Raw genomic sequence first — 56436 nt, forward strand, 5'->3', positions numbered from 1 at the left:
AGCGCAAAAAAATACCAAAACCGGTCATAATATCGCACCCATAACGCGGGGTGGAGCAGCCCGGTAGCTCGTCAGGCTCATAACCTGAAGGCCGCAGGTTCAAATCCTGCCCCCGCAACCAGTGTTGTTGAATAAGCCTCGTTACCAACGTAACGGGGCTTTTTTGCGTTTTGATCCTCCTTAGTCAAAAGCATAATCGCTCCCAATTCTTCGATATGCTCACTCTCTAATTCTCCCGTTTCGTCGGGTTGCAAGACGGATTGTGCTGAAGACGGCGCGGCAAAGCTGCTGCCGGTGCCGCGTCATCTGGGCGGCATTGAGCCCTCCGATCAGGCGACCTGCTTGCGGTAGATTACGCGCGGGTCCGGACAGGGGTCGCGTGGTGTTCGCCGGAGCGATATAACCAGATAGCCGTTGCCTCGCGTGCCTTTCAGGTTCAAATAGGCGCCACGTCTGTCATGCGTGGAACGGGCATCGGCTTCCCCGCATGATCGATTATTTCATTGATGGAGATGCGTGATGCATTATTCTGCAGCGGCCGACCGTTATCAGTCGGATATGATCTATCGCCGCACTGGTCGAAGCGGTATCGATCTGCCAGCCATTTCGCTTGGTCTCTGGCACAATTTCGGCGGTCGCGATGTCTATGAAAACGGCCGCGCGATCCTGCGCCGGGCGTTCGATCTGGGCGTGACCCACTTCGACCTCGCAAACAATTATGGACCGCCTCCCGGCTCAGCGGAAGAAAACTTCGGCCGCATGATGGCCAGTGATTTTCGGCCCTATCGCGATGAAATGATCATCTCTTCAAAAGCCGGTTGGGACATGTGGCCGGGGCCATACGGAGGCATCGGCGGCAGTCGCAAATACCTGATCGCCAGCCTCGACCAGTCGCTGAAGCGGATGGGGCTCGACTATGTCGACATCTTCTATTCGCATCGTGTGGACGCCACGACGCCGCTGGAAGAGACGATGGGAGCGCTCGCGCATCTGCACCGTCAGGGCAAGGCCCTTTATGTGGGTATTTCCAGCTATTCGCCGGAACTGACGCAGAAGGCTGCCGCGATCCTTCAGGAAGAGCGGGTTCCGCTTTTCATTCATCAGCCCAATTACAACATGTTCAATCGCTGGATCGAAAATGGCCTGCTTGATACGCTTGGCGAGATCGGAACCGGTTGCATTGTCTTTTCGCCTCTGGCTCAAGGATTGCTGACCTCCCGCTATTTGAACGGAATTCCCGAAGGCGCGCGGGCGAATCAGGGCGGCTCCCTGAAGGCCAGTGCACAGAACGAAGAGCTGTTGGGCCGCATCCGGGCGCTGAACGCCATTGCGGAACGTCGCGGTCAGACATTGGCTCAAATGGCTATCGCCTGGACACTGCGCGACGCGCGTGTCACCTCTTCGCTGATCGGGGCAAGTTCGGTAACACAGCTTGAAAATTCGCTGGGTGCTTTGAAGGGGTTGGAATTCAGCGCTGAGGAGTTGGCAGAGATTGACCAGTATGCGCATGACGGTGGAACCGACTGGTGGAAGAGTTCGACTTCGCTTTGATGTGTTAACGAAGAGCATGAGGCCGTACGCTCAGCGTGCGGCCTTTCGCGTGAATGGAGGAATGCAATTCACGCGGGGCGACGTAATTGCTATAGGCCAACGGGGGCAAGGCAGTTGCCGTAGGAGCCTTTGGGGGAAAAGAATCAGGCCATGTCGCTGCGGTCGATAAAGGGCAGTTTGAAATATCCGCTGATCCGTGCCGGGCTGGAGGCTATCGCCTTTTCCGGTGCTGAGGCGCTTTTCCCTTCTGCCGGTGGACGTGGTGTCGTCTTCACGATGCATCATGTCAAACCGGAAGAGGCGACAGATCGGCTGGACCCGAACGCTATTCTCTCGATTACGCCGCAGACGCTCGAAATGGCCATAGAAGCATCGTTGGAAGCGGGCCTTGTGCCCGTTCATCTGCATGATTTGCCGAAGCTGCTTTCCGAGCCCGATAATAGACAGAGGTATGTCGCCTTCACTCTGGATGACGGCTATCGCAACAATGCGGAATTCGCAGCTCCCGTGTTTGGACGGCACAATGTTCCTTACACGATCTTCATCACGACCGGCTTTGTGGAACGTACTCGATCCATGTGGTGGAGAACCAGTGCGGCTCTGGTAACGGAAGCCGACGGTTTCCGGTTCGACTTCGGCGGCGGTACCATTGATGTCCGCGTGCAAAACCAAGGCCAGAAATCAGCTGCCTTCGCAAGGCTCGTCCAGTTCATGCAACATTTCGACGAAGACGAGGCTGTAGCCCGCATCGATGCAGCAGCGAAGATGGCCGGGATCGATCCGATTTCTCTCGTCGACGAATCGGTGATGAGCGCATCCGAACTGCATGACCTGGCCCGCGATCCGCTTGTGCATCTTGGGGCGCACACAGTCACTCACGTCAACCTGCGGCGCGTCGATGACGACAGGCTGGCAAGGGAGGTTGCCGATTCGACCGCCTCGGTTGAAAACTATACCGGCTACAGGCCGAGATCCTTTGCCTATCCGTATGGCTGGAAGACGGCGGTCGGTGAGCGTGAAATCGAAGTCGTTTCAAAAGCAGGCTTCGATGTGGGCGTAACCACGCAGCCTGGCGTGCTGCAGCAGCCCGGTGTGATGCCGGTCGCGGCCATTCCGCGTATTTCCCTCAACGGATATTTTCAGAAGAAGCGCTATATCAAGGCGCTTCTTACGGGGCTGCCGTTCAAACTGATCTAGCTGAAGTCAAATGACAGGATGTCCTCAAACACGAAAGGCCGCCTGTCGGCAGCCTTCGTAAAACCTGATTTGAGAAACTGGAGCGGGCGAAGGGATTCGAACCCTCGACCCCAACCTTGGCAAGGTTGTGCTCTACCCCTGAGCTACACCCGCTCGCGCCAGTCATTCCGGAACCGTTCGTTTCCGTCAGGCAGGCGCTATATGGACCAACGCTTCGCAGATTGCAACAGGGAAATTTGCTTCTTTGTGCAAGATATTTGCCTGTTCTTTCGCAAAGCTGTGGATGAAATCGGAGCCCACCGCGCCTGCAGCCCCATGCTGCTTGCATCGCAACGGTGTGAGGACGGATGAAACTGGCCGGGAAACGCTATCATGCGCCAGTTTCCGCCTGCACTGGCAGTTTCATCACATGCGCATATTTGCGCGGATTGAAGCTCAGATAGAGCGGGCAGATGCTTGCGACCAGAATGAGGTGCATTATCCAGCCGGAAGCAAACGAGCCGGTCAATCCGTGCAGGAAAGCGGTGGCGACCGGACCGAGAGCGGCGATCAGAAAGCCGCCCCCCTGCATCATGGCGGTAAGCGCGCCTGCTTCCTCCGGCCTGGGCAGATGGTCGAGCGATGTAATCATCGCAAGGGCGAAGCTGCCGCCGAGACCCGCGCCGCAGATCGCCGACCAGAAGAACGGGGAAGGTTGCGGTGCAAAGGCAAGGCCAGCAAAGCCAACTGCCTGCATGGCCAATGTCAGCAACAGGAAAGGCCGGCGGTCGGTGCTGCGGCTGGCAAGCAGAGGCAGTCCGAAGGCCGCGAGCGCCTGCGCGACTGCCATCGCCGCGACGAGATTTCCGGTGGTGGACGCCGCAAGCCCCAGCGACTGGTAATAGGGGGCAAGCCACGCAACCATGGATGAATAACCCGCATTGACGAGGCCGAATGCAGCCATCAGCACCCAGGTGCGCGGGCGGCGCAGCAAATGGCCGGTTATTCCGGATTTTTTGCCCGACGACGAAGTTTCGCGGAGAATGGGGACTGCTGCCAGCAGGGCCAGCACGGCGGGGAAGGCAAGCGCGGCGAGGGCGAACCGCCAGTTATGCTAGCTTCCCGCAAGCCATGGTGTCAGCCGCGCACCGAGCGCGCCGCCGCCCATGATCATGGCAGAGTAGAGCCCCGTCACGGGGGCAATGGTGGATGGGAAGCTGGCCTTGATGAGACCGGGCATCAATGCCTGAATCATAGCAACGCCGGCGCCGCACAGCACGGCGGTCAGAACCAGCGAAATGCCATCCGGCACGAAGCCGCGCAGGAGAGAGCCTGCTGCAAGAATGGCCAGCGCTGCAAACATGCTGCGGCGGGTGCCGAATAGCGACTGGATGCGCGGGGTTGCAAAAGCGCCAAGACCCATCAGCATCATCGGCAGAAAGGTGAGCAGGGAGAGGGTGCCGAAACCCATGCCCGTATCGGTCGCAATATCTGAAAGTACCGGCCCCGGTGCAGTCAGGAACGGACGCAGGTTGAGGCCGATCAGGACGACGAGCGCAATGAGGGCAAAGCTTGCGGTGCGCCCGCTGCCGGTCGCCGGGTGGTTGGTAGTCTGCATGTTTCAGGCGCCAGTCTTATTCTTGCTTTCCCATAGCTGATAGAGTTCCGGTTCGTTTTCCGGCGGGGAATGTTCGAAACTGATGCCGGTCTGTGCATGCAGAGGCTTGGCAAGTTCCGCGGCGATTTTCGCGGTCGAAAGGCCAAAAGGTTCGGCCTGCTCATTGGAATAGGCGAAGCGGATTTTTTCCACACCTGCCATGCGCATGGCGGCAAAGCACATGGGGCAGGGCTGGCCGCTGGCATAGACTTCGCAACCATCGAGGCGCGGCGATCGCAGCGCCTTTCCTGCCGCGCGCAGCGCCAGCAATTCTGCATGTGCGGTGGGATCGCAATCGGCCTGCATACGGTTGACCCCGGTGGCGATGACTTCGCCGCCCTTGACGACCACAGCGCCGAACGGGCGTCCGCCTTGCTCAATATTGTCGAAGGCGAGCTTTATGGCCTGATCGAGAAATGTGCCGTCGCTGCTCATTTCGCGCCAGCCTTTTCCAGCAGGGCCACCATGGGGGCATAGCCACGGCTGCGGGCGTGTTGGAGAGGCGTCACGCCGTCATTGTCGGCGAGATTGACATCGGCACCGGCCTCGATGAGAAGCTTCACGATCTCGACATGGCGCTGACCGCCATCGCCGAGCATGATGGCTTCAAGGAGCGCCGTCCAGCCGAGATTGTTGACGTGATCGACCTTCACGCCCGCCTCGATCAGCGTGCGCACCGTTTCGACATGCCCGCGTTCGGAAGCGGGAATGAGCGCCGTTCCGCCATAGCGGTTGGTGCTTTTGAGGTCTGCTCCATGCGCGAGCGTCAACTTGAGAATTTCGAGGTGTCCGCGCGCGCCCGCATAAAGATAGGGGCTGTCCTTGATGGCATCCCTGGCGTTGACGTCCGCCCCCGCATCAATGAGCGCACGGGCGACATCGATGTGGTTTGCGTGGGTTGCTGCAAGAAGCGCCGTCTCGCCATTTCTGCCGCGTGCTTCGAGATCCGCTCCTTCCTGGATGGCCGAATTGACCGAGGCCAGGTCGCCGGCTGCCGCGGCTTGAATAAGCGAGGTTTCGGCACAGGCTGCGGCATGGTGGCCGGGCAATGTCGGTTCGGTCATGACTACGATCCCTGCAATCAATGCCAAGGCACTCAAGCTGAATATCGTTTGACGCATCGGCTGGTTCTCCTGCTTGTTGCGTTCATACAGGCCGGGTGACATATTTGGAAATTAAATGTTTAACTGCTATTCAGTGGATTCATGAATATTTCTTTCAATCTCGATCTTTTGCGGGCCTTCGTGGCTGTCGTAGACAGCCGCAGTTTCACGGTAGCTGCCGCGCAGTTGCATTCGACCCAATCGACGATAAGCCAGAAGATCATGAGGCTGGAGGAAGCCGCCGGTCAGGCGCTTCTGGAACGCGCCCGGCATGATGTGCGTCCGACGGATGCAGGGGAAAAGCTGCTGGGCTATGCGCGCCGCATCCTGCAGCTCCATGACGAGGCAGCCGCCGCGATGACCGGGACGGCGCTCGCCGCCGTGTTCCGCCTCGGCCTGCCGGAAGATTTCGCCTCGCGGTTGGTGACACCTGCGCTGGCGCGTTTCATGCGCGCGCACCCAAACACGAAACTCGAGGTGACAAGCGGTCTCAGCCGCGACTTGCAGAAAGGTTTCGAGACCGGGGAATTCGATCTGGTCATGGTGAAACAGAAGCGCGGCGAAACGGTCGGGACGATGCGCTGGCCGGAGCCGCTTTCATGGCTGGAAAGCTCCGACTTCCCAGTGTCGCATGTCGATCCACTGCCGCTCGTCGTGTTCCCCCCGAACGGGCTTTATCGCAGCGACATGATGGAGGCTCTCGACCGGGCAGGCAGGCGCTGGCATGTGGTTTTCACCAGCTCCAGCCTGGCGAGTATCCAGAGCGCAGTTGCCGAAGGACTGGGTGTCAGCCTGTTGCCGAAGCGTGTGGCGTTGCCCGGTCATCGGGTAGTGCCTGCCGCCGCTGGACTGCCCTCCGTCGAGCCGATGGAAATCGTCATACGGCACATGGACAATGGACCCGAACAAATCCGCCAGCTTGCCGCCATGTTGGCGGAAGTCGTTGGCGAATGAGAATCTCGAAGGGGTTGTCCGCGTTATTTCCCTAAGGGAGCCCATTGACAGTTTGCGTCTTTTCGGGAGCCATCCACGAAATTTCCGGTCTTTTCTACGCGATTTAATTTCTGAAAAGCCTATCCGTTTTCAGATTGACTGATTTTGTATCCAGGATATTGTGTCCAGAAAAGTTGGGAGGCTTTTCTATTGGCGGCTTTTGAATGGCGCAGTCAGACCCGTTTGCTGGACGAAGTGGCAGATGCACTTCGCGAGCGGATTTATGCGGGTGATTATGCGCCGGGCGCTATACTCAGGCAGGAACATATCGCGGCTGAATTCGGCATCAGCCGCACGCCCTTGCGCGAGGCCCTGCGCGTTCTGGAGCGTGACGGGCTGGTCATTCACCTGCCGGGGCGGGGTGTTCGTGTCGCTTCCGCCGATCTCACCCGGCTGATCGATGCCTATGCGGTGCGCGAAGTGCTGGATGGGGTCGCGGCGCGTTTTGCCGCCGAACGGGCAACGGATGCGGATATCGCCAGGCTGCGCGCGCATGTTGCGGGGCAGGGCGCGGTTGTCGATCCATGGGATCCGAAAGCCTATACCCAATCCAACGTCGATTTTCATATGGCGGTGATGAATACGGCGGGCAATGCTTCGCTGATCGCTTTCGTGCCGCTTCTGCGCATGACATCGCAGGTTTTTGCGCCGTCCTTTTCACTGTCGGTGGATCGGGCGCGCGATGCAATCCGCGAGCATGGAGCCATCGTCGAAGCCATCGCTTCGCGCGATGGCGAGGAGGCCGAGCGGCTGGCGCGGGCGCATATCCGCGCAACCACGGCAAGGTTGGAGGCGGGAATGCCGCTTCGGGAGAACGAAAATGAAGCATGAGAACGAGACGGGAGGAGCCGGCTTGCTCCGTTATGGCAATTTCATCGCGGGCGAATGGCAGGATGCCGTTGGCGGCGAGCATATCACGCTCAAAAACCCTTCCGACGGCAGCGATCTTGCGTTGATTGCGCGCGGCACCAAGGCTGATATCGATCTGGCCGTTGCAGCGGCGCGCAGCGCACTTTCGGGCGACTGGGGCAAGTTGACGGCGACTGAACGTGGCCGTGTGCTGCACCGCATTTCTGAAGAGGTGTTGAAGAACATCGAGCTCCTGACCGATCTGGAATCGAAGGATGTCGGAAAGCCGGTGACACAGGCGCGAGCCGACGTGGTGGCGCTGGCGCGTTATCTCGAATTTTATGGCGCGTCCGCCGACAAGGTGCACGGCGACACGCTGCCTTATCAGAACGGTTTTACGGTTCTGTCGATCTATGAGCCGCACGGCGTTACCGGCCACATCATTCCGTGGAACTACCCGATGCAGATTCTGGGCCGCAGTCTTGGCGCAGCGCTTGCCATGGGCAATGCAGCCGTGGTCAAGCCTGCTGAAGAAGCCTGCCTGACCATCTTGGAATTTGCGAAAATTGCCGAAAGGGCCGGCCTGCCGAAAGGGGCGCTCAATGTCGTGACCGGGCTTGGCGCGGAAGCCGGTGCGGCGCTCTCCGAACATCCGGACGTCAATCACATCTCATTCACCGGCTCCGTTCGTACCGGGGAAGCGGTTCAGGCTGCGGCTGCAAAGAATACGGTGCCGGTGACGCTGGAACTTGGCGGAAAATCGCCGCAGATCGTCTTCGCCGATGCCGATCTCGACCGCGCCTTGCCGTTTCTGGTCAATGCGGGCATCCAGAATGCCGGTCAGACCTGCTCGGCCTCGTCGCGCATTCTGGTCGAGTGCAGCATTTATGAAGAAGTTGTCGCGCGCATGAGCGAACGTTACCGCGCATTGAAGGTCGGGCCAGCCAGCGCCAACCTGTCTGTCGGCCCGGTCGTGTCGCAGCGCCAGAAGGCGATTGTCGATGACTATCTGGCTCTTGCGAAAGAAAGCGGCCTGGCCATTGCCGCGCAAGGCGTGCTGGCGGAAGATGCGCCGGAAGGCGGCGCCTATGTCCTGCCGACGCTGATCCGCGACGTGCCTGCCGATCATCGTCTGGCGCAGGAGGAAATCTTTGGTCCGGTGCAGGTCATCCTGCCTTTCGACACCGAAGAAGAAGCCATCGCGATTGCCAATGGCACGCATTATGGCCTCGTCTGCGGTATCTGGACCAATGATGGCGGACGTCAGTTCCGCCTGGCGCGTGCCATCCATTCCGGTCAGGTGTTCATCAACAATTATGGGGCCGGTGGCGGCATCGAATTGCCCTTCGGCGGTGTGAAGAAATCCGGCCATGGCCGTGAAAAGGGCTTCGAGGCGCTCTATGGGTTCGCCTCGCTGAAGACGATTTCCGTGTATCACGGTTAAGGAGATTACAGTGTCGCTTGAAGGTAAGGTCGCGCTCATCACGGGAGCAGGTTCGGGGTTTGGCGAAGGCATGGCGAAGCGCTTTGCTGACGGCGGCGCAAAGGTCGTCATCGTGGACCGCGACAAGGCAGGCGCTGAGCGCGTGGCAGGCGAAATCGGCGAGGCGGCGCTGGCCGTTGCTGCCGATATCTCCAGGGAAGCCGATGTCGACGCGGCGGTGGAGGCTGCCCTGTCGAAGTTCGGCAAGGTCGATATTCTGATCAACAATGCCGGCATCGGCCACAAGCCGCAAAATGCCGAATTGGTCGAGCCGGAAGAATTCGACCGCATTCTCGGCGTCAACGTACGCGGCGTCTACCTGATGACCCGCAAGCTCATCCCGCATTTCAAGAGCAATGGCGAGGGCGTAATCCTCAATGTCGCCTCGACCGGTGCGGGGCGTCCGCGTCCGAACCTTGCCTGGTATAATGCCACCAAGGGCTGGGTGGTTTCGGTCACCAAGGCGCTCGCCATCGAGCTTGCTCCGGCGAAAATCCGCGTGGTGGCATTGAACCCGGTTGCCGGTGAAACGCCGCTTCTCACCACTTTCATGGGTGAAGACACCGAGGAAATCCGCAAAAAATTCCGCGATTCCATTCCGATGGGCCGCCTGTTGAAACCCGACGATCTGGCTGAAGCTGCGGCTTTCCTTTGCTCGCCCGCTGCCTCTATGATTACCGGGATTGCGCTCGACGTGGATGGCGGGCGTTCGATTTAGGAAAAAAGGCAAGGGGAGCCAAAGAGGAACAATGGGTAAGCTGCTGAAAGCCGGGCTGATAACAGCCGCGATGCTGGCATCGATCAACGGTGCATTTGCAAAAGACACGCTGGTGGTCGGCGAAGTGCTGGAACCGCCGGGCCTCGATCCGACCGCCAACGCCGCCGCCGGCATCCGGCAGGTTACCTATGCGAACCTTTATGAAGGTCTGGTGCGCATTGTCGAGGACGGTACTGTAAAGCCGCTTCTGGCTGAAAGCTGGACCGTCTCCGACGACAAGAAGACCTATACGTTCAAGTTGCGGCAGGGCGTGAAGTTTCATGACGGCACGCCGTTCGACTGCCCGGTGGTGAAATTCTCCTATGACCGCGCCGTGGCTCCGGATTCCACCAATGCGCAAAAGGGACTGTTCGAGCCCATTGCGAGCACGGAATGTCCCGATCCCGCGACAGCCGTTGTCACGCTGAAGCGGCCGACCTCGAATTTCCTGTTCAATATGGGTTGGGGTGACGCGGTCATGGTCGCGCCCAATTCGGCTACCGACAACAAGACCAAGCCGGTTGGCACGGGCCCGTTCAAATTCAAACGCTGGGTGCAGGGCGACCGCGTCGAGCTGGAACGCAACCCGGACTATTGGGGCGAACCGGCAAAGCTTTCCGCCGTTACGTTCCGTTTTGTGAGCGACCCGTCGGCTGCTGCCGCGGCCATCCTTGCCGGTGACATTGACGTCTTCCCGATGTTCCAGGCACCGGAACTCATCAGCCGCTTCAAGAGCGACGACAAGTTGCAGGTCGAAGTGGGCGATACTGCGGGCAAGGTCCTGCTGTCGCTCAACAATGCCAAGGCTCCTTTCGACAATGTGAAGGTGCGTCAGGCGCTGGCCCACGCCATCGACCGCAAGGCGCTGATCGAAGGCGTTTATTCCGGTTTCGGCACGCCAATCGGCTCGCATTATGCGCCGGTCGACCCGGGTTATGTCGACCTGTCGGAAACCTATCCCTATGATCCGGCAAAGGCGAAGCAGTTGCTGGAGGAGGCTGGCGTTCCGGCGGGCACGACGATCACCATCACGCTTCCACCACCGGCCTATGCGCGGCGCGGCGGCGAGATCATCGCGGCCATGCTGGCGGAGGTCGGCATTCAGGCCAATCTGGTGCCGATCGAGTTTGCGCAATGGCTGGATCAGGTGTTCAAGCGGTCGGATTTCGACGCGACGATCATCGCGCATACCGAGGCGCGCGATCTCGATATCTATGCCCGCGACAAATACTACTTCAACTACAACAACCCCGAATACAAGGCGCTCTACAAGGCTTATGCCGAGGCTGGAAGCGATGAGGAGCAGCTCGAACTCGTGAAGAAGCTGCAGGAAAAACTTGCTGCCGACGAGCCGAACATCTTCCTCTATGCGCTGCCGAAAATCGGCGTGTGGAACAAGAATGTAAAGGGCCTGTGGAAGAACATGCCGGTTCCGGCTGACGATCTGACGCAAGCCTATTGGGCGGAATAAACGAAGCGGTTTTGCGTTGGATAATGCGTAGAAACAAGTAGCCGGAGCGGGTCCAATACCCCGTTTTGATTGGACACGCTCTGGCTTGCCCCGTCGCACGTTCGGCGGGGACTAAATGGATGGCCGCGCACCCCATAAAGATAAGGGGAGGGCGTGCGGCGGATTGGAATGTGGAAAGCGGATTTCCGTCTTTTCAAGGAGGTCGTTTTGCTGGCTTACATTTCCGGGCGACTGGTTTCGCTCCTGCTTACGACGCTTGCGGCTTCCGTCATCGTCTTCCTGCTGATGCAGGTGCTGCCGGGCGATCCGGCGGCGGTGATCCTGGGCATCAATGCGCAGCCTGAAACACTGGCAGCGCTTCACAAGCAGCTTGGCCTCGACCAGCCGCTCTGGTGGCGCTACCTCACATGGATTGGCGGCTTTCTGAAAGGCGATTTCGGCACGAGCTATACCTATTCCGTGCCGATCAGCGAATTGCTCGGGCCGCGCATCATGGTCACGCTGCCGCTGGCGCTTCTGTCGATGGTCCTGTCGGTCGCGGTGGCCATTCCGGTCGGTGTCTATGCCGCTTCCAAGCGCGGCAAGACCGGAGACGTGCTTTCCATGGGCGTGGCGCAGGTCGGTGTCGCAATTCCGAATTTCTGGCTTGGTCTGCTTTTGATCCTGCTTTTTGCCTTGCAGCTTGGCTGGTTTCCGGCTTCGGGTTTCGCGGGCTGGGAAGGCGGGTTCTGGAACGGTATCCGTTCGCTGTTCCTTCCCGCATTGGCGCTTGCGCTGCCGCTTGCCGCCATTCTGGCCCGCGTAACCCGATCCGCCGTCATCGAGACACTGGGGGAGGATTTCGTGCGCACTGCCCGCGCCAAGGGCCTGACGCGCAAGGCCGCGCTCTGGCGTCATGCGGTGCCCAATGCGCTGATCCCGGTCGTCACCATCATCGGGCTGCAATTTTCCTTTCTGCTGGCGGGAACCATCATCATCGAAAATGTCTTCAATCTCCCCGGCCTTGGAAGGCTGGTATTTCAGGCCATCGCGCAGCGCGATCTCGTCACCGTGCAGTCGCTGGTGACGCTGCTTGCCGCTTCGGTGATTGCCGTCAATTTCATCGTCGATCTTGTCTATGGCTTCATCGATCCGCGCCTTTCGACGGGAGGCAGCCGATGAGCGAGGCGCAGGCTTTCCCGAAACCGGGCATATTCAAGACCATACTGACCAGCCGCAGTTTGGCCCTCGGTTCGCTCATCACGATCATTCTGGTCGCGATGGCCGTCATCTCCTATGTCTGGACGCCTTATTCGCCGACGGCGATGAACTTCCGCGACAAGTTGCAGGGGCCGAGCCTCAATCACCTCTTCGGCACGGACAATTTTGGGCGCGATGTGTTTTCCATGATCATGGTCGGCGCGCGCAATTCCATCGCCGTATCGATCATCGCGGTGCTGGTTGGGGCCGGTATCGGTATTCCACTCGGGTCGCTTGCAGCGGCACGCGGTGGGCTGATCGATGGTTTCGTCATGCGCATGACCGATCTCGCCTTCGCGTTTCCAGCGCTTCTTACCGCCGTCATCATCACGGCCATTTTCGGGCCCGGCGCGGTCAATGCGATGATCGCCATCGGCATTTTCAACATTCCTGTGTTCGCGCGCGTCACACGCGGCGCATCATTGGGGCTTTGGAAGCGCGAATATGTGCAGGCGGCGCGTTGTGCGGGGCGTGGCGATATATCGATCACGCTTTTGCACGTGCTGCCCAACATCAACCATGTGCTGATCGTGCAGGCGACGATCCAGTTCGCGCTCGCCATCGTCGCGGAAGCGGGCCTGTCCTATGTCGGGCTTGGCACCCAGCCGCCGATGCCGAGCTGGGGCAAGATGCTCAACGATGCGCAGACCTTCATCTATGATGCGCCATGGCTCGCCATCTTCCCCGGTCTCGCCATCACGCTCGCCGTGCTTGGCCTCAACATGCTGGGCGACGGATTGCGTGATGTGCTCGATCCGCGCGTCAGGAGGCAGAGATGACAACGCCTTTGCTTGAGATGGACAATATGTCCGTCGAACTGCCCATCGGGCTCAAACTCGCGGATATCGTGTCCGACATTACGCTGACGCTCAATCGCGGTGAACGCCTTGGCGTGGTGGGTGAGTCCGGCAGCGGCAAGTCGATCACCGCCCTTGCCGCCATGGGCCTGCTGCCCGACCGGATGCGCGTGCGTGGCACGTTGCGTTTTGACGGCGAGGACCTTGCCGCCATGCCGGAAGCGGAACTCTGCAAGATGCGCGGACGGCGCATGGCGATGATCTTTCAGGAACCGATGACGGCGCTCAATCCGGTCAAGACCATAGGCGCGCAGATTGCCGAAGGACGCCGCCTGCATATGGGTGAGAGCCGCGCCGATGCGGAGCGTGAAGCGCGTCGGCTGCTTGATCGCGTCGGGCTGCCTGCGCCGCGCTTCAATCTCGAACTTTACCCGCACCAGCTTTCCGGCGGGCAACGCCAGCGCGTGATGATCGCCATGGCGATTGCCTGCGAGCCGGACCTGCTGATTGCCGACGAACCGACAACGGCACTCGACGTCACCGTTCAGGCGCAGATACTCGACCTGATGGACGAACTGATCGACGAGACCGGCACGGCCCTGATGCTTATCACCCATGACCTTGGCGTGGTTTCGGAAATGACCGACCGCATCGCCGTCATGTATGCGGGCCGCATCGTCGAGACGGGACGCACGGAAGCGGTGTTCAATCGCATGGCGCATCCTTATGCCCGGGGGCTGTTCCAGGCTTCGCCACATGGTGCGGCGCTGGTGCGCAGCCACGGCACGGGACGCCAGCGCCTTGCCGCTATCCCCGGCGTCGTGCCGGACCCGCTGGCGCGTCCGCCCTATTGTACCTTTGCTGACCGCTGCGCCTTCGTGCAGGAGGATTGCCGCAAGGCGATACCGCCGCTCGATTTCATCGGTGAGAACGACGGGATCGCGCATCGCGCCGCCTGTATTCATCCGCGAGACGGCGAGGTGCTCGCATGAGCAAGATGATCTTGCAGGTGCGCGATGTGGTGCGCGAATACCAGCTGCCGCGTCCGTCATTTTTTTCAAAGCCGGGCGCGTTGCGTGTCCTGCATGGGGTTAATGTTGAGATCGAAGCCGGGCAAAGCCTTGGCATCGTGGGTGAAAGCGGCTCCGGCAAGTCCACGCTGGCCCGCGCCGTCATGGGGCTGGAGCGTCCGCAGGCGGGGCAGATTCTCGTCAACGGACAGGATATCTATGCGCTTGATCGCGCTGGCTTGCGTGAAGCGCGCAAGGGCTTTCAGGCGATCTTTCAGGACCCGTATGGCTCGCTCGACCCGCGCCATACGGTCAAGCGCATTATTTCCGAGCCGATTGTGTCGCTGGAAAGCGCCAGTGCCAAAGAGCGCGACGATCGCGTGGCGGAAGTGCTGGAAGCGGTTGGCTTGCCGAAGGCATCGGCGGAAAAATATCCGCACGAGTTTTCGGGCGGGCAACGCCAGCGTATCGCCATCGCGCGCGCCCTGATTACCAAGCCCGCTTTGATCGTCGCGGACGAGCCGGTGTCGGCGCTCGACGTTTCCATTCAGGCGCAGGTGCTGAACCTGATGATGGATCTGCAGGAAAAGTTCGGCCTTTCCTATCTGTTCATCAGCCACGATCTGGGTGTCGTGCGCGCCATCACCGACCGCGTCGCCGTGATCTATCGCGGCAATATTGTCGAGCAGGGACCGACGAACGAAGTCTTCGACAATCCCCGGCATGACTATACGCGGGCGCTGGTCGACGCCGTGCCGAAGCCGTTTTCCGGTCGCCGCAAGCGAGTGCGACGCCCAAGCTCCACACTGAAATTGCCTGAGTGATTTGAGGAAATCCCAATGTCGAATCCAGCCGATTTGTCAGCCGTCGAACTCGTGTCCGCCTATAAGGCGAAATCGCTTTCGCCGGTCGAGGTCACGGAAGCGGTCATCGCCCGCATCGAAGCCTATGAGCCGAAGCTGAATGCGCTTTGGGCTTACGATCCGGATGCTGCGCTTGCGGCGGCTAGAGCCTCGGAAGCGCGCTGGGCAAAGGGCGAGCCTGCCGGACCCATCGATGGCGTTCTGCTGACGATCAAGGAAAATATCGCGACGGAAGGCACGGCTGTTCCGCTCGGCTGCGCGGCGCTGCCGCTGAAGCCTGCCAGCGCCGACGCCCCGCCTGCAGCGCGCACGCGCGAGGCTGGCGGCGTGCTGCTGGCCAAGACGACCATGCCTGATCTTGGCATGTTGTCTTCCGGCCTGTCGAGCTTCCACAAGCTTGCGCGCAATCCATGGGACCTCGGCACCAATCCGGGCGGATCAAGTGCCGGTGCGGGCAGCGCGGGTGCGGCCGGTTACGGTCCGTTGCATATCGGCACGGATATTGGTGGCTCGATCCGCCTGCCTGCAGGGTGGTGCGGTCTTGTCGGACTGAAGCCTTCCTTCGGGCGCATTCCCATCGATCCGCCATTTCTCGGTCGCGTGGCCGGGCCGATGACGCGCACTGTCGCTGACAGCGCGCTTTACATGTCGGTGCTTTCAAGACCTGATCGTCGCGATGGCATGAGCCTGCCCTATCAGGATATCGACTGGATGAGCCTCGACATTGATGTGAAGGGCTTGAAGATCGGCCTGTGGCTCGATGCCGGTTTCGGCGAGCCGGTGGGGGATGAAACCCGCGCCGCCGTTGAAGCCGCAGCGAAATTGCTTGCCGATGCGGGCGCGATCATCGAGCCTGTTGCGCCATTTCTGAACCGCACCATGATCGACGGTCTGGATCGTTTCTGGCGTGCGCGGTCGTGGTCGGATATCAAGAAGATGACGCCGGAAAACCGTGCGAAGATTCTGCCTTATATCTATCAGTGGACGGAAACCGCCGAGGGCTTAACGGGCGAAGAAGTCTATCTCGGCTTTGCCCAGATGGATGCGATGCGCAACGCCGCGCTTGCCGCTTCCAAGAGCTTCGACTTCATTATTTCGCCAACCGCGCCCATGCCGACCTATCCGGCGGAATGGGCGTCTCCGGTCAACGACCCGCAGCGTCCATTCGAACATATCGCCTTCACCGTGGCGATGAACATGTCGGAGCAGCCCGCGATTTCGATCAATTGCGGTTATACGGCCAAGGGTCTACCCATCGGCTTGCAGATTTTCGGCCAGCGTTTCGATGATCTGGGCGTGTTGCGCCTTGCAAAAGCCTATGAAGAGATGCGGCCAGAGCAGAGGCCGTGGCCAGTTATTGCGTGACTGCCAAACCCTGCTCCTCATCCTGAGGAGGCGCGAAGCGCCATCTCGAAGGGCGAGGGGCCATCTCCTATCCTTCGAGACGGTGACCTTCGACAAGCTCAGGTCACCTCCTCAGGATGAGGGAGATGGGCAGGCGCTCGGGATGTTGGGGGCGGTTACTTCTTCGGGCGAAGCGGCGCGTGTTCCTTGTAACGGTCCATGGCGGTGAGCTTCTGGACCAGCGGGTCGGCGTCGCGCCAGCCGTAAATCTCGGTGCGCAGATATTCGAGTTCGGCGTCGAGTTCTTCTTCACCGATTTCCGTCCACCATGATTTCGGACGCCCGTCAGTGCCGTCCGACCAGCGATAGCCACGCGCTTTCAGATGGTCCTTCATCTCGAACGGGCTGTTCTCGGCATAGATGCGCATCCGCGCGCGCTGGCTGGCCTTCAAGAGTTCGGCAAAGGGCGTGGTATCGCCGGACTGTTCCTTCAGCACTGCAAGCAGGGCCTGGCAATCATCTTCGGCCCGGTGTCCGTTATGGAAATAGCCGCTCTGCCCGATCAGGTAGCCAAGCTTGGTGCCTTCAAAGCCGCGTGCTGTCCAGTCGATTTCCTTGACCGAGCAGGCCCACGGCTTGTTGGCGAAAGCGATGGAAAAACGTTCAAGAAACGGGCGATCAAAACCGGCATTATGCGCAATGATGATATCGGCCTCGGCGATGAGCGCGTCCAGCTTTTCGCGGGGGATCGTCTGGCCCCTCACCATCTCGTCGGTAATGCCGGTGATGCGGGTGATGTCGGCCGGGATCGGCCGGGAGGGTTGCTGCAATGCGCCGAACGTGGCGCAGATATCGCCTATCGACCCGTCATCGGCATAACGGAAGGCAACGGCGCCGATCTCGATGATTTCTTCCTGCGCCGGATTGAGGCCGGTCGTTTCCGTGTCCACGACAACGCCCAGACGGGGGAAGGCGATCCTGTCGGCGTCGGGAACGGTCGGTGGCGGGTCGAGCCTCTGGAGGATGCGGTAACGTCCGCTCTCCTTCAGCCGCTTCACCATCTCCGCTTCGTCGATACCGGTGGTCTTGCCGTGTTTGGCGCGGGCGGGACGCAGTTCTGCCCGTTCCTGTCCTTCCGCCGGGGAAGGAGCAAAAAGGTCGAACTGATGGCGCATGGAACTTCTCCGCATGGGGGAACGGGTTTGGCAAAGAATGCCATTTTGCGGTGCTGCAACCAAGGCCGCAATCGTATAAGTAACAGGTAATCATCCTGTCGACCATGGCAAGGCGGGGCGCAAGGGCGTGGGAGAGGGCTTGAGGAGGGGATTTCGTGGCGGATTATGATTATTGCGTCATCGGCGGCGGCATTGTCGGGCTTGCGACAGCAAAAGCCATGCAGGAGGCGGAGCCGGGCGCAAGGATCATTCTGCTGGAGAAGGAAAGCGATTTCGCGCGCCACCAGACGGGACATAATAGCGGCGTCATCCATGCCGGCATCTATTACCAGCCCGGTTCATTGAAGGCGCAATTGTGCCGGGCCGGTGCCGAAGCCACGAAGGCCTTTTGCAGGCAATATTCCATTCCATTCGAAACATGCGGCAAGCTTCTGGTGGCAACCTCTCAAAAGGAGGTCGAGCGCATGGAGGCTCTGGCAAGGCGTGCGGTCCAGAACGACATCGCGTTCCAGCACGTGGATCAGCAGGCGCTGCGCAAGGCAGAGCCTGCGGTCGCGGGGCTGGGGGCGCTTCTGGTTCCTGCGACCGGCATCGTCGACTATGCGAAAATATCGCGGGCGATGGCGGCGGAAATCGTCGAGCGCGGCGGTATTGTGCGGCTCAATTCGCCGGTGACTGCCATCCGGGAGGATGACACGGGCGTTGCGGTGACGGTGAATGGCGAGACCGTGCGCGCTTCCAGACTGGTCGCTTGTGCGGGATTGCAGTCGGATCGCATCGCGCGTCTGGCCGGACTGGATATCAGCCACCGCATCGTACCGTTTCGTGGCGAATACTACACCCTGCCGCAATCGAAGGCGAATATCGTCAAGCATTTGATCTATCCGATCCCCGATCCCGACCTGCCTTTCCTCGGCATCCACCTGACGCGAACGATCGATGGCGGCGTCACGGTCGGCCCGAACGCGGTCCTCGGGTTTGCCCGCGAAGGATATGACAAGGGCAGTTTCCGTGCGGGCGACGTCGCGGACATGGCTGCATTTCCCGGCTTCTGGAAGATGGCGATGAAGAACTGGCGTTCTGCACTGTCCGAGTTCAGCAATTCCGCGTCCCGCGCGCGCTATCTCAAGGAATGCCGGAAATATTGCCCCACACTGGAGCTTTCCGATCTCGGTGCCCCGGGGGCGGGAATACGCGCGCAAGCCGTGCTCGATGACGGTACGCTGGTGCATGATTTTCTCTTCAGGGAAACGGAGAGAATGCTTCACGTCTGCAACGCGCCGTCACCGGCGGCAACATCTTCCATACCTATCGGGCGGATGATCACCGAAAAGCTTCTGGGGATAAATCTCAAGGTAAAAACTATGTGAAAGCAGAACTTTCCTGAATGATGTTGTTTTCAGATGATTTTTAGCATTCACTTATACTCGATATTGCTCCTTTAGGCTTTGGTGTTTGTCAATATTGACAGCTATTAACTTGACTTTGCCCCCGGTTTGTAATTGCACATTACGTTCAACCTGAAATAGCGTTTTCTGCAATCTTGTTTTGACTGATCAGGGCCAGTTCGTGAAGTTTGTGCCGCCGCTTATAGTCTTGCTGTTTGCTGCGACGATGTCGGGCGTCTGGACGCTCGACACGAAGCGCAGGCATCTCTTGTTTTTCGGCCTCAGCTTTGGCTGTTTCGCCATGGGGCTTCTGGTTCCGATATCGCTGATCTCGGACAGTCTTGCCCTGACTTCGCCGATAGCTACGGCTCTCCATTTTATGGGCGGGTGGCTGCTTTGCGAAGGTGTGATGATGCGGATGGGCATGCGTTATTCGCGGGTGGCGCCCCGCCTGATAGGCCTCGGTCTCCTGGCGGCCATGGTCTTTTTCATCGCAAACGATACGGGTTACGCGCGCATTGCGCCTGCGGTGCACCTGTCGCTGGGCAGCCTGATGGCGGTGCTTTGCATTCAGGCGCGCGATCTCGCCTATCGAAGCTCGATCGATCGCGTGCTGTTCGGTGCATTGCTGCTGTTGACGGTGCATTTCTATGTGCAGGCTGGAATGGCGCTGGGCCTCCCCGATGAGATTGTGCAACCGTCTGAACTGATACATACGCGCTACTGGCAGGGCGTCATGATATTCGGTTCCTTTGCGGGCGTGTTCGCCGGCCTTGTCCTTCTGGCAGTAACGACTTCCGATGTGGTGGAGGAATTGCAGGCGGAACGCGACACCGATCCGCTGACCGGCGTTCTCAACCGTCGCGGACTGGAACGCCGGGCGCGCATGCGTCTGGCCGAGGTCCAGCGCGGCGACCATGGGGTCATCATTGCCGATATCGACCACTTCAAATCGATCAATGATGCACTGGGCCATGCAACCGGCGATCAGGTTCTGGTCGAGTTCGCCCGCATCCTGCAAACCATAGCAGCCGAAACGACGATCGTCGGACGCATTGGCGGCGAAGAATTTGTTCTTCTGGTCCGTGGCGATGCCGAAACATGCGAGAGACTTGGCAATCTGCTTTGCGGGCGCGTGGCCCGGCATCAGTTCCTCATGCTGTCAGGCCGCCAGCTGACATGCAGCTTTGGTATCGCAATGGTGCGCGGCGGCGAAACCTTGTGGGAAACGGCGGCACGGGCCGATCTTGCCCTGATGCGGGTCAAGCATCGTGGACGAAATCGCGTTGCCGTGGAGGGGCTGGAGTTCCCCAGCGCCAAGCAAGGCGCATTGCTTCTGACAGGCTGAACTGGCGCATGGCGATCCGGTTTTCTTCATCCCGTAAAGGATTTGGTTACCATAATTGGCGATGCTGGAGATGACCTTCCAGTCACCGCCTTGCCATGTTGCGTTCGTCTTTTTGCCGGACTGACATGCAAGGCGGTGCAGTGAAAGTTGTTCTCCACTCGGATTTGTATCATGGCGTATGTAACAGAAGTGTATGGCTCCGCGGTTCCGCGCGGCAAGGGCATCCGGCTTCCATTCGGTCTCAAGGGGTTTACGCGCGTTGCGGTGTTTGCCGCCACGGGCCTCGTAGCCGGAAGCTGGATGATGACCGCGCTCGGTACGCTGGAAACGGTGGTGCCAGCCTTTGCACCTGTTACCCCGGTCATGCGCCGTGTCTCCCTGAACGCACCGCAGGCGCTTGCCGTCGTTGACCACAGGCTCGCACCGTCGCGGCGCATCAGGCAAGGCTTCATCGATGCCTACACCGCTGACACCGCTTATTCCAATCTCGACTGGCGCCGGAGCAAAAGCGCGGATGGTGCGCCTATCATCGCCGATATCGGCCCGGATTCCGTCATCGAGGACAAGCCCGTCGATACGGCGTCGCTCATTGAACTGCGCGCTGATCGCGTTCGGCGCGAAGAGCCTGTTTTGGAGCGTGTTCAGCCACAGCAACCTGCTGCGGAGGCCGGTGCGACTGTGCTTGCCTATGCGCCGGTGCCTCCCGCATCGGACGCGACAGCGGCTTTCAGCAAGATAGAACCGCTCTCGAAAGCCGAAGAAGTGGATGCGGCGGAGAAGCAGGCACATCTGCCCGCCGGCAATGCCGTTCCTGTTCCGCAGCTCGCACCGGACCAGAACTCGGCTGTCGCCGCAGAAGACGGTGCCACTCAGGACGCATTCCTGCCCGATGACGTGCCGCTGCCTGGTGCCAAGCCTTCGCTGCGCCGTTCCCGCATGCGTGAAAAGACCGAACTCGCCTATGCGCCGGAAAGCGGCGCAACCGAGGAGCCGCGCCCCGGCCTGTTCAGTCCGCTTCTCAATCAGGCTTCGCGCAGCAAGGTTGCCATCTATGATATTTCCGCAGCCACCGTTTACCTGCCGGGCGGCGAGCGTCTGGAAGCGCATTCCGGCCTCGGTCCGATGCGTGACAATCCGCGCTACGTGAACCAGAAGAACCGCGGGCCCACACCGCCGCATACCTATGATCTGCGCATGCGCGAGGCGTTGTTCCACGGCGTCGAGGCGATCCGCCTCACGCCTGTCGATGGCAATAACCGCTACAATCGCGATGGGCTTCTGGCGCATACTTTCATGCTCGGACGCCGCGGTGATTCCAATGGCTGTGTGGTGTTCAAGGACTATCCGCGCTTCCTGCGCGCCTTCAAGCGCGGCGAGTTCAACAAGCTGGTCGTCGTGACCCGGATGCAATCCTCCAAACCCGCCCGGATAGCATCGCTTTTCTGATAGATGGCCCTTTTCAGGACGATCTTTCGAATATTGGGGGCACACAAAGAAATGTGATCCCCGGTTTGTTGCGGGCGGGGCGAATTTGATAGATATCTTTCATCGAAACCGATGGGAGATTTTCATGAAACTTTATTACAAGGCTGGTGCCTGTTCGCTCGCACCTCACATCATCCTGAGCGAAGCAGGCCTGCCTTATGAGCTGGAAGCCGTGGACATCAAGGCCAAGAAGACGGCTGACGGCGAAGACTATTTCGCGATCAATCCGCGCGGCGCGGTTCCGGCGCTGGAAGTAAAGCCCGGCACTGTCATCACGCAGAACGCGGCAATTCTCCAATATATCGGCGACCATTCCGATGTTGCGGCATTCAAGCCTGCTTATGGCACCATCGAACGCGCACGCCTGCAGGAAGCGCTGGGCTTCTGCTCGGATCTGCATGCGGCTTTCAGCGGCCTGTTCGCTCCCACCCTCACGGAAGAAGCGAAGGCGGGCGTCATTGCCAATATCAATCGTCGTCTGGGGCAGTTAGAAGCCATGCTGTCGGACAAGAATGCCTACTGGCTTGGCGATGATTTCACGCAGCCGGATGCCTATGCGTCTGTCATCATTGGCTGGGGCGTCGGACTGAAACTCGATTTAAGTGCCTATCCCAAGGCGCTGAAGCTGCGCGAACGCGTGTTGGCGCGCCCGAACGTGCAAAAGGCGTTCAAGGAAGAAGGCCTGAACTAAAAACAAAGCCGGAGGCCAAACCTCCGGCTTTTTAATTGCCGGTTTCGGATGCAGCGGTGTTTCGCTGCCTCGATCAGGACAGCAGGATTGATTTTGCAGCGCGTGCTCCCTCCGCGCGCGAGAAAAATGCACCATCCAAGCCTGAGATAAACCTCGAATATAATGTAATTCTATAATATAAAACAAAGAACACCTGATTGACAATTGTAATGACTGCTCATAGCTTGGCATTGGTTGGAGCAGATTTACTTTATTAATGGCTGACTCCTTCTTCGTTTAAGGTTCTATTAGAGGTTGTTCGAGGGGTCGTGATGAAGATAAAGTCTGCTGTCGGCGTATTGTCCGTTGCCTTTACTTTAAGTTTTCCTTTATTAGCACTCGCTCAAACATCTGCTGATGGCTCTGCCAAATCTGCGACTGCCTCAACGGATGATGGATTGGTCACCGTCTACACGGCGCGAAAAATTGTGACGATGGATCCGGGCTGGCCCGAGGCAACGGCGGTCGCGGTGAAGGACGGAAAGATCCTCTCGGTAGGGACCCTGGACGACCTGAAGCCCTGGCTCGACAAGTATCCGCACAAGATCGACAAGCAGTTCCAGAATCGCGTCATCTATCCGGGGTTTGTCGAGGCCCATTCCCATCCTATCGTCGGCGCAACCTCATTGACGCGCCCGCCGTTGAGCTACTATCCGATGCTCAACCCTTATGGGCCAGCGTTTCCCGGTGTGAAGACGCGGCAGGAAGCGCTTGCCAAGCTGGCGGAATATGTAGAGGCGTCGAAGGACCCGAACGCCGATGTGCTGGCTTTTGGCTTCGACGTCGTGGCGATGGGCGGCCATCTCGACAAAAGCGAGCTCGACAAGATTTCTACCGTGAAGCCGATTTTTGTCTGGGATGCTTCCGAGCATTTCGTCTTCACCAACAGTGCCGCGATCAAGAAGCGGGGCCTCACCACCGAGGACGCCAAGAAGGTGTTGGGCATCGGGGTCGGCTCGGACGGGGAACTCAATGGAAAGTTCCTGGGTGAGCGCGCTGCTCAATATGTGCTCGCTCCAACCATCAACGCATTGCTGGCGCCGGACATCGCGCTGAAGAACGTCAAATATCTGTCGGACCTGTCCCAGCAGGCGGGTGTGACCACGATGTCCGACCTGGCGTTCGGACTGATCAATATTCCACTTGAGCACCAGGTGCTGAAGTCTTCCTTCGATAGTTCGAAGGCCAATCAGCGCCTCGTCGTTGTGGTCGACGGGCATACTTTCGCGAGCACCTATGGTGACAATGCGATCGCCGAAGCAAACAAGCTGCGCGACTCGAGCAATGACAGGCTGATGTTCGAAGGGGTGAAATTCTTCTCCGATGATGGCCTTCTGAGCTTCAGCATGCAGATACAGAATCCGGGCTATATCCACTCCGACCGCTACAGCGGCCTCTTCATGTTTGACAAGTTGTCCGACTTCGTGGCCGACATGAAGCCGTGGTGGGAGCAGAACTTCCACATCCATGTGCATACCAATGGCAATGCCGGAAACGAGGCGACCATCAATGCGCTGGATGCGCTGCAAAAGGATAAGCCGCGCTTCGATCACCGCTTCACCTTTGAACATTATGGTATTTCCACCCCCGAGCAGGCGCGGCGGGTGAGTGCCCTTGGCGGTGTGGTGAGCATCAACCCTTACTATGTCTACGAACGCGCGGACCTGAACGGACCTGAGTTCGGCACCGATCGGGCCAATACCGCTGCCCGGCTGAAGACGCTGACGGACGCAGGTGTCGTCGTGTCGCTTCACACCGACACGCCCGTTGCGCCGCCGCGTCCGCTGGAAGAAGTGTGGATCGCTGTGAACCGGATTGGTGCGATCTCCAAGAAGGTTCTGGCTCCAGCTGAGCGCATATCGGTGGACAAGGCGTTGCGCATGGTAACGATCGATGCCGCCTATACTCTTGGGATCGATGAGAAAGTCGGCAGCATCGAAGCTGGCAAGTTCGCGGACTTCGTGGTGCTGGGCGATGACCCTGCGACGGTTGCCCCGAAAGCCATCCGTGATGTGCCAGTTTTGGCAACGATACTTGGAGGTCGGGTGATCAGCACCAGCGATACCCGTAAGCCCGCCGAGTAAGTTACATAAAGCAAGGCCCAATCGGCGCGACGAGCGCGATTGGGCCCCCGATTTTGTGCAAGAGGGCTTTTTGAAGTGGCGCCGTTCCGGTCAGAGGTGAGTGACTTCAAATAGCTCATGATTCTGCTCTATCGTCTTCCGACGAAAATCAGGTAGAGATTCCGAACGAGCTCTCGCGATAACAGATGAGAGCCGCCGCGCCATGCACGAACCACGGTCCGCCATAAGCGCAATTGCTTGTTACCTCTGGTCCCGGCCAATCCGTGGGCTGTATTATCGATTTTCGCTTGGCTTGCGTGTTGTCGAACGAATGATGCTCGACCCGGCACGGTCATACCATATGAAGCGATTTGTCGTTCAGTAAAGAAATTCAGCCGGACTGCATGCGCCGCTTTGGCATTGCGCACTTGTCGTAGAACCCGCCTCACCTTTTTGGGGCTCCGGAGCATACCCCAAAACCATTGGTTTCGAACGGCGTTTTACCATCATGCCACGCACAACCGCGCCGGCAGCCGGGAGAGGCTTGCCCGGTCCCGTAACTCGGTTAGATAGTCCGGAGAACCAAGATCACATTGCTCTTGCAGGCAATTTGTCCTTCTGATAAACGGGCTCCCGGTCCGCAGTTCACCTAGGCATCGCCGCCCTCTGGGCACGCTAAACCTGCTTCTTTAGTTCCTTGACGCATCGACCACCTTGTTCGTGCCGCGTCGGAATGGCGATCACCGATCTCAATTTGACAGGCACGCCTCAAGGATCAGGGACCATGCCCAGGGAATTAATACCATTACATGTCAATGACATTTCGGCTTTAGCGCGCAATATTCGTAGTGCCTATGCCGATCGCGAAAAACAGCCTTCTCACCTTGAAGTTTTGAATATTCTTGCAAAAGGCGCAGGATACAAAAACTTCCAGCACCTGCGAAGCGGGGCGAAAGAGCCTGTAAAGGAAGAAAAACACCCTATTATCGACCGAGCGAGCGTGGAGCGTGTGGCCCGCTGCTTTGATAAGGATGGTGTTCTTACGCGCTTTCCAAGCAAACGTTCGGATCAGATATCGGTTCTATGGGTGCTTTGGTCTCGCTTGCCGGCCCGGACGAAACTGACGGAAGCCGAGGTGAACGCGCTTATGAAAGCGTGGCACAGTTTCGGAGATCACGCTTTGCTGCGTCGCGAGATCTGCGATGCCGGTTTGGTATCGAGGACACGGGACGGCCGCGTTTACATCCGCATGGAGCTGCCGATGCCGCCTCTGGCGCAAGCTATTGCCCGCCAGATCGCTGATAAATAACCCAACAGCCAATATGTTGACGAAAGCAGCTATTGCTGCTGAGGATTGTCATGACCAAATTTGAGACCGGCTTTTTGCTCGGAAGAATTCCCTATATTCGCATGGGTGATCAATCTGATCCCCTGATCGTGATCAATGGCGGGCAAGGTTTTGTCCGCAAACACAGCTTCGACAGGATGATGCATGACGCAAAACGTGTCGCACGTATGCTGCCGCCAACACAGGGCTTTATCCTGATCGGCTACGATCAGCAGCTCGACACGGAAGCAACAATTGAGACAATCGTGTCAGACTATGAGCGCGCCATCAGAGAAATGAAGGTCCCGGCGTTTTCGCTCATGGGGATATCCTATGGCGGACTGCTGGCGACAAGGCTTGCGGCAGCGCGTGAAGGGTGGGTTAACAAGCTGATTCTGCTGGCGAGCGCTCACAAGTTCAGCGAGAATGGCGAAATCAGGATAAACCGACAAATCCAGTTCGCCCAACAGGAGCAGTATTACGAGCTGATCAATGACTTTGCGGCAATATTCCGCAATCCCCTGCTGAATTTGTTACTGAAGATAAAGCTATGGGTGGACCGCAACAAACTTCCAGAGAAAATGAACTCCGGTGACGTTATTGTGCGGTATCTTCAATTGATAATGCAGGCTGAGCCAGTCGATCTGACCGCGATCACAGCAAGGACACTGATTATCGGAGGGGAACTGGATCAGTTTTTTGGCGACGGCATGATGGAAGCCGCCCGAAATGGTATCGTCGACGCTAAACTGGAAGTTCTCGAAGGCCAAACTCACATGGCCCCGGTCGAATGCAGCCGATCGTTTCGACGTTTCCTGACGGAATTTCTCGATCAGTCTTGATCAGGGAACGCTATGAAGCCTGCGTCTGCGGGCTTCATATCCAAGTCAGATTTTTTTACCTTTAGGGAAAACGCCACTGCAGAGACGATATCATCATCAAAATTGTACGTACGCTGCATCAAGATAGGCGCGGCCCGTCGCCGGGTGGATGAGAATGGCGGAGAGAGAGGGATTCGAACCCTCGATACGGTTTCCCGTATACACGCGTTCCAGGCGTGCGCCTTCAACCACTCGGCCACCTCTCCGTCTGCCTTGCTGTCGGGAAACCGTGTCTCACGGTGAAAACTGACTGCAAACGTGACACCGCTTTTCGAAACAGGCGCTGGTTAATCGCCAACTAGCGGGTGCGGCGCGAATATAGCCAGAAAATGCATATGTTCAACAGCTATTTGCAAGTTTTTGCGTCTAAATCGCCGAACCTGTGCAAAGAGCGATGTCGGCTCGATAAATATTTGAAATCATTGAATTTTATTGTGGTCGAGGAATTGTGTTCGAGCTTGGCTTTGAGTGTGGCAGGTTCTGTGTGCTATGCTTTAGCAACGTCAAAAAGACAAATCTTCGGCAGGCCGGGCTCAAAACCGGGGCCGTGAGCAGGGTAGGAATCCGGGGCGAAGAATCGTGATCCGATTTGTATTGCGTAGTTTTGCGGTTGTTTTTCTCGCTTTCGCGGTGATCTTCGCGGTCCTTGATGGTGCGCGCTCCGTTGGCGCATCGCAGTTTATCGCCAAGCCGCTTTTATCCATGTGGTCACGCAACGCGCCTGAAACATTGGCCGATGCAGAAACCTTCGTGGCGCACTATATAGGGGCAGGAGCCTGGAATGCCGTCTGCGTTCCTTTGCTTGAGCAGCCGGGCTGGCTTCTTTTCGGCATTCTCGCCCTTTTATTCTATGCAATCGGTCATCGTCGAGAGCGCCCTTTGGGACGTTTCACCGCCCGATAATCAGGAGATGGAGACCATGAGTTTCTTGGACAGCTATCGCAAGAAGATGCAGATGCCCTCGATGGACGAGGCTTTGCCCGGGCGCGCGGCGCCGATCCCGACTGCCGCCACCCATTTCGTGAACGGGCGCCCGCTGAAAGGACCGTGGCCGGAAGATTACAAGCAGGTTCTGTTCGGGATGGGCTGCTTTTGGGGTGCCGAACGCCTGTTTTGGCAGGTGCCGGGCGTATATGTGACGGCGGTCGGTTATGCGGGCGGCGTTACGCCCAACCCGACCTATGAGGAAACCTGCACAGGCCTCACCGGCCATGCGGAGGTCGTGCTGGTCGTCTACGATCCGAAGGTTGTGAGCCTTGACGAGCTTTTGACCGTCTTCTGGGAAGAGCACGATCCGACGCAGGGCATGCGACAGGGCAACGATATCGGCACGACCTACCGTTCGGTCATCTACACTTTCGACAAGGCGGATCGTGACGTGGCGGAAAAGAGCCGTGAAAACTACACGCAGGCGCTCGCCGCTCGCGGACTCGGCCCGGTCACTACCGAAATCGAGGATGCGCCGGAGTTTTATTATGCCGAGGACTATCACCAGCAATATCTGGCGAAGAACCCGAACGGTTATTGCGGCTTGCGCGGCACTGGCGTGAGTTGCCCGATCCCGCTGGCACAATAAGCGGGCCGGTAATAAAAGATCGCGTGGTTCTTACCGCGCGATTTTCTTTTGCATGATCAGCATTCCTGCATAGTCGCCATCGAGCAGCTCGAAATCGCTCCAGCCGATCTGCCGATAGAGGTCCGGCTTGTTGGTGTAGAGATAGGCCTCTCCATAGCCATGTTGCCGGGCGGCGTCCTCAATGGCGCCGACAAGACCTTTGGCGATGCCTTTGCCGCGATGGCCGGGCGCAACGAACACGCTCGCCACCCACGGCTTCAGATGCGGATGCGTTTCCAGGTCGCTATGGATCAGGAGGGCAAGCCCGGCAGGTTCCCCGTTCCACAGCGCGACCCGCGCTGCCTGCCCATCGTCTTCACGGGAGATGTCGTAAAAGGCTTGTGCGGTCTCATCGAGGGTGGACCCGGTAAATTCACCCCATTCCGCATGGTTCCATGCGGCGCAGACGGTTACGAGATCGGGACGGTCGGCAAGCGGGACAATCTGAAGCATAATGTACTACCAGTGCGGTGGTTTGGTGACCGGCACGTCCGGCGCGGTCTGCTCTTCCAGTTCCAGAAAACGATCGGTCAGTGCGCCGAGTTTCTTGGAAAGCTGGTCGATGGTTTTCCATTGTTCGGCCAGAACGGATGACAATTCATCGATTGTCTTTTCCTGTTCGGCTACGCGAATTTCGAGCTCGGTCAGGCGTTGGTCCGGTGTCATGGCTGGCTTCCATCGGTCTTGAGGCTTTGTGGTCAGTGGATGTAACCGCTTTTGACCTGTATCGGAAGTACGCTATCACATCATTGCGTCAGCATGAGTGCGCCATTCGATACTTCATAGTGACGCAGACGCTTCAGAAAACTCATGCCAAGCAACGTATCCGAGAGCGCGTCGTCCCGCAGGACCATGGCGTCCACATTCTCCACGCGGATACGTCCGATTTCGATACTCGGCAGGACGGCATGTGCTGCAAGGGTTTCGCCATTGGCGGTCGAGACGCGATATCTGAAATCATCGGGTTTGAGCGACAGGCCGATGCGCCGCGCGGCATTTGCGTTGATTGCAACGACGCTTGCTCCGGTATCCACCATGGCGCGAAGGGTTTGACCGGCGATCCTGACGTCCGCGATGAAATGGCCGCGGCTGTCCGGCGTGATCTGCGCGCGGCGGCCGCTATAGGCAGTGGAGGGCGACGAAGAAGCGGATGAGGCTGTCGCGGCTGTGCTTGAACCGGCTTTCAGCTGCGGGCTGAATTTTTCAAACAGGAGCGGGAAGGCGATTGCCAGTCCCGCGAATACCAGAAGGATCGTAAAAGCCCGCGCCATGCTGCCCCCGTTTGGAGGCACGATAGCAGGCGCGGGTTAATGCTTACTTGGTGCCGTACATGCGGTCGCCGGCATCGCCGAGGCCGGGAACGATATAGCCCTTTTCATCGAGGCGCTCATCGATGGACGCGGTAAACACGTCGACATCGGGATGGGCTTCGGTGAAACGCTTGATGCCTTCCGGCGCCGCCAGCAGGCACAGGAAGCGGATATTGGTCGCGCCGCGTTCCTTCAGCTTGTCGATGGCTGCGATTGCCGAATGTCCGGTGGCCAGCATCGGGTCCACCACGATGATGAGGCGGTTTACGATGTCTTCGGGCGCCTTGAAGTAATATTCGACCGGCTGCAGCGTGTCGTGATCGCGATAAAGCCCGATATGAGCGACGCGGGCAGCAGGCACCAGATCGAGCATGCCTTCCAGAAGGCCGTTGCCGGCGCGCAGGATCGACGCGAAGACGAGCTTCTTGCCTTCGAGCACCGGTGCATCCATCGGCATCAATGGCGTTTCGATGGGCATGGTGGTCAGTTCGAGATCGCGCGTCACTTCATAGCAGAGCAACAACGAGATTTCCTTCAGCAGCCGCCGGAAGCTGGCCGTGGACGTTTCCTTCTTGCGCATGATGGTAAGCTTGTGCTGGACAAGCGGATGGCTGACGACTGTAACGCCCATGATCTTTCCACTTTTCTTGTTATCTTTTTGACTTTAGCGGCAGTTTGCGCCGGAGAAAACGCGTGGCGAGCGCGCACGCACAGTTTTATGTCTCTTTGGCCATTTTTAAACGCTAACGCAAGACGGTTCGCAAGGTCCCTTCACAAAAGGGGTAGTGGAGGGCGGTCTCTGCTTGTATCGTCCAGCACAAGCTTTATATGCATTACGGAAATCGTTTTCGTCTTAATAATCAGAAGCAGGATGAGCTATGAGCCAGCAGAACGGCAATGCGGACCGCGTGGGCGCACAAGGCGGCATGGAGCATTCATTCGGTTTCAAGGCGGTTGACGAAAGCGAGAAGCAGGGCCTGGTCAACGACGTTTTCCATAAGGTCGCCAGCAAGTACGACGTGATGAACGATCTCATGTCGGCGGGCATGCACCGCGTCTGGAAAGATGCGATGATCGCATGGCTGGCGCCGTCGAAGCGCCCGGGCTGGACCTCGCTCGACGTTGCTGGCGGTACCGGCGATATCGCCTTCCGCATCGTCGAGGCTTCCGGTCGTCAGGCCCATGTCACCATTCTCGATATCAACGGCTCGATGCTGGGCGTCGGTCGTGAACGCGCGATCAAGAAGGGGCTTGCCGACAATCTCGAATTCGTCGAGGCCAATGCCGAAGAACTGCCTTTCCAGGACAACAGCTTCGACGCCTATACGATTGCTTTCGGCATTCGCAATGTGCCGCATATCGACAAGGCGCTGTCCGAAGCCTATCGCGTGTTGAAGCCGGGCGGTCGGTTCCTCTGCCTCGAATTCTCCGAGGTTGAACTGCCGGTTCTCGACAAGATTTATGACCAATGGTCGTTCCACGCTATTCCACGCATCGGCAAGATGATCACCGGCGACGCGGATTCCTACAGCTATCTGGTCGAGTCGATCCGCAAATTCCCCAAGCAGCAGGATTTTGCGACGATGATCGAGAAGGCTGGTTTCGAGCGCGTCAGCTATCGCAATTTCACCGGCGGCATTGCCGCGCTCCATTCCGGCTGGAAGCTTTGATCGTGCCTGTGATGAAACGGGGTCAGGAACGGGGCATCGGGGCATGAGCAGTTTTTCCGCCGCTTTCCGGCTGATGCAGGCCGGATGGATATTGACGCGCGAAGGCGTCATCAGTGCATTGCCTGTTGAGGGGCTTTCCGGTCTTCCGGCGTTCGGGCACAAGATTGCGGGCATTCTGGCGCGTCCGCGCGCGCGCCACATGCAGCGTTCCGAGCGCATGTCGCGCGCCATGAACAAGCTCGGCCCGTCCTACGTAAAGCTCGGCCAGTTTCTGGCGACGCGGCCAGATATCGTGGGACGCGATGTTGCTGCCGACCTCGAACTTTTGCAGGACAGGCTCGACTTCTTCCCGCAGGTCGATGCGGTTGCGGCAATCGAAGGTTCGCTGGGCCGGAAGATCGATGATCTTTACTTGCAATTCGATGCGCCGATAGCCGCCGCTTCCATGGCGCAGGTGCATCCGGCCGAAATCATGAAGGACGGAGCGCGCCAGAAGGTTGCCGTCAAGGTCATTCGTCCGGGTGTGCGCCAGCGTTTTGCCCGCGATCTCGAAGGTTTCTACATGGTCGCGCGCATGCAGGAGCGCCATGTTCCTTTCACGCGCCGCCTGCGGCCGGTTCAGGTTGTGGAGACGCTGCAGCAGACCACTCGCATCGAGATGGATTTGCGTCTTGAAGCGGCAGCGCTTTCCGAGATTGCAGAGAACATCAAGGATGATGCGGGTTTTCGCGTTCCCAAGGTCGATTGGGAGCGCACGGGCCGCGATGTGCTTACGCTCGAATGGATCGACGGCATTAAGATGTCGGACATTTCAGCGCTTGAAGCCGCCGGTTTCGATCTCCGGAAGCTTGCTGAAACGCTGATCCAGTCCTTCCTGCGCCATACGCTGCGCGACGGCTTTTTCCATGCCGACATGCATCCGGGCAACCTGTTCGTGGACCATCAGGGCCTGATCGTTGCGGTCGATTTCGGCATTACCGGGCGGCTCAACAAGCAGCAGCGGCGGTTCCTTGCCGAGATCCTCTATGGTTTCATCACACGCGATTACATGCGCGTGGCGGAAGTGCATTTCGAAGCCGGCTACGTCCCGCATACGCATGACGTGGCAAGCTTTGCGCAGGCCATCCGCGCCATTGGCGAGCCGATCCACGGCCAGCCCGCCGAAACCATTTCCATGGCCAAGCTTCTGACCTTGCTGTTTGAAGTGACCGAACTTTTCGATATGGAAACCCGCCCCGAGCTTCTGATGCTTCAGAAGACCATGGTGGTTGTGGAAGGTGTTTCACGCACGCTCGATCCGCATTTCAACATGTGGAAGGCGGCGGAGCCGGTGGTCGGCGACTGGATCGCCAAGAATCTCGGGCCGCAGGGTATGCTTCTCGACGCGAAGGACAGCGCTTATTCGCTGCTGCATTTCACGCGCAAGACGCCGGAACTTGTGGCACGCGTGGAACGTGTTTCCGTCGCGCTGGACGATATGGCGGTGAATGGATTGCGCTTTGACGAGGCGACGGCGGAAGCTATCGGTCGGGCAGAGGCGCGCCATTCGCGCTGGGGCCGCATTGCGCAGGTCGTGATTGCGATTTCGCTCGCTGCAATAGCTATCAAGCTTTATATTCGGCTATAAAATCACTTTTAAGGTGACAGCCAGCTTTTAAAGTGATTTCAATGATTGCATTTGCAACAGGCAGGTGCAATCACATGGCCAGCATTACCATCCGTAATCTTGATGACGCCGCCAAGGAACGTCTCCGTATTCGTGCGGCACAAAATGGGCGCTCGATGGAAGAAGAGGCGCGCATCCTGCTGGCCGGGCTGAATGAAGCCGCGCCGGTCGTGGCGGGGTCGCCTGGGGCGGGGGCTTCACTGGCCGGAAGGCGCATTCTTCTCATTATCGGCGGTGGCATTGCAGCTTACAAGACGCCTGACCTTATCCGCCGTCTGCGTGAGCGTGGCGCGCATGTGCGCCCGTTGATGACGGCTGCCGCGCAGCAATTCGTGACGCCGCTGACCATCGGCGCGGTGTCCACCGACCATGTCTTTACCGATCTGTTCTCGCGGGAGGACGAGCAGGATGTCGGGCATATCCGGCTTGCCCGCGATGCGGACCTGATCGTCGTCGCGCCGGCGACCGCCGACCTGATGGCGAAGATGGCCAACGGGCTTGCCGACGATCTGGCAAGTGCCGTGCTATTGGCCCGCAAGGTGCCGGTTCTGATCGCGCCTGCCATGAACCCGGCCATGTGGGACAATCCCGCGACGAGGCGCAACCGCCTGACGCTTGAAAAGGATGGCGTTCGCTTCGTCGGACCGGAGAGGGGCGAAATGGCGGAAAGTGGCGAGGCTGGAACGGGCCGCATGAGCGAGCCGCTGGCAATCGTCGCGACCATTGAAAACCTGCTCTCACCGCAGGCGAAACCACTTGCGGGCAAAACCATCGTCATGACGTCAGGGCCGACGCATGAGCCTATCGATCCGGTCCGCTATATCGCCAATCGCTCGTCGGGCAAGCAGGGCCATGCGATCGCGGCAGCACTGGCGCGGCTTGGCGCGACGGTGCATCTGGTCTCCGGCCCTGTAACCATTCCCGATCCCGAAGGCGTTGATGTCATTCATGTCGAGACGGCGCGTGAAATGCAGGCTGCGGTGGAGCGGCATCTTCCCGCCGATGCGGCGGTGATGGTGGCGGCGGTTGCAGACTGGCGCACGGCCAATGAAGCCGGGCAGAAGATCAAGAAGAAGCTCGGGGAAAGCGCGCCGACGCTCGCCATGATCGAGAATCCCGACATTCTGGCCGGTGTCGGCCATAGCGACAGGCGTCCCGGCCTTGTCGTCGGCTTTGCCGCCGAAACGCAGGACGTGGCCGGAAATGCGAGAGCCAAACTTGAGAAGAAGGGCGCGGACTGGATCGTTGCCAATGATGTTTCGCACGCACCGGATGGCAGCAGCGTGATGGGTGGCGACCGCAATCATGTCCGTATCCTCAGCCGGTCCGGTATCGAGGAATGGCCGGAAATGAGCAAGGAACAGGTTGCTGAAAGACTGGCCGGAAAGATCGCCGAAAAACTGCTGGAAGCAGACAGGTAAACTTCTCTGCGAGCCATGTCACATCTGCGGTGCCTGTTTCGTCTTGATGGTGAACGACTTCAAATCGTAAGCCCCAAGGAGACATATCATGGAAGCAAGACTCGTTCCCTACAAGCTGGCACCGAAGATCATGCAGGCTATGGTCGAGGCGGAAAAGGCCGTGTCGGAGGCCGGGCTGGAATATAGTCTTTATGAGCTCGTGCGTATTCGCGCATCGCAGATCAATGGCTGTGCCTACTGTATTCACATGCACACGCGCGATGCCCGCAAGGCGGGAGAGACTGAAGAACGCCTCTACCTCGTGGCCGCGTGGCGCGAATCGCCGTTGTTCACGCCGCGTGAACGCGCTGCACTGGCCTGGACCGAAGCATTGACGCTGATCGCGCAGACCCGCGCGCCGGACGAGGATTACGAAGCGTTGAAAGCGCATTTCACCGATGAGGAGATCGTGAAGCTCAGTATGGCGATCAATATGATCAATCTCTGGAACCGTGTTGCGGTCGGGTTCCGCACCGTGCATCCGGTCACGACCGATGCGCCAGCAGCCTGATACGGGCAACAGCTTCGATGCGGACGCGTTCGAGGCCCTGCGGCCCCGGCTCGTTCGTATCGCTTACCGCATGATAGGTTCTCATGCGGAAGCCGAGGATATTGCGCAGGAAGCATGGTTGCGCTGGAATACGGCAGCGCAGGAAACCGTCCGGGAACCGGAGGGCTGGCTGGTGCGGGTCGTAAGCCGGCTCGCGCTCGATTATCTGAAATCCGCGCGCGTGCGCCGTGAGACCTATCCCGGGTTATGGCTTCCCGAACCTCTGGTCGAGGAAGAGGAAGACCGGAGCGACGATATAACGCTGACGCTCATGCTGGCGCTTGACCGGCTGTCGCCGCTGGAGCGGGCGGCCTTTCTGCTGCACGACGTTTTCGGCATGGACTTTGGGGAAGTCGCGCGAGTGCTCGACCGTGACGCGGCGGCCTGCCGACAGCTTGCAAGCCGGGCACGGATGCATGTGCGCCAGGAAAAGCCGCGATTCACCTTGCCGGAAGACCGCGGACGCACCATCGCGGAAGCCTTCTTTCAAGCCTCGCGCAGTGGCGATCTCAGCGCATTGCAGGGCCTTCTGGCGGAAGATGCCATCATGTATTCCGATGGCGGCGGTGTCCGCAACGCGGCGCTCAATCCCATCTATGGGCGAGCGAAGATCATGCGCTTCTACGAGGGGATCTCCCGCAAGGCCGATGGTGTGCCTCCCGCCATCCGGCAGTTCGCCGTGTTCGACGGTCTGCCGGGGCATATCAGCATGGAAGCGGATGGATTGCCGCAGGTCGCCGCACTGGAGATTGCCGAGGGGCAGGTCCACGCGATCTATCTCGTTCGCAATCCCGAAAAACTGCGCCATCTGCAAATCGGTGACGATATGCGGAGTTTCAATCGAGCTGAACCGGATTTCAAAAGAACTCGTCCAGCAGGCGATAATAGCTGATCTTTGCTTCTTCGATCGCCGGCCCGCCATAGGTGGCCAGAAACGGCGCTACCCATGCTTCGCCCAGATTGTAACGGATGCTCCAGCAGGCGAGCGCCAGATCCTGATGGCGGTCAGCGAGGCCGAGCCTGCCGCAATCGATGAAACCGGTGAAGGCATCCTTGTCGGCCATGAAATTCGGCAGGCAGGCGTCGCCATGGGTGACGACAATATCTTCACTTTCGGGCTTCAACCTAAGCAGTTCTTCGAAAACTCCCTGCGGTGTCCGCCCTTCACGTTCCTCGTCGAAATCCTCTTCATCGACCGCGCCCGCTTCGACACGCTTGCGGGCGTCTTCGATGCGGAACTCCAGCCGGTGATCGAACTGACAGGAAGCCGGGTCGATGGCATGCATCGATTTCAGGGCGCTCGCCAGAATATCGACAATACGCTCCGGCGCGAGCGTGCCGACTGCTGAAGCCAGATCCTGACCCGGCAGGCGCGTCATCAGCAAAAAGCTGTGTTCCGGCGCGATTTCGAAAGCGAGGACTTCGGGGCAGGCAAGGTTTTGCTGTCTGAGCCAGCGAAGCCGTGCAGCTTCGTCGGCAAGTTCGCCGACCGGGCTTTGCGGCTCCACTTTCAGAACCAGCGGTTCTTGTTCGGGATGGTCGAGCAGATGCACATTGGCCGTCGAGCGGCCAAGCTCGTCCTGCCGACTGCGATAATCCCGCAATTGCTGCCGCAGCGCCTGAGGCGGATCAAGCGCAGCCAGAACCGGATCGTTCATTTTCTCTCCAAAGGATCAGCTTTGCCGCGGACCTGATAATCCTTGACGGTGGCAAAGCGGATGTCTTTCCAGCGCTCGGCCTCGTAGTTGAGCGAGAAGCCGTTCTGGGCCAGAAATACCGGGTCACGGTCAAGATCGTGTGCGATATCGGCGCGATGGGCGGCAATGAAGCGGTCGACCTCAGCCGGATCGTCGGCAGAAATCCACCGGCAGACCGAAAAGCGCGACATTTCAAAGCCGACCGGCAGTGAATATTCGACCTTTAGCCGTTCGGTCAGGACGTCGATCTGCAGCGCACCGACAACGCCGACGATAGCGGGCGAACCGTCATCGGGCAGGAAGAGCTGCACGACGCCTTCTTCCGCCATCTGCTGCAGCGCTTCGCGCAGCTTCTTGGCCTTCATTGCATCATCGAGGCGAACGCGGCGCAGGATTTCCGGCGCGAAGTTCGGCACGCCGCGGAACAGGATATCCTCGCCCTCGGTCAGCGTATCGCCGATGCGCAGCGTGCCGTGGTTGGGGATGCCGACCACGTCGCCCGCAAAGGCTTCGTCGGCAATCTGGCGCGAACGGGCGAAGAAGAACTGCGGTGCGGAAAGGCTCATCGGTTTGCCGGTGCGCACCAGCTTTGCCTTCATGCCGCGCGACAGCTTGCCCGAGCACACGCGCAGGAAGGCGATGCGGTCGCGATGGTTCGGGTCCATATTGGCCTGAATCTTGAACACGAAGCCGGTCATCCTGTCTTCGGTCGCCGCCACCATGCGGGCATCGGCCTGCTGGTCGCGCGGGGAAGGGCCGAAATCGCAGAAGGCTTCGATCAGGTCGCGCACGCCGTAGTTCTTCAGCGCCGAGCCGAAATAGACCGGGGTCATGTGGCCTTCGCGGAAGGCGGCGAGGTCGAACGGGCGGCAGACGCCACGCGCCAGTTCCACACCTTCCAGCCACGCTTCACGCTCGTTTTCCGGCAGAAGCCTTGCGGCTTCTTCCGGTCCGCTGACCTTGGTCGGCTGTTCTTCATTGTCCTGACGGCGCAGCGTGTCGCTATGCAGGTCGAAGGTGCCTGCAAAGCTTTTTCCCGAACCGATGGGCCAGGTGATCGGGGCCGTGTCGAGCGCCAGCTTTTCCTCGATCTCATCGAGGATTTCCAGCGGGTCGCGCGCCTCGCGGTCCATCTTGTTGACGAAGGTGACGATGGGAATGTCGCGCATGCGGCAGACTTCAAAAAGCTTGAGCGTGCGCGGTTCGATACCCTTGGCGGCGTCGATGACCATGACGGCGGAATCGACCGCGGTCAGCGTGCGATAGGTGTCATCGGCAAAATCTTCGTGGCCCGGCGTATCGAGCAGGTTGAAGATGCAATCCTTGTACTCGAAGGTCATCACGGAGGTGACAACGGAAATGCCGCGGTCACGCTCGATGTTCATCCAGTCGGAGCGGGTCTGGATGCGGTCCTTCTTGGCCTTCACCTCACCGGCAAGCTGGATGGCGCCGCCGAACAGCAGCAGCTTTTCGGTCAGCGTGGTCTTACCGGCGTCCGGGTGCGCGATGATCGCGAATGTGCGGCGCTTGGAAACGGGATGGTCAGCGGGCATGAAGAAACTCGTGATGGCGAAATGTTGGGCTGCGCGTGAAGGCGCGCCGCGAAGATGTTGGCCAGCATCTAGCAGGAGTTGGCCAGAATCTCAACAAGCGCCATGTTACAAGTCTCGTGGCGGATGAAAGCGGCGCAGTCTGCGCCGCTTTGCCGATGGTGCGCGGCGCTTTTAGCGGCTCTTGATGCCGAGGGCGAAGGCGATGAAGGACCAGCCCTGGAAGATCAGGTCTATCGCCAGGAAAAGGCCAAGGACGAACAGGCTGTTGACCGGCCATTTGATGGCGATGATGAGGCCAAGCAGCAACGTGACGACACCGCCCGCAACGATCCACCCCCAGCCAGCCGATGGTTTTGATTTGAAGCCGAGCCAGATGCGGAATGCGCCGGAACCGAGAAGTGCCGCCGCCAGAAGGAAGGTCAGCACGCCGGCCGCCAGCACCGGATTGATGAAGGCGACGATGCCCGCCGCCGTATAAAGCAGGCCGCTCAGGAGCCAGAAGAAGAAGCTGCCCCAGGTTTTGACGCCGAATGCATGAACGATTTCCATGGCGCCGCCGATGAGCATCATCAGGCCGACATAGTAGACCGAGACCACGGTGGCGAGAACCAGATTGCCGAAGGCGATGCCTCCGAGGATCAGCAGCGCCACCCCAAGGGCGAGAAACCAGCCCCACTTGCTGGAAAGTTCTGCCGGAAAGGTCGGGCGGTCGATATCATTATGAGCTGTTGCCATGAGACGTCCCTCAAATTGTCAAGCCTCATGACCAGTATAGAGCATGTATTGAATTTGACCAGCTTATCACAACCGCCGCGTTCTTCGTGAGACGGGGCTGCAAGGCGCAGTTTTCTCGGGTCCGGTGCTAAGGCGCCTCCAAGTCACGCGAAGGTTTGGCGGATCGTTATCACAGCCCCTGTTCGTTTGGTGGGCGCAGCATTATATCCCTTTGCTATTACAGTCGTTTTCCGCTTAAAGTCTGCCGATGTTCGATCTCGTTTCCCACTACTGGCCACATATCCTGTTTGTCCTGTCGGTTGTTCTCGGAGCGATCGCCGCCATTCACGCGACCATGACGAAGGAAGAAGTGCGCACCGCCATCGGCTGGGTAGGCGTGATCGTGCTTTCGCCGATCGTGGGAGCGGTGGTCTATGCCATTGCGGGTGTGAACCGCATCCGCCGTTCGACCCTCAGCCACCAGCGCGCCAACCGGGGCAAGATTGCGCTTTATCACCTGTCGCACTTCGATACGACGAATGACCTCGTGCGCGCAGCCTTCGGGCGTCAGTTCGGAGCGATGAAGATACTGGGCGATGCGGTGAGCCTCTATGACTTCACGAGCGGCAACAATATCGACATGCTGGAGACGGGCGACGAAGCCTATGCCGCCATGCTCGACGCCATAGGCCGCGCCGAGCGCAGCATCATGCTGGAAACCTATATTTTCGACCGGGATGGGATTGGGGAAGTATTTGCCGATGCCCTGGGCGATGCGGTCCGGCGCGGCGTGGAAGTGCGCGTGCTCGTCGATGCGGTCGGTGCGCGCTATTCCTTTCCGAGCATCGTGAAGCTCCTGAAAGACAAGGGCGTCGCGGTCGATGTGTTCAACGGCAATATCATCATCGGGCTGCGCCTGCCTTACGCCAATCTGCGCACCCACCGTAAAATCCTCATCGTCGACGGCAAGATCGCCTTCACCGGCGGTATGAATATTCGTGCGGGCTTCGTGCGAAGGATAGCGGGCGACGCGGTGGCCTTCGATACGCATTTCAAGCTGGAAGGTCCGGCGATTGCCGATCTTTTTCATATCGCATCGGAAGACTGGCGCTTTGCAACCGGCGAGCTTCTCACCGGGGAAGCATGGAAGATCGCACCGCCGGAAAACCCGCCGGGCACCGGAACGCTGGTGCGCGTCGTCGGGTCGGGACCGGACAAGAACGTGGAAACCAACCAGCGCATGATGATGGGTGCCTTCTCGATTGCCGAGCAGCATATTCTCATCATGACGCCCTATCTCCTGCCGGACCGCGAATTGATCAGCGCGCTGGTGACGGCTGCGCGGCGCGGCGTGTCGGTGGATATCGTCGTGCCGGGCGTCAATAATCTGAAGCTCGTCGACCGCGCCATGCGCGCCCAGTTCGACCAGTTGCTGAAGGACGGCTGCCGCATCTGGCGGGCGGGCGGCGCCTTCAACCACTCCAAGCTGATGACCATCGACGGCGCATGGTCCTATGTCGGATCGTCCAATATCGATCCGCGTTCGCTGCGGCTGAATTTCGAGGTCGATCTTGAAATCCTCGACCGCGATGTGGCGCGTCAGGTGGAGGAGCGCATCGGCAAGGTGATCGAGGACAGCCGCGAGGTCAACCTTGCGCGTCTCAAGAGCCGGCCTTTCCTGGAGCGCCTTCTGGACCGGATTATCTGGCTGGGTTCGCCTTACCTCTGATTATCATCCCGTTCGGCTGTTAAATATTTCCGGGCTGAGTTCCTCGAGCAGGCTCGTTGCCGATTTGAGGTCGAGATGCGCCTTGACCGGCAGGTGATCGGATGCCAGCCGCGCCAGCGGCGTGTTGTGCACTTCAACCGATGTGACCAGATTGTGGGGTGCGCCAAGCACGCGATCCAGCGCAAAAACCGGAAACCGCGAGGGGAAGCTCGGTACTGCCGTTGCGACATGGTTGAATGTCGGCATGAGGGCCGCGAGCGAGGAACGCTTGCCCACGCGCCATTCGTTGAGGTCGCCGATCAGCAGGGTCGGCAGCGTGTCGGCCTCCTGCAGGACGGTAAGGATGCTTTCGGCCTGCTGCTCGCGGGAGCGCTTCAGGAGGCCAAGATGCGCGGCGATGACGCGCAATGGCCCCGCCGGGAATTGCAGGTCCGCGACCAGCGCGCCGCGCGGCTCGACACCGGGCAGCTTGAGCTGCTGCACATTGCGCACCACGCCTTCGCGGAACAGAAGCACGTTGCCGTGCCAGCCGTGACCCTTGGGCATCGTGGCGGTTATCGGCACCGGCACGAGCCCGTGACGGCGTTCGAGCAGGCCCAGATCAAGCAGGCCGGAACGCTCGCCGAAACGCCTGTCGGCTTCCTGCAAGGCGATCACGTCCGCGTCGATTTCGCTGATGACTTCAGCCGTGCGCTGCGGATTGAACTGCTTGTCAATGCCGATGCATTTGTGGACATTGTAGGATGCAATGACGACATCCCCGCCGGTAATGTTGGCGTTGAGCGGCCTGTAGCCCGGCCTGTTCCGGATCGCAGTCAGGATGGTCTTCGATATCCGGTTTGGTTCTTTCTTTTTCAGCACCCGTTTTTCACCAGTCAGCTATTCGGTTCCGAAAGACAATGACTTCTGCCAGTGAGATAAACTCGCATCCCTCTCTATATAGTCGGATTGTACATCCGTTTGAATAGCAATTGCCTACACAATTCGACGAGAGCCAGACGCGACGGCCCTGTTGAAGCGTTTCGTGCCTGATCAAACTCACCCCTCGGGGATAGGCTTCAAGGCTCCAGGCCTCAACTTGCGATGAAGCGGATCAGCCGGTCGGTGAGGCCGGTATAAGGCGGCTTGATGAGATCGCTTGGCGCCGGGGCGTATTTGGTCAGGACCGGCATTGCCTTGGAAAAGGTCAGGAAACCGTCAAGGCCGTGATACTGGCCCATGCCGCTTGCACCCACGCCGCCGAATGGCAGGTTGCTACAGGCGAAATGGTAGAGCGTATCGTTGACACAGACGCCGCCCGCAACGATGCGGCTCAACATCATTTCAATTTCTGCGGTGTTGTCGCTGAAACAGTAAAGCGCCAGCGGACGATCAAGCTTCAGAACGAAAGCGATCGCATCGTCGAGCAGGCGGTAACTGATGATCGGCAGAAGCGGGCCGAAAATCTCCTCCTGCATGATGGCGCTGTCGGGGTCGGGTTCCAGCACGAGGGCGGGCGGCATCAATCGCCGTTGGCCGGAACCGGCGAAAAGCTCGATGACGGATTCGCTCTTGCTGGCGGCATCCATCAGCAGGTTCGCGAGCCGTGTTTCCTGCGCTTCATTGATGATCGTGGTGCGGTCCTTTTCCGCTGACGAACCACTGTAGCGTGCCTGCATTTCGGCGCGCAGGAGGTTCACGAATTCATCGCGCTGGCTGTGATGGATCAGAACGTAATCGGGCGCGATGCAGGTTTGCCCGGCATTGAAGAACTTGCCCGTCGCGATTGCGCGCGCGGCGCGTTTGATATTGGCGTTTTCGCTGACGATGGCTGGCGATTTGCCTCCGAGTTCCAGCGTCACGGGCGTCAGGTTTGGTGCCGCCGCCGCCATGATCTTGCGCCCGACAGCGGTCGAGCCGGTGAAAAAGAGATGGTCGAAGGGCAGCGATGCGAATTGCGCGGAAAGCGCTGCGTCGCCAAGCGCAACGGCAACGCGGTCCTCCGGGAAGACTTCCCCAAGCAGGCTTTGCAGAAATTGCGCAGTGCGCGGCGTATGTTCGGATGGTTTCAGGAAAACATGGTTTCCAGCCGCGATTGCCGCGACGAGCGGTGCCAGCGCCAGATTGACCGGATAGTTCCACGGCGCGATGATGCCCACCACGCCGAGCGGAACATAGCGGATTTCGGCTTTTGCCGGCCACATTTTCCAACCGGCCTTGCGGCGTTTCGGTTTCATCCAGCGCTTGAGGTTGTGCAGGGCATCGTCGATTTCGGCAAAGACGACGCTGGCTTCGCCAAGCAGGGTTTCGTGCAGCGAGCGATTGCCGAAATCCGCGCTGGTGGCCTTCGCCATCTCATCCAGCCTTGCTTCAAGCCGCTCCCGCAGGCGTTTCAGGTCGTCCAGACGCTGCTCGCAGGCGGGACGGCTCTCAAGCCAGGCGTGACGCAGGCGCTCGAACGGCAGTTGCAACATCTGTTCTTCAACCGCCATAGGCAAAATCCTCGGTCGAGCGGGCAAAGAGAAATTGCGCGGCATAATAGGTTGCCAGCACCCAAAGGCCATTCAGCGGAATGTCGAGGCTGAACCGTCCATAGGCAAGCAGCGTGTCGCTTGCCATGAAGAACAGGCCGCCCGCTGCGGCAAGCCACGCGGCGTAGCGTTGCGGCGTTTCAGGTTCGGTGCCGAGCGCACGGCTCATCGCCTGTGCCGCCATGATGCCAAGGGCCGCGGCATAGATGATGACCGGAACTATCAGCGGGGTCGGCAGCGACGGCCAGAGGCCAGCTATGATGGCAAGGGCTGCGATGGCGAAAATGGCGAAAACGCCTTTGTGCGCCGCAAAGCGCGCATGACGGCAAAGGGCATAGATATAGGCGCAATGGGTGATGAGAAAGCAGATCAGGCCCGCCATGAAATAGTCGCCGGGCAGCATCAGGAAAAAGTCGCCCAGTGCCGCGAAAGCCAGGCCGAAGGCCACGGCAAAGCCATAGGACTTCGATTTGGGCCGCCCGGCGCAAAGGACGGCGGCGAGCAGCAGCAGTGTAGCGGTTGGCTTGGTCAGATAATGCAGCCAGCGCCAGCCTGAAACCTCGCCATTATAGCTCATCACGCTTCCTGCGATGGCGCAGATCGCGCAGAGCAGGAACAGGCCATAGAGCGTTCTGTTTCCTGCGAATTCCAGCAAGCCTCTTCGGCGCATATTCGCTCCCCGTTATTATATCTGAGCAAGGGGGATTGTGCCGCCAATTGCGAGATCAGCGCAATAGGCACAATTCCGGGAGGCGCTTGCCCTGTTGACAACGTTCTGTTGAAGAGCGCTCAGGCGCGCCGCCAGACCGTCGGCTTGTTTTCCTGCCAGCCGTTTTTGTGCAGGAGGGGTGCGTCGTCATCAGCCAGCGGCCAGCCGATGCATAGGTAAAGGCTGAAGCGCCAGCCCGGCTGGGCCTGAAACAGCCTTTCCATGGCCTGCGGATCGAGAATCGAGACCATGCCGACGCCCAGCCCGAACGATCTTGCCGCCAGATTGAGGTTTTGGACTGCCATTGCCGTGCTGTGCTCGAGGGTGACGGCCATGGACTGCCTGCCGAGCCCGTGTCCTTCGGCTGGCGCAGTTTCGGTGAAAATGGCAAGCTGCACCGGGGCGACGCTGATGCCTTCCAGTTTTAGGTCCCGGTAATGCTGAGCGCGCTCGCCGTCATAGATCTGCGCGGCTGACCGGTTGGCCTTGAGAAAAATGTCGTGAACCGCCGCGCGTTTTCCAGCAGTTTCAACCGAAATCACCCGCCAGGGGCGGGCATTGCCGACGGAAGGGGCATAATCCATCGCTTCCTGCAAAGCCTCGATGATTCCATCGTCCACAGGTCGGTCGCTGAAGTGACGGACATCCCGCCGCCATTTCAGCAATTCAAAGAAAGCGGTGCGTTCGGAAGGAGAAAACTGCATCGACTGCCAAATATAGGTTGAAATAACGAGAGCATGTGGCCTGAATACGATAAAGTACGACATGCTTGAGCGCAAAGCGTGAGACGGCCGGACCATGCTCCAGAAACAAAAAAGCCCGCTTGCGCGGGCTTTTTGGGGTGCTTCTGAACCTTGGTAGTGGTCCGAAGACTTGGAAATGGTGCCCAGAAGAGGACTCGAACCTCCACGCCCTTGCGAGCGCCAGCACCTGAAGCTGGTGCGTCTACCAATTCCGCCATCTGGGCGACGAGGACCCATCTAAGGGGTCGACCTGCCTCTGTCAATCGCGTTTTCGACATTCAGCCAGCTTTTTTTCAGCCGATGCTTTTTTCGCGTTGAAAAGGTCGTCGGGCGCGTGGGCGCGCCCGATAAATTCACAGCCAAACGGCTATCAGGCTTCGAGAATTTCCTTCGAAGCAACGGTCGAATCAGCATTGAGCCGGTAAATGACCGGAACGCCGGTGTTGAGTTCCTGCTTGAGAATCTGTTCCGGGGTCAGGCCGTCCAGCGCCATGATGAGCGCCCGCAGCGAATTGCCGTGTGCAGCGACCAGAACCGTCTCGCCGCGCAGCACGTGCGGCTGCACCGTGTGTAGATAATAGGGCCATACGCGCGCGCCGGTATCCTTCAGGCTTTCGCCGCCCGGAGGCGGGACGTCATAGGAACGGCGCCAGATATGGACCTGTTCCTCCCCCCATTTGGCGCGGGCATCGTCCTTGTTGAGGCCGGACAGGTCGCCATAGTCGCGTTCGTTCAGGGCCTGATCGCGAATCGTTTCGAGGTTCGACTGGCCAAGCTCATCGAGAATGTGCTGGCAGGTCACCTGCGCGCGCGACAGCGCGGACGTGTAAGCGATATCGAACTTGAGACCGGCGGCCTTCAGGCGCTGGCCAGCGGCCTTGGCTTCGGCATGGCCCTGTTCGGTCAGGCCCGGATCGCGCCAGCCGGTGAACAGGTTCTTGAGGTTCCATTCGCTTTGACCGTGGCGGACCAGGACGAGAGTACGAGACATATGCAACGCTCCGTTAGAGAGCGCATCCCGAAAAGTGTGAGGCGGTTTTCGGATAGGATGCGCGACAAAACAAAACTCTGGAGCGCCGATCTGAACAGGATCGGTGCTCCGGTGGAAAAATCAGTCCTTCAGCCCGAGAACATCGAGCATCGAATAGAGGCCGGGCTTTTTGCCATAGGCCCAAAGTGCGGCCTTGATCGCACCGCGCGCAAAGATCGAGCGGTCTTCGGCATGGTGGGAGAGAACAATGCGCTCACCGGGCCCGGCAAGAATGACCGAGTGCTCGCCGATGACCGAACCGCCGCGCAAGGTGGCGAAGCCGATGGAGCCTGTCTCACGCGGTCCGGTGTAGCCGTCGCGCACGCGGACGCTGTTTTCCGCCAGTGGAATGTCGCGTCCCTTCGCTGCCGCTTCGCCGAGAAGCAGGGCGGTGCCGGATGGCGCATCGACCTTGTGCTTGTGGTGCATTTCAAGGATTTCGATGTCGAAATCCGCCGGATCGAGCGCTTGCGCCGCCTTCTGCACCAGAACGGACAGAAGATTGACGCCGAGGCTCATATTACCCGACTTGACGATGGTTGCGTGGCGGGCAGCGGCGCGGATCTTATCCTCGTCCTCAGCCGAGCAGCCCGTCGTGCCGATGACGTGCACGATGCGCGCCTGTGCGGCGAGGCCCGCAAATTCGACGCTTGCTGCCGGGCTTGTGAAATCAAGGACACCGTGCGCCCCGGCAAAGACCGGCAGGGGATCGTCGGTGATGCGCACGCCGAGCGGGCCGATGCCGGTGACTTCGCCCGCATCCCTGCCCAGAAGCGGAGAGCTGGACCGTTCGATAGCGCCGACCAGTTTCACGCCTTCGATGGCCTGGATGGTGCGGATCAGGGTCTGGCCCATGCGTCCGCCCGCGCCGACGACGACCAGACCCATTTCGCTGTTCTGCGTTTCTCCGCTCATCGTGGTTCTCCTGTCCGCAGTTCTTCTGTCGTCTTTTCGGTGATGAAATCGCCGTTGCCGCTCTGCAACTGATAGAAACGGGCATAGACGCCGTTCGGGATGGCGATGAGGTCGTCGTGACGGCCTTCCTCCACCACCCGTCCGGCTTCCATCACCACGATGCGATCCGCATTGACCACGGTGGAAAGGCGGTGCGCAATCACGACCGTGGTGCGGTTCTGCATGATGCCTTCCAGCGCCTGCTGGACCCGCTTCTCCGATTCATTGTCGAGGGCGGAAGTCGCCTCGTCGAGCAGGAGAACCGGTGCATTGCGAACGATGGCGCGAGCGATGGAAACGCGCTGGCGCTGGCCGCCGGATAGCGTCACGCCGTTTTCGCCGACCGGCGTATCGTAGCCCTGCGGCTGCTGCAGGATGAATTCATGCGCATGGGCAAGCTTGGCTGCCTCGATGATTTCCTCATCCGTCGCGTCCGGGCGACCATAGCGGATGTTGTCGGCAATGGTGCCTTCGAACAGATAAGGCTGCTGCGAGACATAGGCGATGGCATGGCGCAGCGACTGCTTCCTGACGTGCGCAATGTCCTGCCCATCGAACAGGATCTGGCCGCGGTCGAGATCGTAGAAGCGCTGGACAAGATTGATGAGTGTCGACTTGCCGGCACCCGAAGCGCCGACCACGGCGGTGGTTTCGCCCGCCCTGGCGACGAAGCTGACGCCGTGCAGCACCGGCGCGGCCTCGTTATAGGAGAAATAGATATCCTCGAAGCGGATTTCGCCGGGACCGGCTTTCAGCTCCACCGCGTCCGCAACATCCCGCTGGCGCGGTTCGATATCCAGCACCTCATAGATCATGCGTGCGTTGACGAGCGCCTTTTCCAACCCGACCTGAAGGCGGGCAAGACGGCGGGCCGGGTCATAGGCGAGCAGCATCGCGGTGATGAAGGCGAAGGTTGCGCCGGGGGGCTGCTGTTCGAGAATGGCGCGATAGCCGCTATAGGCCAGCACGCCCGCCACGGCAAAACCGGCCAGCATTTCGGAAATGGGCGTCGTGCGCTCGGACACCTTGGCGATCTTGTTGCTGCGGCCTTCCGACTGGTCGATCAGCTTGCCGATCTTGGCGCGCAGCTGGTCTTCCATCGTAAAGGCCTTGACGATGGCAATGCCTTGAATCGATTCCTGCATCGCACCCAGCAGATGGGAATTGAGATGCACGAGATCGCGGGTGACGGAGCGAATGCGGCGCGAAATATAGGCTACGGCCAGAATGAGCGGCGGTCCGATCAGGAAGATCGCCACGGACAGGATCGGGTCCATGTAGAACATGGTGGCGACGAGACCGATCAGCGAGATAAGGTCACGCGCGATCGACGAAATCGTCATGTTGAGGAGATCGCGGATGCCGGAAACATTCTGGTTGATCTGCGCCGCCAGATGGCCGGAACGGGTATCGTTGTAGAAATCGAGACCGAGCTTCATCAGATGGTCGAAAATGCGCTTCTGATAGCGCGCGACCAGATTGTTGCCGATCTTGGCAAGCTCCACGGCCTGTATGTAGCCGGAAATGCCGCGCAAGATGAAAATGCCCAGCAATGCGCCGCAGATGACCCAGACCAGACCGAGATTTTGCTCATAGAAAATCTTGTCGATCATCGGCTTCATCAGATAGGCCAGCGCGCCGTTCGATCCGCCGACGATGAGCGATGCCAGTATGGCTATGATGTAGTTCTGCTTATATTCGCGGATGTTTTCCGACATCATGCGCCGGATTACGCGGGTGGCTTCGCCCGTATCGATCTTCTTGTTTTTCTTCTTGAATAGACTCACGTGCAAAAGCGCTTTTTGTCTCTTGGCCCTCCGGCTGGACCGGCGGCTATCGTTGAAAATACGACTTCCATACGGAAACGCTGCACTGAAAAAGCTCTCGGCAATTTCGGTGCAGCGTTTCTATAACGTTATCCGCGCGGCTTGACCATCCTCAAGCTTTAGCGGCTGGAGCGGTTCAGGTTAAAATGGAGCCGTCGGCACCACTCTGATATTTGCCCCCGTCGCTCAGTCGATCCGCCAGCGGCGCCCTTCGGTCGAGACTTCGAAACGGGCGGGGGCCTGTGCGAAGGCGGAAAGCCCGGCAAGGGCTGCAAGCTGATGGGTGATCACGCGGACAGGAATGTCGCGCATGATGGCCTTGTGCGGGGCCTTGTCCTCGAACGCCTCGCGGAAAGCACCCGCCCTGAGCGCGGAAAGGATGCGCTGCGGAATGCCGCCGGAAAGATAGACGCCGCCTTGCGCCTTGAAAATCAGCGCCAGATCGCCTGCCAGCCGCCCGAGATAGGTTACGAACAGATGCAGGGTCTCTTCGGCCTGCGCATTGCTGCCGTCGAGCCCGGCGGAGGTGATGTCGGCGGGGGTTTCCAGCGTCGGCATCACCTCGTCGGCGGCGCATATGGCCAGATAGAGATTGCGCAGTCCGCGCCCGCAAAGAATCTGTTCGCCAGCGACGCGGCCTTCGATGCGCTCGATATGCGGGAAGACCTGATAGTCGCGTTCGCTGCGCGGGCCGATGTCGATATGGCCGCCTTCGCCCGGCACCGGCACCCATGCGTGGCGCGTGCGGACAAGACCGGCAACGCCGAGTCCGGTGCCCGGCCCGAGCACGACGCGGGTAGCAATCACTTCTTCGGGCCTGCCGCCGATCTGTTCCAGATGTTCGCTGCCCAGAGACACGACGGCCAGCGCCTGCGCCTCGAAATCGTTCAGCACGGTCACATCCTCGAAGCCGAGATCGGCGATCATCTTCTTCGGGCGCACGACCCAGTCGCAATTGGTGAGGTCGATCTCGTCGCCGTCGACGGGACCGGCCACAGCCAGAATGGCGGAACGCGGACGGATCGAGGTATGATCGAGAACGGCGTCCTGTATGGCCTCATCGATGGTTGCATAATCCGCCGTCTGGAGAACGGGAAACTCCTTCGGCTCGGCATTGGAATCCACCAGGATGGCAAAACGGGCATTGGTGCCGCCGATATCGCCGACAAGTACCGGAAACCGGAAACCCTGTTCGGCCCGCTCTATCTCTTTGTTTTCATGCATGTCTTTGTCCCAGAACCGGTTCCCGTTTTTGGGACATGCGATCGTCGCGGGCATGTCCTCTCCCTGGTCATGTCATCCGTCCGCAGAAAAACCCCGCGGCGGATCAGTGCGTTTTGTTTCAGTCGAGCGCCTTGATCAGCCTTTCGGCGGTTGCGCGATTGAGCGCCATCGGAATGTCGTAGACGCTGCCGAGGCGCGTCAGCGCCTTCACATCGACATCGTGCGGAAGCGGAGACAGCGGGTCGATGAAGAAGATGAGCACTTCCACCGTTCCTTCCGCAATCATGGCGCCGATCTGCTGGTCGCCGCCGAGCGGCCCGCTTTTCACGCGCTGAATGCGGAGGGAAGCGCAGGCATCAAGTATGAGGCCGCCGGTCGTTCCCGTCGCCACGATGTCATAGCGGGACAGTGCCTGCTCATGCGCTTTTGCGAAGGCGACCATGTCGTCCTTCTTCTGGTCGTGGGCGATCAATGCGATGCGCAGGCGTTCCGTCATGAATGAGCAACCTTACGAGTTGATAACCTTGTCATTGGCATTCTAAATCGTTTTAAACCTATAGCGAAGTGCCCAGGACCTGAAAAGCGCTAAAAGCCTCACTGCACGCCGTAGGTGACATCGGCGACCGAATTCGGGGAAGGACCGTTGAGCACGGCGGCGCAAGCCTTCGGCAGATCGGAAACCATCACCGGGCGCGGCTTTTTCGGCGGTTCCGTCGATGGCTTTGCCGGCTTCCACGGTTCATCCGTAAACCACCAGGCGAGCGACTTGTCACAACCGTCACCGGCAGCCACTTTCGGCTGTCCCTTGCACTGGGGCGAACCGGGCTGACAGGTCAGGCGCACATGGAAATGGTAGAAGTGACCCCAATAGGGGCGAACCTTACCGAGCCAGCTCCTGTCGCCCTTCACCGTGTCGCAAAGCTCCTTCTTGATGCCGGGATGCACGAAGATGCGCTCGACTTCCGGGTAGCTTGCGGCATGTTTGATAAGCGCCGTGCGGGCAGGGGTCCATTTCTTCGGATCGACGTAGAGCGAATCCGGTTTCAGCATCGAAACGGCGGAAACGCTTTCACGTTCGGCATCGGTAAACCGCTTTTTGGGCATGGGCGTCAGCCAGATATCGGCATCGAGGCCGACCTGATGCGAGGCATGGCCGGTCAGCATCGGGCCACCGCGCGGCTGCGAAATGTCGCCGACGAGCAGGCCGGGCCAGCCGTCCTTTGCCGCATCGCGGGAGAGTTTCTCCAGAAGGCCGATCATGCGCGGATGGCCCCAGCGACGATTGCGCGAAAGCCGCATCACCTGCCAGTTCGGTCCGTCCGTGGGCAGAGCCACCGCTCCGGCGAGGCATCCCTTGGCATAAAAGCCGATGGATTGCGGGTCTTGCGCCAGTACAGGAAGCGCCTGCGCGCCAAAAGCCTGTTTGGCGGGCATGTCTTCCGCGACGGCCATGGGCACGAAGTCGGGGGCGATCATTGCGGCAAGCGAAGCTGCGAGAACGATCTTCTTCAATCTGTTTGCGATCATGGGGCAATTCCATGTTTTGCCGGGGCTGCGGCTGCGAATCAAGGCGGCCGGATTGCGGGCATTATGCTGTGTCAACGGCGGGGCTTCAATGGCGGTCGACAGTTTGTGCTGCCGACCGCATTTTCGTCAGTGCTGCTGCAGCTTTGCCAGCAAGGTCAGAACCAGCAATGGCATCACCGTGCAGAAAGCGATCAAGGGCCATGCGGTATCGCCGGGCAGGAAGATGACCAGTGCTGTTCCTGCAAGGCTGACGATCAGGCTCTGGATGCAGAAATAGACCGCGACCGCCATGCCCGCACTGTCGTCAAAGGCGGCAAGCGCACCGTTTGCCGTCATCGACGTGATAAGAACGATGCCGACAGCGGCAAGCCACATGGGTACGATGAGGCTCAGGAACGAAGGCGCCAGCAATGTTTCGCCGAGAACCAGAAGCAGGGCGCTGGCAAGAAGCGTGGCCATGCCCAGCGCCACGCTGGTGCGCGCGCCCCATTTCTGCGTCTTGCGGGGCAGGACGCGGGTGGCGGCGATCATGACGAGGGCAACGCTTGCAAAGGCGAAGCTGAAGCCGGTTTCACCAAAGCCGCCGCGTTCGATCAGAATGCGCGGTGCGGTGGAAAAGAACACAAAGAACGTGCCCATCGCCGTCGCGAAGCCGAGCGTATAGGTCCAGAAGCTGAAGTCGCGCACAATCCGGCGGAGATTTCCGACACTTGGGGCAGTGCCGGCTGGCCGCGTCTCCTGCCAGTGGCGCAAGGCGCGCAACGTCACGGCAAGGCCGAGGAGGCCGAGCATGGCGAAGATCGCCCGCCATCCAAAACCCTTTGCGACAAGCGCACCGGCAATCGGCCCGAGCGCCGGGACGAAGGAAAGCATGGCGCTGAAAAGGCCGTAGATCGTCGCACCTTCCGGACGGGCGGCATAAACATCGCGGACCGTTGCGAAAGTGGCGACCAGCGCCGCCGAAGCGCCCGTTGCCTGTACGAAACGGAGAGCCACGAAAACCGCTGCATTGTCTGTGATCGCCAGGGCGAAGGACGAAAGGGCGAAAACCAGCCCGCCGCCGATCAGGACGGGCCTGCGCCCGAAACGGTCCGACAACGGGCCGAACAGCAACTGCCCGACGCCCAGCATCACCATGTAGAGGCTGAGGGTCAGTTGCACCATGGCGGGTGTCGTTTGCAGGATGGCGGGCATGGACGGCACGACCGGCAGGTAGATGTCCATGGCCAGCGAGGCGAGAATGTCGAAAGGGGCCATCAGCGCGAGCGCGAATGGCAGGGAATAGCTCCACTGTGGAGTTTGTTTGTTATCAAAAGGCATGACTAAGCATCCGCTCGAGAAAAATCGGGCGGCTATCTGCCTTTTATAAACGCGCATCTTTGGGATGCGTTTTAAGGGGAATTGGTCCGGGGCAGACGCCGCAACAGGTCGGAAAGGCTGTTGCGGCTTATCTGGTTGCGAGTTCGGTACTGCTCATTCTGTGTTGTCCCGGTTTTGTTGCAGGCTTGCTTTTAGCAGCAGCACGGCTTCAGCGCCAGCGATCATCGCGCCACATGGCCGAAAAGGCCGTCCGGTAATCGGGATAGGCAAATTCGTAACCCAGATCCCTGATACGCCGGTTGGAGACACGTTTGTTCTCGCCATAGAAGGAGCGTGCCATCGGCGTCAGATCGGCATCCTCGAAGGCGACTTCCGGCGGTGGCGTCACGCCCATCAGTTCGGCGGCGTAGGTGACGACATCCTGCGGGGGGCTTGGTTCATTGTCGGTGATGTTGAAGATGCCGCCCGTATCGGTGCCTGCCAGAAAGCGCAAGGAACCGGCAATGTCATCGACATGGATGCGGTTGAAAATCTGGTTTTCCTTGATGACGCGCCGCGCGGTGCCGCGCTTCAGATTGACGAAGGCATTGCGGCCCGGCCCATAGATGCCGGAGAGCCTTAAGATCGCAAGTGGTGTTCCATGCCGTTCGCTCAATTGTCCCCACGCCTTTTCGGCTTCGACGCGTTCCAGATTGCGGCGCGAGGAAGGTTTGCAGGCCGTGGTTTCGTCTACCCACGCGCCCTGATGGTCGCCATAGACGCCGACCGTCGACAGATAGCCGATCCAGCGGATGGTGTTGTCGGAACGGCGAAGCGCTTCCTCGACGATGGCGACGGCGGGATCGCCGCTTTCGCCGGGAGAGATCGAAACGACCACATGGGTCGACTGCGCAAGCCTGTCCAGAAGTTCGGGCGAGGGCGTTTGGCCGTCGAAAAGCAGCGGCTTTATGCCCGCCTGTTCGAGGAGGGGAAATTTCTGCTCGTGCCGCGTGGTCCCGTCGATGCGTTCCGCTTCGCCGGACATCCTGCGTGCGAAGGCCTGGGCGGAATAACCGGCTCCGAACAGAAATATGCGCATCAAACTTCCTCCATATCCCACTCTGCCTGCACCGTAGCATCCTCTTCCGATGAGGCCAGGCGTTTCTGAACACTGGCTGCGTGGTCGGGGCTTGCCAGTTGCTTCAAGGCCCATATCGCTGCACCGCGCACGACCGGAGCATGGTCTTCCAGCAATCGTTCGACATCCGACAGAAGCGTCGCATCGCCGGAATTGCCGGTGGCGATCAGCACATTACGGATGAAGCGATCGCGCCCGATCCGTTTCACCGGGGAGCCGGAAAACAGCGTGCGGAAAGCCGGGTCATCCAGCGCCAGCAGATCGTTGAAACGCGGTTCCTTCAGGTCTTCGCGGGCTTTCAGCTTCATTTCGCTGGTGGCCTGCGCGAACTTGTTCCACGGGCAGACGGAAAGGCAGTCGTCGCAGCCATAGATGCGGTTGCCCATGGCTTTCCGGAATTCTTGCGGGATCGGTCCCTTGTTCTCGATGGTGAGATAGGAAATGCAGCGCCGCGCATCGATGCGATAGGGCGCCGGGAAAGCCTTGGTCGGGCAGGCGTCGAGACAGGCGCGGCAGGAGCCGCAATGGTCCCGCTCGGGCTCGTCGGGCGGAATTTCCGCCGTGGTGAAGATCGAGCCGAGGAACAGCCATGAGCCAAGCTCGCGGCTGACCAGATTCGTATGCTTGCCCTGCCAGCCGAGACCGGCAGCTTGCGCCAGCGGCTTTTCCATGACGGGCGCGGTATCGACGAAGACCTTGACATCCTGTCCGGCGCGCGCGGCAAAACGGCTCGCAATGTGCTTCAGCTTGCCCTTGATGATGTCATGATAGTCGCGGTTCTGCGCATAGACGGATATGGCCGCGCGATCCTGCTTTTCCAGAATGGCGAGCGGGTTGGCGTCCGGCCCGTAATTCATGGCCAGCATCATGATGGAACGGACTTCCGGCCACAATACGCTCGGATCGGCACGGCGGGCTTCCGTTTCCTCCATCCAGTCCATATCGGCGTGGTGGCCGTCGGCAATATACTGGCGCAACCGTTCGGGCGCGTGCGGAATTGCATCGGGCGTGGTGAAGGCAACCGCGTCGAAACCAGCCGCCTTCGCTTCTTCGATCAGGAAGCGCTTGAGTTTCTGTTGGCGGCTATCAGAAATCGAGGTCGCCATAATGGGCCACCGGGGCAAGCCCGCGCACGCGGTCGGAAAGCAACGGGCGGAAAGCCGGGCGCGATTTCATGCGTGCATACCAGTCACGCGCCGCTTTGGTTTCGCCCCATTCGATCTCGCCCAGATAATCAAGGACGGATATGGAAGCCGCCGCCGCCATGTCGGCATAGCTTGGATGCGCGCCGCCGAGCCAGTCGCGGGTCGCGGCCAGCCAGTCGATATATTTCATATGCTGGCGGATATTGGTGCGGGCGGCGCGGATGGCGGTCGAATCCGGCGCGCTGCCGCCCATCTCAGCCGCCATCTGCAACTTGAACACACGTTCGCGGGCGATGTGGCGCGTCACTTCATTTTCGAATTTCAGCAGGAACCAGTCGACCAGGCGGCGCACTTCTGCGCGCTCCATCGGGCTTTCCGGCAGGAGGCGGCGGCTGCGCTTCAATGCGCCGCGCGTCTCGTCCAGATATTCGGCGATCACCGTGGCGCCGACGACCGGAAGGTCGTTTTCGGCCAGGAGCACGGGCAGGGTTGCCGCCGGGTTCAGCGCCAGGAATTCCTTGCGGCGCGACCACGGCCGTTCCTCGATAAGTTCCGCTTCAACGCCATATTCGCCGAGGATGAGCCGCACATAGCGCGAACCCGAAGACATGGGATGATGAAAAAGCGTAAGCATGATCGACGCGAGACTCTCGACTGAAGCTTGAATTGAACGTCCGGAGTTTGCACGGCGGCTGGCGTTTGCGCATGCAGCAGGCTATTTCCTGCTATCAAGCGATTCGACGCCGCCTCAACGGAATATAAAGTCTATAAGGGCTATGTTTGCGTGAGACAAGCAATCGCTGGAAATGCGTGTTTTCAGCCGATGGCCCGCTATCCCGATCCGCCTTTTTAACCCGTCACCGTGCCCACTATCCCAAGGTACTGACTTCATGGATATTTTCAATCTACTGGAAGCTGCATTTCTCGGTCTCATCGAAGGTCTGACCGAATTTATCCCTGTTTCCTCCACCGGGCATTTGCTGCTGGTCGGGCACTTTCTTGGCTTTGAATCCACAGGAAAGACCTTCGAGGTGCTGATCCAGCTCGGCGCCATTTTGGCCATTCTGACGGTCTATTCGGCGAAACTTCTTAAAATCCTCACCGATTTCCCCCGCGATGCCCGCACGCGGCGCTTCGTTTTCGGCATTCTGGTCGCCTTCCTCCCTGCGGCCGTCATCGGCGCTCTCGCGCATGGCTTCATCAAGAGCGTCCTGTTCGAAACGCCGATGCTGGTCTGCGCCATGCTTATCATCGGCGGGTTCGTCCTGCTGTGGGTGGACCAGCTCAACCTGCGTCCGCGCTATCATGATGTGATGGACTATCCGCTGCCCATGTGCCTCGCCATCGGCTTCATCCAGTGCCTGGCGATGATACCGGGCGTGTCGCGCTCCGGTTCCACCATTGTCGGCTCGCTGCTGCTCGGCGCCGACAAGCGTTCGGCAGCCGAGTTCTCGTTCTTCCTCGCCATGCCCACCATGGCGGGCGCTTTTGCCTATGATCTCTACAAGAGCCGCGATATCCTGTCGTTCAACGACGGGGCGCTGATCGGGGTCGGCTTCGTGATGGCCTTCATCTCCGGCGTTTTCGTCGTGCGCTATCTGCTCGATTACGTATCCCGCCACGGCTTCAAGCTGTTTGCCTGGTGGCGTCTGATCGTCGGTGCACTCGGTATGGCGG

General features: G+C 59.4%; 52 protein-coding genes, 4 tRNA genes and 1 pseudogene (1 of these 57 only partly in view). 29 read left to right on the forward strand and 28 right to left on the reverse strand.

The features are described 5' to 3' along the window. The first annotated feature begins 44 nt into the window (after nt 1–44). The 3 genes from ACS5UA_RS12155 to ACS5UA_RS12165 all read left to right on the forward strand — a co-directional run bounded on the left by ACS5UA_RS12155 (nt 45) and on the right by ACS5UA_RS12165 (nt 2748). A tRNA-Met gene (locus ACS5UA_RS12155) sits at nt 45–121 on the forward strand. 398 nt (nt 122–519) lie between these two features. After that, nucleotides 520–1551, forward strand: coding sequence for an L-glyceraldehyde 3-phosphate reductase (mgrA, locus tag ACS5UA_RS12160; RefSeq protein ID WP_443101335.1), 1032 nt, complete (start codon nt 520–522; stop codon nt 1549–1551). Nucleotides 1552–1701: 150 nt separating this feature from the next. Continuing rightward, nucleotides 1702–2748 carry a polysaccharide deacetylase family protein gene (locus ACS5UA_RS12165; protein WP_443101336.1) on the forward strand — a complete coding sequence of 349 codons (1047 nt, stop codon included), beginning with the start codon at nt 1702–1704 and terminating at the stop codon, nt 2746–2748. A 78-nt stretch (nt 2749–2826) separates the two neighbouring features. Here ACS5UA_RS12165 and ACS5UA_RS12170 read toward each other — a convergent pair. The 4 genes and pseudogenes from ACS5UA_RS12170 to ACS5UA_RS12185 form a co-directional block, all read right to left on the reverse strand. Beyond that, nucleotides 2827–2901: transfer RNA gene (locus ACS5UA_RS12170), tRNA-Gly, on the reverse strand. Between the two features lie 217 nt (nt 2902–3118). Next, nucleotides 3119–4345, reverse strand: a pseudogene (locus ACS5UA_RS12175) (cyanate transporter). Between the two features lie 3 nt (nt 4346–4348). Continuing rightward, a complete protein-coding gene (locus tag ACS5UA_RS12180; protein ID WP_443101337.1) occupies nt 4349–4819 on the reverse strand; it encodes a nucleoside deaminase in 471 nt (156 codons plus the stop codon). Continuing rightward, the gene (locus ACS5UA_RS12185; protein WP_443101338.1) at nt 4816–5505 is read right to left on the reverse strand and encodes an ankyrin repeat domain-containing protein; all 690 of its coding nucleotides are present in this window, start codon (nt 5503–5505) and stop codon (nt 4816–4818) included. The genes ACS5UA_RS12180 and ACS5UA_RS12185 overlap by 4 nt, the downstream gene beginning before the upstream one ends. Before the next feature lie 84 nt (nt 5506–5589). Between ACS5UA_RS12185 and ACS5UA_RS12190 the strand changes: the two genes are divergently transcribed. The 10 genes from ACS5UA_RS12190 (at nt 5590) to ACS5UA_RS12235 (ending at nt 16314) form a co-directional block, all read left to right on the forward strand. Further along, on the forward strand, nt 5590–6441 hold the full coding sequence (locus ACS5UA_RS12190) for a LysR substrate-binding domain-containing protein (protein ID WP_443101339.1): 852 nt from the start codon (nt 5590–5592) through the stop codon (nt 6439–6441). A gap of 189 nt (nt 6442–6630) precedes the next feature. Continuing rightward, the gene (locus tag ACS5UA_RS12195; protein WP_063881569.1) at nt 6631–7311 is read left to right on the forward strand and encodes a GntR family transcriptional regulator; all 681 of its coding nucleotides are present in this window, start codon (nt 6631–6633) and stop codon (nt 7309–7311) included. After that, nucleotides 7301–8773, forward strand: a complete 1473-nt coding sequence (locus tag ACS5UA_RS12200) for an aldehyde dehydrogenase family protein (protein ID WP_443101340.1) — start codon at nt 7301–7303, stop codon at nt 8771–8773. The genes ACS5UA_RS12195 and ACS5UA_RS12200 overlap by 11 nt, the downstream gene beginning before the upstream one ends. A gap of 10 nt (nt 8774–8783) precedes the next feature. Beyond that, complete coding sequence (locus ACS5UA_RS12205; protein ID WP_443101341.1) at nt 8784–9530, forward strand: glucose 1-dehydrogenase; 747 nt, start codon at nt 8784–8786, stop codon at nt 9528–9530. Between the two features lie 31 nt (nt 9531–9561). Next, nucleotides 9562–11040, forward strand: a complete 1479-nt coding sequence (locus ACS5UA_RS12210) for an ABC transporter substrate-binding protein (protein ID WP_443101342.1) — start codon at nt 9562–9564, stop codon at nt 11038–11040. Between the two features lie 207 nt (nt 11041–11247). Next, entirely contained in the window at nt 11248–12201 is a 954-nt protein-coding gene (locus ACS5UA_RS12215; protein ID WP_025090765.1) for an ABC transporter permease, read from the forward strand. Next, nucleotides 12198–13058 carry an ABC transporter permease gene (locus ACS5UA_RS12220; RefSeq protein WP_006472197.1) on the forward strand — a complete coding sequence of 287 codons (861 nt, stop codon included), beginning with the start codon at nt 12198–12200 and terminating at the stop codon, nt 13056–13058. Before ACS5UA_RS12215 ends, ACS5UA_RS12220 begins: the two co-directional genes overlap by 4 nt. Next, nucleotides 13055–14068, forward strand: a complete 1014-nt coding sequence (locus ACS5UA_RS12225) for an ABC transporter ATP-binding protein (protein WP_113463998.1) — start codon at nt 13055–13057, stop codon at nt 14066–14068. The genes ACS5UA_RS12220 and ACS5UA_RS12225 overlap by 4 nt, the downstream gene beginning before the upstream one ends. Next, nucleotides 14065–14910: an ATP-binding cassette domain-containing protein gene (locus tag ACS5UA_RS12230; RefSeq protein ID WP_443101343.1), complete on the forward strand. Its 846-nt coding sequence runs from the start codon at nt 14065–14067 to the stop codon at nt 14908–14910. Before ACS5UA_RS12225 ends, ACS5UA_RS12230 begins: the two co-directional genes overlap by 4 nt. 15 nt (nt 14911–14925) lie before the next feature. Beyond that, complete coding sequence (locus tag ACS5UA_RS12235; protein WP_443101344.1) at nt 14926–16314, forward strand: amidase; 1389 nt, start codon at nt 14926–14928, stop codon at nt 16312–16314. Between the two features lie 155 nt (nt 16315–16469). Here the strand turns inward: ACS5UA_RS12235 and ACS5UA_RS12240 are convergent, their stop codons facing one another. After that, on the reverse strand, nt 16470–17468 hold the full coding sequence (locus ACS5UA_RS12240; protein ID WP_443101345.1) for a 3'-5' exonuclease: 999 nt from the start codon (nt 17466–17468) through the stop codon (nt 16470–16472). Between the two features lie 155 nt (nt 17469–17623). On the opposite strand from ACS5UA_RS12240, the gene lhgO reads away from it, so the two are divergent. From lhgO to ACS5UA_RS12275, 7 genes are all read left to right on the forward strand, one after another. Then, nucleotides 17624–18838, forward strand: a complete 1215-nt coding sequence (gene lhgO / locus ACS5UA_RS12245; protein ID WP_443101346.1) for an L-2-hydroxyglutarate oxidase — start codon at nt 17624–17626, stop codon at nt 18836–18838. Between the two features lie 199 nt (nt 18839–19037). Beyond that, entirely contained in the window at nt 19038–20204 is a 1167-nt protein-coding gene (locus ACS5UA_RS12250; protein ID WP_443101405.1) for a diguanylate cyclase domain-containing protein, read from the forward strand. A gap of 171 nt (nt 20205–20375) precedes the next feature. After that, nucleotides 20376–21650 carry a tlde1 domain-containing protein gene (locus ACS5UA_RS12255; protein WP_443101347.1) on the forward strand — a complete coding sequence of 425 codons (1275 nt, stop codon included), beginning with the start codon at nt 20376–20378 and terminating at the stop codon, nt 21648–21650. Nucleotides 21651–21774: 124 nt separating this feature from the next. Then, entirely contained in the window at nt 21775–22380 is a 606-nt protein-coding gene (gst, locus tag ACS5UA_RS12260) for a glutathione transferase (protein ID WP_113474183.1), read from the forward strand. Between the two features lie 311 nt (nt 22381–22691). Further along, nucleotides 22692–24503, forward strand: a complete 1812-nt coding sequence (locus ACS5UA_RS12265) for an amidohydrolase (protein ID WP_312970577.1) — start codon at nt 22692–22694, stop codon at nt 24501–24503. Nucleotides 24504–25215: 712 nt separating this feature from the next. Beyond that, complete coding sequence (locus tag ACS5UA_RS12270) at nt 25216–25791, forward strand: DUF2087 domain-containing protein (protein WP_443101348.1); 576 nt, start codon at nt 25216–25218, stop codon at nt 25789–25791. A gap of 50 nt (nt 25792–25841) precedes the next feature. Next, the gene (locus tag ACS5UA_RS12275) at nt 25842–26651 is read left to right on the forward strand and encodes an alpha/beta fold hydrolase (RefSeq protein WP_443101349.1); all 810 of its coding nucleotides are present in this window, start codon (nt 25842–25844) and stop codon (nt 26649–26651) included. Nucleotides 26652–26806: 155 nt separating this feature from the next. Here the strand turns inward: ACS5UA_RS12275 and ACS5UA_RS12280 are convergent. Then, nucleotides 26807–26896: transfer RNA gene (locus ACS5UA_RS12280), tRNA-Ser, on the reverse strand. Nucleotides 26897–27269: 373 nt separating this feature from the next. Between ACS5UA_RS12280 and ACS5UA_RS12285 the strand changes: the two genes are divergently transcribed. Further along, nucleotides 27270–27593 carry a hypothetical protein gene (locus ACS5UA_RS12285; protein ID WP_025090776.1) on the forward strand — a complete coding sequence of 108 codons (324 nt, stop codon included), beginning with the start codon at nt 27270–27272 and terminating at the stop codon, nt 27591–27593. Nucleotides 27594–27609: 16 nt separating this feature from the next. Beyond that, entirely contained in the window at nt 27610–28266 is a 657-nt protein-coding gene (msrA, locus tag ACS5UA_RS12290) for a peptide-methionine (S)-S-oxide reductase MsrA (protein ID WP_443101350.1), read from the forward strand. Nucleotides 28267–28296: 30 nt separating this feature from the next. On the opposite strand, the gene ACS5UA_RS12295 is transcribed toward msrA, so the two are convergent. The 4 genes from ACS5UA_RS12295 to upp all read right to left on the reverse strand — a co-directional run bounded on the left by ACS5UA_RS12295 (nt 28297) and on the right by upp (nt 30246). After that, complete coding sequence (locus ACS5UA_RS12295; protein WP_006467617.1) at nt 28297–28758, reverse strand: GNAT family N-acetyltransferase; 462 nt, start codon at nt 28756–28758, stop codon at nt 28297–28299. A 6-nt stretch (nt 28759–28764) separates the two neighbouring features. Next, nucleotides 28765–28971, reverse strand: coding sequence for a SlyX family protein (locus ACS5UA_RS12300; RefSeq protein WP_021587137.1), 207 nt, complete (start codon nt 28969–28971; stop codon nt 28765–28767). An 80-nt stretch (nt 28972–29051) separates the two neighbouring features. Next, entirely contained in the window at nt 29052–29576 is a 525-nt protein-coding gene (locus ACS5UA_RS12305) for a retropepsin-like aspartic protease family protein (RefSeq protein WP_443101351.1), read from the reverse strand. 43 nt (nt 29577–29619) lie between these two features. Continuing rightward, on the reverse strand, nt 29620–30246 hold the full coding sequence (gene upp / locus ACS5UA_RS12310; RefSeq protein WP_006467614.1) for a uracil phosphoribosyltransferase: 627 nt from the start codon (nt 30244–30246) through the stop codon (nt 29620–29622). Between the two features lie 247 nt (nt 30247–30493). Here upp and ubiE point away from each other — a divergent pair, with 247 nt between their 5' ends. The 5 genes from ubiE (at nt 30494) to ACS5UA_RS12335 (ending at nt 35853) form a co-directional block, all read left to right on the forward strand. Next, the gene (ubiE, locus tag ACS5UA_RS12315) at nt 30494–31285 is read left to right on the forward strand and encodes a bifunctional demethylmenaquinone methyltransferase/2-methoxy-6-polyprenyl-1,4-benzoquinol methylase UbiE (protein WP_021587135.1); all 792 of its coding nucleotides are present in this window, start codon (nt 30494–30496) and stop codon (nt 31283–31285) included. Nucleotides 31286–31328: 43 nt separating this feature from the next. Beyond that, nucleotides 31329–32912, forward strand: a complete 1584-nt coding sequence (gene ubiB, locus ACS5UA_RS12320) for a 2-polyprenylphenol 6-hydroxylase (protein ID WP_443101352.1) — start codon at nt 31329–31331, stop codon at nt 32910–32912. A gap of 74 nt (nt 32913–32986) precedes the next feature. Beyond that, nucleotides 32987–34372: a bifunctional phosphopantothenoylcysteine decarboxylase/phosphopantothenate--cysteine ligase CoaBC gene (coaBC, locus tag ACS5UA_RS12325; protein ID WP_443101353.1), complete on the forward strand. Its 1386-nt coding sequence runs from the start codon at nt 32987–32989 to the stop codon at nt 34370–34372. A gap of 88 nt (nt 34373–34460) precedes the next feature. Then, nucleotides 34461–34922 (forward strand): carboxymuconolactone decarboxylase family protein, encoded by a 462-nt coding sequence (locus ACS5UA_RS12330; protein WP_006467611.1) that lies wholly within the window; start codon nt 34461–34463, stop codon nt 34920–34922. Then, nucleotides 34906–35853: a sigma-70 family RNA polymerase sigma factor gene (locus tag ACS5UA_RS12335; protein WP_443101354.1), complete on the forward strand. Its 948-nt coding sequence runs from the start codon at nt 34906–34908 to the stop codon at nt 35851–35853. The genes ACS5UA_RS12330 and ACS5UA_RS12335 overlap by 17 nt, the downstream gene beginning before the upstream one ends. Here ACS5UA_RS12335 and aph(3')-IId read toward each other — a convergent pair. From aph(3')-IId to ACS5UA_RS12350, 3 genes are all read right to left on the reverse strand, one after another. Then, nucleotides 35819–36619: an aminoglycoside O-phosphotransferase APH(3')-IId gene (gene aph(3')-IId, locus ACS5UA_RS12340; protein WP_443101355.1), complete on the reverse strand. Its 801-nt coding sequence runs from the start codon at nt 36617–36619 to the stop codon at nt 35819–35821. The genes ACS5UA_RS12335 and aph(3')-IId overlap by 35 nt on opposite strands. Further along, the gene (locus tag ACS5UA_RS12345) at nt 36616–38211 is read right to left on the reverse strand and encodes a peptide chain release factor 3 (protein WP_443101356.1); all 1596 of its coding nucleotides are present in this window, start codon (nt 38209–38211) and stop codon (nt 36616–36618) included. Before ACS5UA_RS12345 ends, aph(3')-IId begins: the two co-directional genes overlap by 4 nt. A gap of 171 nt (nt 38212–38382) precedes the next feature. After that, nucleotides 38383–38946: an HdeD family acid-resistance protein gene (locus ACS5UA_RS12350; protein WP_075042326.1), complete on the reverse strand. Its 564-nt coding sequence runs from the start codon at nt 38944–38946 to the stop codon at nt 38383–38385. 247 nt (nt 38947–39193) lie between these two features. Between ACS5UA_RS12350 and cls the strand changes: the two genes are divergently transcribed. Next, complete coding sequence (cls, locus tag ACS5UA_RS12355) at nt 39194–40654, forward strand: cardiolipin synthase (protein WP_006467607.1); 1461 nt, start codon at nt 39194–39196, stop codon at nt 40652–40654. 3 nt (nt 40655–40657) lie between these two features. Here the strand turns inward: cls and ACS5UA_RS12360 are convergent, their stop codons facing one another. The 15 genes from ACS5UA_RS12360 to ACS5UA_RS12430 all read right to left on the reverse strand — a co-directional run bounded on the left by ACS5UA_RS12360 (nt 40658) and on the right by ACS5UA_RS12430 (nt 55393). Next, nucleotides 40658–41515 (reverse strand): endonuclease/exonuclease/phosphatase family protein, encoded by an 858-nt coding sequence (locus tag ACS5UA_RS12360; protein WP_021587126.1) that lies wholly within the window; start codon nt 41513–41515, stop codon nt 40658–40660. 212 nt (nt 41516–41727) lie between these two features. Beyond that, a complete protein-coding gene (locus ACS5UA_RS12365) occupies nt 41728–43125 on the reverse strand; it encodes a coniferyl aldehyde dehydrogenase (RefSeq protein WP_443101357.1) in 1398 nt (465 codons plus the stop codon). Continuing rightward, nucleotides 43115–43834: a lysoplasmalogenase gene (locus ACS5UA_RS12370; RefSeq protein WP_025090786.1), complete on the reverse strand. Its 720-nt coding sequence runs from the start codon at nt 43832–43834 to the stop codon at nt 43115–43117. Before ACS5UA_RS12370 ends, ACS5UA_RS12365 begins: the two co-directional genes overlap by 11 nt. Before the next feature lie 119 nt (nt 43835–43953). Next, nucleotides 43954–44577 carry a 5,6-dimethylbenzimidazole synthase gene (gene bluB / locus ACS5UA_RS12375; protein ID WP_443101358.1) on the reverse strand — a complete coding sequence of 208 codons (624 nt, stop codon included), beginning with the start codon at nt 44575–44577 and terminating at the stop codon, nt 43954–43956. A 176-nt stretch (nt 44578–44753) separates the two neighbouring features. Continuing rightward, nucleotides 44754–44840, reverse strand: a tRNA-Leu gene (locus ACS5UA_RS12380). Nucleotides 44841–44986: 146 nt separating this feature from the next. Next, entirely contained in the window at nt 44987–45607 is a 621-nt protein-coding gene (locus tag ACS5UA_RS12385; RefSeq protein ID WP_006472278.1) for a 2,3-bisphosphoglycerate-dependent phosphoglycerate mutase, read from the reverse strand. Between the two features lie 120 nt (nt 45608–45727). Next, nucleotides 45728–46561, reverse strand: a complete 834-nt coding sequence (gene dapB, locus ACS5UA_RS12390; RefSeq protein ID WP_443101359.1) for a 4-hydroxy-tetrahydrodipicolinate reductase — start codon at nt 46559–46561, stop codon at nt 45728–45730. Next, nucleotides 46558–48387: an ABC transporter ATP-binding protein gene (locus ACS5UA_RS12395; protein WP_121996043.1), complete on the reverse strand. Its 1830-nt coding sequence runs from the start codon at nt 48385–48387 to the stop codon at nt 46558–46560. Before ACS5UA_RS12395 ends, dapB begins: the two co-directional genes overlap by 4 nt. A gap of 225 nt (nt 48388–48612) precedes the next feature. Next, nucleotides 48613–49650: a glucokinase gene (locus ACS5UA_RS12400; protein ID WP_443101360.1), complete on the reverse strand. Its 1038-nt coding sequence runs from the start codon at nt 49648–49650 to the stop codon at nt 48613–48615. Between the two features lie 118 nt (nt 49651–49768). Further along, nucleotides 49769–50146, reverse strand: coding sequence for a methylglyoxal synthase (locus ACS5UA_RS12405; RefSeq protein ID WP_443101361.1), 378 nt, complete (start codon nt 50144–50146; stop codon nt 49769–49771). Nucleotides 50147–50244: 98 nt separating this feature from the next. Continuing rightward, nucleotides 50245–51177 carry a penicillin-insensitive murein endopeptidase gene (gene mepA, locus ACS5UA_RS12410; RefSeq protein WP_036565524.1) on the reverse strand — a complete coding sequence of 311 codons (933 nt, stop codon included), beginning with the start codon at nt 51175–51177 and terminating at the stop codon, nt 50245–50247. Nucleotides 51178–51303: 126 nt separating this feature from the next. Next, nucleotides 51304–52497 (reverse strand): CmlA/FloR family chloramphenicol efflux MFS transporter, encoded by a 1194-nt coding sequence (cml, locus tag ACS5UA_RS12415; RefSeq protein WP_443101362.1) that lies wholly within the window; start codon nt 52495–52497, stop codon nt 51304–51306. Nucleotides 52498–52705: 208 nt separating this feature from the next. Beyond that, entirely contained in the window at nt 52706–53575 is an 870-nt protein-coding gene (locus ACS5UA_RS12420; protein WP_443101363.1) for an SDR family oxidoreductase, read from the reverse strand. Next, a complete protein-coding gene (queG, locus tag ACS5UA_RS12425) occupies nt 53575–54720 on the reverse strand; it encodes a tRNA epoxyqueuosine(34) reductase QueG (RefSeq protein WP_443101364.1) in 1146 nt (381 codons plus the stop codon). The genes ACS5UA_RS12420 and queG overlap by 1 nt, the downstream gene beginning before the upstream one ends. After that, the gene (locus ACS5UA_RS12430) at nt 54701–55393 is read right to left on the reverse strand and encodes a glutathione S-transferase family protein (protein ID WP_006467595.1); all 693 of its coding nucleotides are present in this window, start codon (nt 55391–55393) and stop codon (nt 54701–54703) included. Before ACS5UA_RS12430 ends, queG begins: the two co-directional genes overlap by 20 nt. Nucleotides 55394–55649: 256 nt before the next feature. On the opposite strand from ACS5UA_RS12430, the gene ACS5UA_RS12435 reads away from it, so the two are divergent. Further along, nucleotides 55650–56436, forward strand: partial view of an undecaprenyl-diphosphate phosphatase gene (locus tag ACS5UA_RS12435; RefSeq protein ID WP_063881540.1) — the 5' portion only. 20 nt of this gene lie beyond the right edge of the window; only the first 787 of its 807 coding nucleotides appear in the window; it begins with the start codon at nt 55650–55652; its stop codon lies beyond the right edge, outside the window.

This window comes from Brucella sp. RRSP16, from assembly GCF_052246815.1.
Taxonomy (GTDB): domain Bacteria; phylum Pseudomonadota; class Alphaproteobacteria; order Rhizobiales; family Rhizobiaceae; genus Brucella; species Brucella intermedia.

What these genes read in the sequence shown, in the direction of transcription:
- ACS5UA_RS12365 (WP_443101357.1), bottom strand. Translation starts at nt 43,125, where the DNA reads ATGGCGGTTGAAGAACAGATGTTGCAACTGCCGTTCGAGCGCCTGCGT.
- ACS5UA_RS12240 (WP_443101345.1), bottom strand. Translation starts at nt 17,468, where the DNA reads ATGCGCCATCAGTTCGACCTTTTTGCTCCTTCCCCGGCGGAAGGACAG.
- msrA (WP_443101350.1), top strand. Translation starts at nt 27,610, where the DNA reads ATGAGTTTCTTGGACAGCTATCGCAAGAAGATGCAGATGCCCTCGATG.
- ACS5UA_RS12190 (WP_443101339.1), top strand. Translation starts at nt 5,590, where the DNA reads ATGAATATTTCTTTCAATCTCGATCTTTTGCGGGCCTTCGTGGCTGTC.
- cls (WP_006467607.1), top strand. Translation starts at nt 39,194, where the DNA reads ATGTTCGATCTCGTTTCCCACTACTGGCCACATATCCTGTTTGTCCTG.
- cml (WP_443101362.1), bottom strand. Translation starts at nt 52,497, where the DNA reads ATGCCTTTTGATAACAAACAAACTCCACAGTGGAGCTATTCCCTGCCA.
- gst (WP_113474183.1), top strand. Translation starts at nt 21,775, where the DNA reads ATGAAACTTTATTACAAGGCTGGTGCCTGTTCGCTCGCACCTCACATC.
- ACS5UA_RS12350 (WP_075042326.1), bottom strand. Translation starts at nt 38,946, where the DNA reads ATGGCAACAGCTCATAATGATATCGACCGCCCGACCTTTCCGGCAGAA.
- ACS5UA_RS12420 (WP_443101363.1), bottom strand. Translation starts at nt 53,575, where the DNA reads ATGCGCATATTTCTGTTCGGAGCCGGTTATTCCGCCCAGGCCTTCGCA.
- ubiB (WP_443101352.1), top strand. Translation starts at nt 31,329, where the DNA reads ATGAGCAGTTTTTCCGCCGCTTTCCGGCTGATGCAGGCCGGATGGATA.
- ACS5UA_RS12335 (WP_443101354.1), top strand. Translation starts at nt 34,906, where the DNA reads ATGCGCCAGCAGCCTGATACGGGCAACAGCTTCGATGCGGACGCGTTC.
- ACS5UA_RS12220 (WP_006472197.1), top strand. Translation starts at nt 12,198, where the DNA reads ATGAGCGAGGCGCAGGCTTTCCCGAAACCGGGCATATTCAAGACCATA.
- ACS5UA_RS12295 (WP_006467617.1), bottom strand. Translation starts at nt 28,758, where the DNA reads ATGCTTCAGATTGTCCCGCTTGCCGACCGTCCCGATCTCGTAACCGTC.
- ACS5UA_RS12225 (WP_113463998.1), top strand. Translation starts at nt 13,055, where the DNA reads ATGACAACGCCTTTGCTTGAGATGGACAATATGTCCGTCGAACTGCCC.
- ACS5UA_RS12180 (WP_443101337.1), bottom strand. Translation starts at nt 4,819, where the DNA reads ATGAGCAGCGACGGCACATTTCTCGATCAGGCCATAAAGCTCGCCTTC.
- ACS5UA_RS12235 (WP_443101344.1), top strand. Translation starts at nt 14,926, where the DNA reads ATGTCGAATCCAGCCGATTTGTCAGCCGTCGAACTCGTGTCCGCCTAT.
- ACS5UA_RS12165 (WP_443101336.1), top strand. Translation starts at nt 1,702, where the DNA reads ATGTCGCTGCGGTCGATAAAGGGCAGTTTGAAATATCCGCTGATCCGT.
- ACS5UA_RS12275 (WP_443101349.1), top strand. Translation starts at nt 25,842, where the DNA reads ATGACCAAATTTGAGACCGGCTTTTTGCTCGGAAGAATTCCCTATATT.
- bluB (WP_443101358.1), bottom strand. Translation starts at nt 44,577, where the DNA reads ATGCAGTTTTCTCCTTCCGAACGCACCGCTTTCTTTGAATTGCTGAAA.
- upp (WP_006467614.1), bottom strand. Translation starts at nt 30,246, where the DNA reads ATGGGCGTTACAGTCGTCAGCCATCCGCTTGTCCAGCACAAGCTTACC.
- ACS5UA_RS12430 (WP_006467595.1), bottom strand. Translation starts at nt 55,393, where the DNA reads ATGCTTACGCTTTTTCATCATCCCATGTCTTCGGGTTCGCGCTATGTG.
- mepA (WP_036565524.1), bottom strand. Translation starts at nt 51,177, where the DNA reads ATGATCGCAAACAGATTGAAGAAGATCGTTCTCGCAGCTTCGCTTGCC.
- coaBC (WP_443101353.1), top strand. Translation starts at nt 32,987, where the DNA reads ATGGCCAGCATTACCATCCGTAATCTTGATGACGCCGCCAAGGAACGT.
- ACS5UA_RS12345 (WP_443101356.1), bottom strand. Translation starts at nt 38,211, where the DNA reads ATGCCCGCTGACCATCCCGTTTCCAAGCGCCGCACATTCGCGATCATC.
- ACS5UA_RS12405 (WP_443101361.1), bottom strand. Translation starts at nt 50,146, where the DNA reads ATGACGGAACGCCTGCGCATCGCATTGATCGCCCACGACCAGAAGAAG.
- ACS5UA_RS12370 (WP_025090786.1), bottom strand. Translation starts at nt 43,834, where the DNA reads ATGCGCCGAAGAGGCTTGCTGGAATTCGCAGGAAACAGAACGCTCTAT.
- ACS5UA_RS12305 (WP_443101351.1), bottom strand. Translation starts at nt 29,576, where the DNA reads ATGGCGCGGGCTTTTACGATCCTTCTGGTATTCGCGGGACTGGCAATC.
- ACS5UA_RS12185 (WP_443101338.1), bottom strand. Translation starts at nt 5,505, where the DNA reads ATGCGTCAAACGATATTCAGCTTGAGTGCCTTGGCATTGATTGCAGGG.
- ACS5UA_RS12255 (WP_443101347.1), top strand. Translation starts at nt 20,376, where the DNA reads ATGGCGTATGTAACAGAAGTGTATGGCTCCGCGGTTCCGCGCGGCAAG.
- ACS5UA_RS12330 (WP_006467611.1), top strand. Translation starts at nt 34,461, where the DNA reads ATGGAAGCAAGACTCGTTCCCTACAAGCTGGCACCGAAGATCATGCAG.
- dapB (WP_443101359.1), bottom strand. Translation starts at nt 46,561, where the DNA reads ATGAGCGGAGAAACGCAGAACAGCGAAATGGGTCTGGTCGTCGTCGGC.
- ACS5UA_RS12200 (WP_443101340.1), top strand. Translation starts at nt 7,301, where the DNA reads ATGAAGCATGAGAACGAGACGGGAGGAGCCGGCTTGCTCCGTTATGGC.
- ACS5UA_RS12230 (WP_443101343.1), top strand. Translation starts at nt 14,065, where the DNA reads ATGAGCAAGATGATCTTGCAGGTGCGCGATGTGGTGCGCGAATACCAG.
- mgrA (WP_443101335.1), top strand. Translation starts at nt 520, where the DNA reads ATGCATTATTCTGCAGCGGCCGACCGTTATCAGTCGGATATGATCTAT.
- ACS5UA_RS12265 (WP_312970577.1), top strand. Translation starts at nt 22,692, where the DNA reads ATGAAGATAAAGTCTGCTGTCGGCGTATTGTCCGTTGCCTTTACTTTA.
- ACS5UA_RS12385 (WP_006472278.1), bottom strand. Translation starts at nt 45,607, where the DNA reads ATGTCTCGTACTCTCGTCCTGGTCCGCCACGGTCAAAGCGAATGGAAC.
- queG (WP_443101364.1), bottom strand. Translation starts at nt 54,720, where the DNA reads ATGGCGACCTCGATTTCTGATAGCCGCCAACAGAAACTCAAGCGCTTC.
- ACS5UA_RS12400 (WP_443101360.1), bottom strand. Translation starts at nt 49,650, where the DNA reads ATGCATGAAAACAAAGAGATAGAGCGGGCCGAACAGGGTTTCCGGTTT.
- ACS5UA_RS12270 (WP_443101348.1), top strand. Translation starts at nt 25,216, where the DNA reads ATGGCGATCACCGATCTCAATTTGACAGGCACGCCTCAAGGATCAGGG.
- ACS5UA_RS12300 (WP_021587137.1), bottom strand. Translation starts at nt 28,971, where the DNA reads ATGACACCGGACCAACGCCTGACCGAGCTCGAAATTCGCGTAGCCGAA.
- ubiE (WP_021587135.1), top strand. Translation starts at nt 30,494, where the DNA reads ATGAGCCAGCAGAACGGCAATGCGGACCGCGTGGGCGCACAAGGCGGC.
- ACS5UA_RS12210 (WP_443101342.1), top strand. Translation starts at nt 9,562, where the DNA reads ATGGGTAAGCTGCTGAAAGCCGGGCTGATAACAGCCGCGATGCTGGCA.